We start from the raw sequence: 57,671 nt of genomic DNA on the forward strand, positions 1-57,671 counted from the left end.
GCCGGCATGTCGTCGCACAGGTCGATCGCGCGGTGCAGCGTCAGCGACAATGGCGTACCACGTGCTTCGCCCAGGGTGCGGGCATGCGCGACGAGATCCGCGAGTAGGTCGGTGTCGAGGCTATGATCCTTGCGGCTCGCGCCGATCACGACGCCGGCCAGGCCTGAGTCGCTGGCGGCGGTCATGTCCGCGGCGATCATGGCCGCCTCGCGCGCGGTATAGTGGAAGCCACCTTCGCGGGGTCTGGCGAGCAGATGGACGGGGATCGGAATGGTCGTCGCGGCGGCGATCAGCGAGGGCGAGGGGGTCAGCCCACCGAGCGCCAGGGCGGCGCACAACTCGATCCGGTCGCCGCCGCCCGCGACGGCTGCGTCGAGCCCCGCGATATCGTCGACACAGATTTCGAGGGTCATCAGGCGGCCTTCAGCGATCAGTAATATTATTACGTTTGGCCGATCGAATCACGTGCTTCAATCCCCAAAAGCACCGGGGTCGGCAAGAAATGGTATTAGCGGCCTGGAGCGTCGACAAGAGGATTAAGGGTCATTTTCGGTGTAATTGGCCGCTAAGGTGCTACGATACAACGGGAACTTCTGTCATTCGGCCTCGCATCCGATTGGTAACCAAATTGTAATTTCCGATGGATTCGGCAAGCGAATTGGTTATACGGTTGTCCTGCCAAGTCGCTCACATAGTAACCAAAACAGTACCAAGCGGCGGGTGATCAAAGGGGCGCGGCGTGCGTCGGGGTGGCGCTGCGGCGCCAAAGGGAAGGGGCTTTGACAATGAATTTCCGTAAGCAGATTTTGTTGGCTTCGAGCGCAGTCGTCCTCGTCGCCGTAACGCCAAGCGCGTTCGCGCAGGTCGCCACGCCGTCGGCCGACCCCGTCGCTACGCCATCGGCCGATGCCGCCGCAGCACCGCAAGCTGGAACGCCAACCGCTCCCGTCGCCGACGAAACCGGCGAAGACATCGTTGTCACCGGGATTCGCGGGAGTTTGCGGAGCGCGATTGCGGTTAAGCGTCAGGCCAACGCGATCGTCGACGTCATCAGTGCCGAGGCGATCGGCAAGTTCCCCGACCGCAACGTCGCCGAATCCCTTTCGCATGTTCCCGGCGTCAGCATCGATCGTCGCTTCGGCGAGGGCGAGAAGGTCGCGATCCATGGTACCGACCCGGCGCTCAACCGCATGCTGCTCGACGGCCACGCGGTCGCCTCGGCCGACTGGGGTGGCAACGACAACGATCCGACCAGCCGTACCTTCAACTATTCGCTGCTCGCGCCCGAGCTCGTCGAGCGCCTCGAAGTCTACAAGTCGCCCGAGCCACGCATCGAGGAAGGCAGCATCGGCGGGACGGTCATCGTCCGCACGCGCCGTCCGCTCGACACGCCGGCCAACTCGATCTTCGCGTCGGGCGGCTATTCGTACAACGACCGTGCCGACAAGGGTAACGTCCGCGCGTCGGGCCTGTACAGCTGGCACAACGAAGGCGGCACGTTCGGCGTGCTCGGCGCGGTCACCTACGACAAGCAGAACCTGACCCGCGCCGGCGTAGAATTCTTCGGCTTCGAGAATGCCGGCGACCGCTTCTTCCAGAAGGATGCGAACAACGCGCTGGTCCTCGACGCCGGCGGACAGCCCGTCCTGAAGAACCCGAATGCGACGATCACCGGCGGCACGCGCCAGGATCTCGCCAATGCGGTGTCGCCGTTCGGCATCAACTACGCGTATTTCACGCAGCAGCGTAAGCGCATCAGCTATGTCGGCACGGTCCAGGCCAAGCCGACCGACGACATCACACTGACGCTCAACGGCCTGCACATCGACGGCAACTACAACAACAGCAGCCAGTCGATGTACGTCATCCCCGGTGCGTGGAGCGGCGACGTTCTCCAGTCGGCGACGATCGCGAACGGCGTCGTCACCAATGCGAGCTTCGGTGCGGCCTCGGCGAACAGCCAGAGCGCACAGCTCGACCTGCTGATCCGCAAGACCAAGCTGACCACCGACAACCTCAACTTCGTCGGCGAATGGGAAGGCCCGGGCGGCTCGAGCGTGTCCGCGACGGCCGGCTGGAGCAAGGCGATCGGTGGGCGCAATCCCGAATATCTGCTCGATGTGCGGACCGACCTTCCGTACAGCTACGGCTTCACCTCGGACAGCGCGAACGTCGACTATGTCGGCGACCTGACCAACCCCGCCAATTATCGCCGCAGCAACAGCCCGCAGCTCCAGACGATCGACGGCGCTCCGGTGATCGTCAACGGCACGCAGCTGAACGCCGCGCGCGCCGGCGGGATCGATTTCTCCAAGACGATCGATCGCGATTATTACGCAGGCTATGACGCGGTCATTCCGTTCGAGGCGGGGCCGTTCAAGGAAATCCGCATCGGCGGCAAGTTCACCGATCACCGCAACCGCCTGAACGCGAGCGGCTTCAACAACTACTCGACGTCGAACTACACGCTGGCGAGCCTCGGCGTCGACACGATGACGACGCCGAACGGCACGTTCGATGGCACCGGCGGTACCGGCAACGCGACCCAGTACATCAACCTGGCGCAGCAGACCGTCATCGACATCCTCGCCAATTCGGTGAACGTGGCCGTCGCCAAGCCGACCGCGTCGTACATCGTCGACGAGACGGTCGCGGCGAACTACGTCCAGCTGAACTTCGATCAGAGCGGCTTCCGCGGCAACATCGGTGGCCGTCTGGTCTATACCAAGAACGTGTCGAACTATGCCGACCAGGTCTCCGGCACCGACGGCAGCCTGCCGACGATCGTGCCACAGCGCGTACAGAACGACTATCTGAAGTTCCTGCCGAGCCTGAACGTCGCGTACGAAGCAGGCGCGCACCTGATCTTCCGCGGCAGCGTCGCCAAGGTGATCGCCCGCCCGCGCTACGAACAGCTCGGCGGTTCGGTCGGTCGCAACGACATCACGCTGGATGCGAGCGGCGGCAATCCGAACCTGAAGCCGTACCAGTCGACCAACTACGAACTGTCGGCGGAATATTATCCGCGCGAAGGGACGCTGTTGTCGCTCGAACTGTTCCGTCGCGAGGTGAAGGACTACATCCTCAACGGCCTCAGCCGCCAGACGTTCTTCAACGAGCTGACGCAGAGCAACGCATCCTATCTCGTGTCGCAGCCGCTCAACGGCGGCAACGCGAACGTGAACGGCGCGCTGGTCTCGGCACAGGGTGAGATCTGGCACGGCTTCGGCCTGCAGGCGAACTATTCCTATGCCGAGAGTTCGACCGACGAGGGGTTGAACCTGCCCTATCTGTCGAAGCACACCGTCAACGTGATCCCCTATTACGAGAACGGGCCGTTCCAGGCGCGCTTGAGCTATAACTACCGGTCGTCGTATTTCCGCGCGATCGGCCGCCTGAACTCGATCGACATGGTCGCGCCGTACAGCCAGCTCGATTTCTCGGCAGGCTTCAATCTGACCAAGGCGGTCACGCTGACGGTCAACGCGCAGAACCTGCTCGATTCGACCTACACCCAGTATAGCGGCACGCGCGATCGGCCGACGGCGTTCTACAAGAACGGCCGCACGTTCGTCGCGTCGGTATCGTTCAGGATGTAAACCACGGGGCGCGCCGGGAGACCGGCGCGCCTTCCTCTTCGACGCCCTAATTGGCGCCCTCTTTGACGGAAGCACACCGCCACGCATGATATCGGGACGGATCAGGACAGGGTTGCAGCGGATCGGGCAGTGGGGTGTCGGGTTCGCCTCGGCCGTCCTGATGCTGGTGCCGCTATTGGTGCCGACGCCCGCCGCGGCGGAGCGGATCGACCTCGATGCGGGGTGGAGCTTTTGGTTGGCGAAGGATGCGCCGGCCGACCCGGCGTGGCTGAAGAGCGATCCGGCGGGGGCGGAAAGCGTCGTTGTTCCGCATAGCTGGCCGCTGTCGCGCGGTGCGGGCGCCGAGGGTGTCGGCTGGTACGCGCGAACCCTGGTGGTGCCCGAGGCGATCGTCGGCAAGCATCTCGAACTGCATTTCGACGCGGTGTTCTACGCCGCGCGCGTTTGGGTGAACGGGACGCTCGTCGGCACCCACGAGGGCGGGCATACCGCGTTCGATCTCGACGTCTCGAAGGTGCTGAAGCCGGGCGCGAACCGGATCGTCGTGTCTGCCGACGATCGGCCGGGGTTCGCGACGATTCCGGGCTATGCGATGCGTCTCCAGGGTTCGGGGAACGTCTGGTACGACTGGTGGCATAGCGGCGGGATCACGCGCGACGTGTCGCTCCGGATCGCCGAGGGCGGGCTGATCCGCTGCCAGCGGATTCGCCAGGTTTTGCGCGCGGATAGCGCGACCGTCACCAGCGGTGTCGCGATCGAGAATATCGACGCCAAGCCGCATACCTACGGGCTGACGACGATCGCGATCGATCCGGACGGCCGCGAGGTTGCGCGCGCTTCCAAGAGCGTGACGGTAGCCGCGTCTTCGGCGGCGGCGCCCGACGCTGCGCTGACGATCGCCAAGCCGCAACGGTGGCAGATCGGTGCAGGAAGCTGTACCGGATCGTCGCCGAATTGCGCGACGAGAAGGGCGTGGTGCTCGACCGGCGCGAGGATACGATAGGCCTGCGCAAGCTCGCGCTCCGCGACCGGCGGCTATACGTCAACGACGTCGCGGTGCGCCTCACCGGTGTGACGCGGCACGAGGATTCGCCGTGGGAGGGTGCCGCCGAAACGCGCGGGACGATCCTGCACGACATGCGCGATCTCGCCGCGTTGCACGTCACGCTGACGCGGCCGGTGCATTACCCGCAGCCGCAGAGCGTGTTCGACGCGGCGGACCGCGCGGGCATGCTGCTGATCCCCGAAATCCCGATCTGGCAGATGACCGCGGCGCAACTGGGCGATCCGCGGCTGCTGGTCCGCGCCAAGGCGATGATGGCCGAGATGATCGCCGAAAGCGGCAATCACCCGAGCGTGCTCGCGTGGAGCGTGATGAACGAGAGCGAGGCCGCGACGCCGCAGGGGCTCGCCTTCGTCAAGGCGATGAAGGCGCATATCAACGCGATCGATCCTGGTCGGTTCGTCACGTTCGCGGATTCCGAGATCGCGATCCGGCCGGTCCGCGTGCCGGCGCTGGTCGAGGCCGATTTCGTGATGGCCAACGCCTATTTCGGCACCTGGAGCGGCGCGGCGTCGGGCGTCGGCCCTTGGCTCGATGCGTTCGGTAAGGCCTATCCCGACCGGATGCTGGTGATATCGGAGTTCGGCTGGCCGGGACCGTTCTCGAAGGATTCCGCCAGTGCCGATATCGCGCGGACCGAGAATTTGAAGGACCAGCTCGCGGCCTTCGCGACGCGGCCCTGGGTCGGCGGCGCGATCTTCTGGAGCTATTCGGATTACCGTTCGAACAAGAACCTCTTTGCGGGGCTTGCGGACGGCTATGTCGATCACGGGCTAGTCGATCCCGATCGCCAGCGCCGGCCGAGCTATTTCGCCTGGGAAGCCGCCAATCGCGCGGTCTCCGCGACCGTCGACCTGACGATGGCGGGCGAGACGCCGACCGGCTTCACCGCGACCGTCGCCGGCCCGGCGAAGGATGCGTTGCCGTCCTATCCGCTGATCGGTGCGCGCCTTCACTGGCGCGCGATGGGCGGCGACCGCGTGCTGCTCGGCGAGGGCGAGGAGGCCCTGCCGGTGATCGCGCCGGGCGGCACCGCGAAGGTCTCCGCATCGTGGGCGGGGCGTCTTTCGCCCGTCACGGTTACGGTCGATATCCTGACCGCGGAGGGCGCGCGCGCCGGCGGCGTCGTCCGCGACTATGAACCGTTCAAGGCGGGGTCGGCCGCTTATCCGCCCGATCCTGCGCAATTGCCGAAGGCTCCTTCATGATCCGTTTCCGCCCGCTCGCCTTCGCGCTGTTGATGACGTCCTCCGCGGCGTTGGCCGAAGGGCCGAAGCTGATTCCGATGCCCGCCTCGATCGAGGCAAAGGCGGGGACGCTGACGATTGGCGGGGGGCGGGGATCGTCGCGACCGATGCGGGAGCGAAGACGGCGGCGCGGTTGCTGGTGCAGCAGGTGAAGGTGGTTCGCGGGCTGACGCTGGCGGGCGACGCGGGCGCCGGGCCGATCCGGTTCGTGCGGGATGCCGGCGTTGCGGGTGACGAAGCGTATGTGCTGACCGTCGACACGAACGGCGTGACGATCGCGGCGAGCGGTGATGCGGGGCTCGTCCACGGCGCGATGACGCTGGCGCAGTTGCTCAGCCCCGACGCGGCGATCGGCAAGCCGGTCACGCTGGCGGCGATGACGATCCGCGATGCGCCGCGCTTCAAGTGGCGCGGGCTGATGATCGATCCGGCGCGGCATTTCGTGCCGATGCCGATTTTGTACGCCATGGTCGATCAGCTCGCGGCGCAGAAGATGAACGTGCTGCATCTTCACCTGACCGACGATCAGGGCTGGCGGATGGAGATCAAGCGCTATCCCGATCTGACGCGGATCGGCGCCTGGCGGACGCCGCCGTCGAGCGGCGGCGCGCCGGGGCCGAAGGTCGGTGGATTCTACACGCAGGCCGAGCTGAAGGCGCTGGTCGCCTATGCGAAGGACCGCGCGATCACGGTGGTCCCCGAGATCGACCTGCCGGGGCATGCGCAGGCGGCGGTGGCGTCGTATCCGGCGGAGGTCGGCGTGCTCGGCGATCGTCCCGCGGTCAGCCACGACTGGGGCGTGAATCCGTGGCTGTTCAGCCCGGAGGACCGCAGCATGACCTTCATCAAGCATGTGCTCGACGAATTGATGGAGGTGTTTCCGTCGCAGTTCATCCATCTCGGCGGTGACGAGGCGGTGAAGGACCAGTGGGAGCGGTCGCCCGCGGTGCAGGCCAAGATGAAGGCACTCGGGCTGAAGACCGAGATGCAGATGCAGAGCTGGATGATCGACCAGCTCGGCGAGTATCTGGCCAAGCACGGCCGCCGCATGATCGGGTGGGACGAGATTCTCGAAGGGGGCCTGCCGCCGTCGGCATCGGTGATGTCGTGGCGTGGCGAGAAGGGCGCGGTCGAGGCCGCCAATCAGGGCCATGACGTGGTGCTCAGCCCCGCGCCGACGCTGTATCTCGACAGCCTGCAGAGCACCCGGAGCGACGAGCCGGCGGGGCGGATCTCGGGCGGCGATGCGATCGTCACGCTGGCCGATCTCTACAAATACGAGCCCGAGCCGAAGGGCCTTGCGCCCGACAAGGCGCAGCATGTGATGGGCGCACAGATCAACGCGTTCAGCGAGTATTTCGTGACGCCCGAACAGCTGCAGCACGCGACATTCCCGCGGCTGTCGGCGCTGGCCGAGCGGACATGGTCGCCGAAGAGTACGCAGGACTATGCAGGCTTCGTCGCGCGGCTGGAGCCTCAGATGGGGCGGTATGCGCGGGCCGGAATCGCGGCGGCGGACAGCGCGTTCGCGGTCGATTTCGCGGTGCAGGGCACGCGCGGCGATGCGCTGCGGGCGCGCAAGGTGCCGGTCACGCTGGCGACGCAGGCAGGCTATGGCACGATCCGATACACGCTCGACGGCAAGGCGCCGACCGCGCGGTCGAAGGCCTATGCGTCGCCGCTGTCGCTCAAGCCTGGCGTGGTCGTTCGCGCGGCTGCGTTCACCAGCGACGGGCGCCCGACTGCGGTGCCGCGGCTGTTCGAGACGAGCCGTGCCGCGCTGTTGCGTCGGTCGAATTCGGCGATGGTCGCGTGCCCGGGCGGATCGCTCAACCTGCGCGTACCGCTGACCGCGGAGGCGACCGCGCTGGCACCGGTGTACAACATCAACATCTTCGATTCGTGCACGATGTATCCGGCCGCGCCGCTCGACGTGGCGCGCGGCTTCAGCGTCGATGTCGCGCGGCTCGCCCGGCATTACGGGCTGGCGCACGATGCGAGCAAGCTGGTGCCGCATTATGCGGTGACGACCTACGGCGAACTCGTCGTGCGCGCGGGTGGCTGCAAGGGGACGATCGCGGCGACCTTCCCGCTGCCCGATCCGGCGACCAGCCCCAACCGCATGACGTTCCGCGGCAAACTTCCCGAGGGGAAGGGCGACGCCGACCTTTGCCTGCAATTTACCCAGTCGCTCGAGTCACCGATCTACGCGGTGGAATCGATGCAGCTGACGGAGACGAACTGATGCGTTGGACTGTACTTCTCCTGCTTGCGAGCGCCGCTACCCCGTCTGGGCCGCACCACGTACCAGCGTCGTGCTCGACAGCGGCTGGTCGATGCGGATCGATCCGGCCGACACGGCTGCGGCCAAGGCGCATCCCAAGGCGGCACGCTGGTTGCGCGCGACCGTGCCGGGCAGCGCGCAGACCGACCTGATGGCGGCGAAGATCGTCCCCGATCCGTACAAGGGGCTGAACGAGGCGAAGATCCAGTGGGTCGGGCTGACCGACTGGCAGTACCGCACGACCTTGCGGATGACCGCCGAACAGCTTGCGCGCGATCATGTCGACCTCGTGTTCGACGGGCTGGACACGTTTGCCGAGGTGCGGCTGAACGGTACGAAGCTGCTCGCCGCGGACAATGCGCATCGGCGCTGGCGCGTGCCGGTCAAGGCGGTGCTGAAGCCGGGGGCGAACGACCTGCTGATCACCTTCCGATCGCCGATCCGCACGTTGCAGCCGATGGTGCTGAAGACCGCGCATCCGCTGCCCGGCGAATATGATCTCGATCTATGGCGACGAGCCGATGGGCAAGCAGACCTCGCCCTATATCCGCAAGCCGAAATACCAGTACGGCTGGGACTGGGGCCCCCGTATCGTCACGCAGGGCATCTGGCGTCCGGCGCGGATCGAGGCGTGGGACGACGCGCGGATCGAGGCATTCCGCGTGACGCAGGAAGCGCTGACCAAGACCGAGGCGCGGCTGTCGGCCGAACTCGACGTGGTCGCGGGCGAGGAGCGTCCCGTCACAGTCCAGGTCGCGGTGACCGGGCCCGACGGTCAGGTGACGCAGGCGGCGCGCACCGTCACGGTCGCGGCGGGCGCGAGCCATGTCGCGGTGCCGGTGAGCATCGCCAATCCGCAGCGCTGGTTCCCCGCGGGCTATGGCGCGCAACCGCTCTACACCGTCAAGGCGATGCTGACCGACGGTACCGCGACGATCGACACCGCGCAGCGCCGCACCGGCTTGCGCACCGTCGAACTGCGCCGCGAGAAGGATGCGCAGGGCCGCGGGTTCGCGTTCGTCGTCAACGGCATCCCGGTGTTCGCCAAGGGCGCGAACCTGATCCCGTTCGACATGTTCCCGGCGCGCGTGCCCGAGAGCCAGATCCGCACCGTCATGGCCGGCGCGCGCGACGCGAACATGAACATGATCCGCGTGTGGGGCGGCGGCTATTATCTGGACGACGCGTTCTACGACATCGCCGACCAGATGGGGCTGATGGTGTGGCAGGACTTCATGTTCGGCGGCTCCGTCACGCCGCCCGATCGCGAGTTCCGCGAGACCGTCAGGATCGAGGCCGAGGAACAGGTCGACCGGCTCCAGGCGCATCCCTCGATCGTGATGTGGGCGGGCAATAACGAAGTGCTCAGCGGCTGGGCGAACTGGTCCGACCGGATCGCGTACAAGAAGGCGGTCGGCGCGGACGAGCAGGAGCGGATCGGCGTCGGCATGGCGGTCATCTTCGACCGCGTGCTGCGCGATGCGGCCGAGCGGCGCGATCCGGACGCGGTCTATTGGCCGGGCTCGCCGAGCAGCAATTACGAGGACAAGCCCGACATCGATGGCGATGGCGACCGGCATTACTGGGACGTCTGGGGCGGCAAGAAACCGGTCGAGGCGTATCTCGACAGCTGCCCGCGCTTCATGTCCGAATACGGCCTGCAATCGATGCCCGAGATGAAGACGATCCGGACGTTCGCGACCGAGGCGGACTTCTCGCCGACCTCGCCGGTGATGAAGGCGCACCAGAAGTTCCTGAAGGGCGAGGGCAACGACCGGCTGCTGTTCTACATCCGCGAAAAGTACCGCGAGCCGCGCGACTTCGCCGAGTTCGTGTATCTCAGCCAGGTGATGCAGGCGGAGGGGATCGAGGTTGCCGCGCTGCACCACCGCGCGTGCCGGCCGGTGACGATGGGGTCGCTGTTCTGGCAGATCAATGACGTGTGGCCGGGCGCGTCGTGGGCCAGCATCGATTATTATGGTCGGTGGAAGGCGCTGCAATTCCGCGCACGGCATTTCTACGCGCCGCTGGCGATCGCTGCCGAGCGCAAGGACGGGTCGACCAAGGTCAGCCTGATCTCCGACGCGACGACCCCGACCGAGGCGGTCTGGCGGATGCGGGCGCTCGATGTCGACGGCAAGGTTCTCGCGACGACCGAGACGCCAGCGACGCTGGCGCCATTGTCCGCAACGGCGGTCGCGACGCTGCCCGACGCGACGCTGTTCGCGAGCGGCGATCCAGCGCACACGATCGCGGTGGCGGAGTTGCTGGTAAGTGGCCGCGTCGTCTCGCGCACGCTGCTGTCGGCAGCGCCGAAGACGATGACGTTGCCCGATCCAGGGCTGACCGCGACATGGGCGGGCGATCATCTGACGCTGACCGCGACCAAGCTGGCGCGCGCGGTGTGGCTCGACTTCGGCAAGGTCGAGGCGACGCCATCGGACAATGCGTTCGATCTGCTGCCGGGGAGAGCGTTACGGTGACTGTAGCGTCCAAAACGTCGACGGCGGCGCTGAAACGCGCGCTGACGATCCGGACATTGGCCGGGCAAGTCGTTCCCAAGTGATCCGCGTCGGTCGAGATCCTGCTGGTCGTGATCGGCCTCTCGATGGCGGCCCCGGCGCTGGCGGAACCCGCGGTGGGGCCCGCGGCGCGGCCAGCGACGGTGCCGATCACGCGCGTGTTGGACACCGAATGGGAGGTTCGCCTCGCACCGGGCGATGCCAACGCGGCCGCGCACAAGGCGGCGACGCGCTGGCTGCCCGCGCGCGTGCCGGGATCGGTGCAGACCGACCTGCTTGCCGCGCATTTGCTCGCCGATCCGTGGGTCGGCGAGGGCGAGCGTGCCGCGCAATGGGTGGGGCTGTCCGACTGGCAGTATCGGACCGTCGTCACGCTGGATGCGGCGACGCTGGCGCGCGCGAATGTCGATCTCGCCTTCGACGGGCTCGACACGTTCGCGACCGTCCGCGTCAACGGCACGGCCGTGCTCCGCGCCGACAACATGTTCCGCAGCTGGCGGCTCGCGGCCAAGGCGCTGCTGAAGCCGGGCCGCAACGTCATCGAGATCGAGTTCGAGTCGCCGATCCGCAAGCTCCTGCCGCGCGCGCTGGCCGAGAAGGTGCCGCTGCCGGGCGCCTATGACACGGCGTTCGGCGACGAGCCCAAGGGCCGCCAGACCGCGAATTACGTGCGCAAGGCGGCCTATCATTATGGTTGGGACTTCGCGCCGCGGATCGTCACGATCGGCGTCGGCAAGCCGGTCCGGATCGAGGCGTATGACGGCCTCCGACTGAGCGACTTCCATGTCGCGCAGGTGCATCTCGACGACAGCGTCGCGGTGCTCGATGCGGCGGTGGAGATCGACGCGGCGACGCCGCGCACCGTCGACGTGCGCGTGGATATCGCCGGCCCCGATGGCACGACGCAACGGCTCGACCGCCGCGTGACTCTGTTTGCGGGGGTGAACCCAGTGGTGCTGCCGGTCCGGATCGAACGCCCGCGACGCTGGTGGCCGGTCGGATACGGCAAGCCCGATCTGTACGCGGTGACCGCGACGGTCACCGAAGCGGGGCGCGTGCTGGGAACCGCGACGCACGACATCGGATTGCGCACCGTCGAACTGCGCCGCGATACCGATCGCTGGGGGCGCGGCATGGCGTTCGTGATCAACGGCGTGCCGATCTTCGCCAAGGGCGCGAACCTCGAGCCGGCCGACAGCATCGCGTCGCGCGTCCCCGCGGCACGCACCGATGCGGTGCTGGAGGCGGCGGTCGCGGCGAACATGAACATGCTGCGGATCTGGGGCGGGGGCTATTATCCCGACGACGCGGTGTTCGCCAAGGCCGACCGGCTGGGGCTGATGCTGTGGCAGGATTTCATGTTCGGCAACGCGCTGCCCGCCAACGACGCGGCGCTGCGCGAGAGCACGCGGCTGGAGGCGATCGACCAGGTCCGGCGGCTTCGCGACCACCCTCGCTGGTGATCTGGAACGGCAATAACGAGGTCCAGACCGGGTGGGACAATTGGAGCGACCGCAAGGCGTTCGCGCGCGCGCTCGGGCCGGACGGGCAGGAGGCGTTCGGCGCGCACCTCCGCCGATTGTTCGACAAGGATCTGCGCGCGGTCGTCAACACGCTGTCGCCGACCACGCCCTATTGGGGCGGTTCGCCGACCACCGATTATGACGGCATTTCCGAAGTGAAGACCGATGGCGACGTGCATTACTGGGATGTCTGGGCGCGCGCTCCGCTCGAGGATTACCTGACCACCGAAAACCGCTTCATGTCCGAATTTGGGCTGCAATCGATGCCCGGCCTGCGCACCACGCGCGAAATGCTGGGCGCGCGTCGCCCGGAGGACATGCCCGTCCAGATCGCCGGCAGCGCGTATGACAGCGGCAAGGGCAATGGCCGCATCCTCGGCTATATCCGCGCCGACTACGGCGAGCCGAAATCGTTCGTCGACTATATCTATCTGTCGCAACTGCTCCAGGCGGAAGGCCTGGAAATGGCGGTGATCCACCAGCGCGCGTCGCGCCCGCAGAACATGGGCACGCTGTACTGGACGCTCAACGACAGCTGGCCGGGACTGATCAACTCGATCTGGGCCGGGCAGGCCTGGGGCAGCATCGACTTCCACAATCGCTGGAAGGCGAGTCATTATCGCGCCCGGCGCTTCTATGCGCCGGTCACGATCGGCGCGCAGCACATCAAGGGCACTACCGTCGTCACGCTGATCTCCGACAAGCGCGAGGCGTTCCCCGCGCGCTGGCGCCTGCGGGTGATCGACCGCGACGGAACGCAGCTGTCGGAACGCGGCGGTACCGTGGAGGCGGCGCCGCTCGCGGCGATGCCGCTGGGCAAGTTCGCCGATGCCGACCTGCTCGGCAAGGCGGATCCGTCGCGGACCTTCGCGGTGGCGGACGTGACCGTGGATGGCACGGTCGTCGCGCGGCAGTTCGTCTATTTCGCCAAGGCGAAAGACGTCGCGCTGGCCGATCCCGCGCTGAAGGCGACCATCGTCGCCAGCCCCGGCGGCTATGCGCTGACCGTCTCGGCCACGTCGCTCGCGCGGGGCGTCTGGATCGACTTCGGCGATTGCGACGCGACGCTGTCCGACAATGCCTTCGACCTCGCCGCCGGCGACACCGTGACGATCTCTGTCCGTTCCGATGCATCGCTCGCGACGCTTCAACACGCCCTCTCGGTCCGCAGCCTGTTCGGCGCGACCGTCCCGACCAAGGCCACATCATGATCCGCACCGCGCTTTTCGCTTCCCCGCTCGCCGCCCTGCTCGCCACGTCCGCGCTCGCGCAGACGGTCGACCCAGCCGTCCGCAGCATGACGCTCGACGAGAAGGCGGCGCAGTTGCAGAGCGTCGCGCCGGCGATCCCGCGGCTGAATTTGCCGGCTTATGATTATTGGAACGAGGGGCTGCACGGGCTCGCGCGCAACGGCGTGGCGACGGTGTTTCCGCAGGCGATCGGGCTGGCCGCGACGTGGGACGAGGCGCTGCTCCGGCGGGTCGGCGACGTCGTGTCGACCGAGGCGCGGGCGAAGTCCAACGCGCTGCCGGCGGGGGACCGCGAACGCTACCAGGGGCTGACGATCTGGTCGCCCAACATCAACATCTTCCGCGATCCGCGCTGGGGTCGTGGGCAGGAGACGTATGGCGAGGATCCGTATCTGACGGGTAGGCTCGGGGTGGCGTTCATCGGCGGGTTGCAGGGGCCGGATCTGGCGCATCCCAAGGTGATTGCGACGCCGAAGCATCTGGCCGCGCACAGCGGGCCGGAGGCGGGGCGCGACGGGTTCGATGTCGATATCTCGCCGCATGATCGCGAGGCGACGTTCCTGCCAGCGTTCCGGATGGCGCTGACCGAGGGCAAGGCGCTGTCGACGATGTGCGCGTATAATTCGATCCACGGCGTCCCCGTGTGCGCGTCGGCGCCGTTGCTGACCGAGACGGTGCGGAAGCAATGGGGCTTCAAGGGGCTGATCGTGTCGGACTGCGATGCGGTCGGCAACATCGCGAATTATCATTATTACCGGCCGGATGCCGCGAGCGGGTCCGCCGCCGCGATTTCGGCGGGGATGGATTTCAATTGCGGGAAGACCTACGCGGCGCTCGGCGATGCGGTGCGGCGAGGGCTGCTGCCCGAAGCGACGCTCGATGCGAGTTTGACGCGGACGTTTGCGGTGCGGCGGATGCTCGGCGGGGCGTTCGGCGCGACGAGCCCGTGGGATACGATCAAGCCGACCGAATTCGATACGCCTGCACACCGCGCGCTGGCGCTGGAGGCGGCGCGGAAAGCGATGGTGCTGGTCCAGAACAACGGCGTGTTGCCGCTGAAATCCTCGGCGAAGATCGCGGTGATCGGGCCGAATGCGGACAGCGTCGATGTGCTGGAGGCGAATTATCACGGTACCGCAGCCGCGCCGATCACGCCGCTCGCGGCGCTGCGGAAGGCGTTTGGCGGGGTGCGGTACGCGCAGGGGTCGAGCATCGCCGAGGGCGTGCCCGTTCCGGTGCCCGATACCGCGCTGTCGCTGCGCGGCGAATATTTCCGAGGGAGCGACTTCGCGGGGGCGCCGGTGGTGCGCGCGGATCGGTTGATCGACTTCGACTGGGACCGCACCGCGCCCGCGCCGGGGATCGATCCGGCGTCGTTCTCGGTGCGCTGGACGGGGACGATCACCGCGCCGGCCGCGGGCGACTATGTGTTCCGGCTCGACGTGCCGCGCTGTTTCGACTGCAAGGGCATGATCCGTCGCGGTTATGGATCGACGACAAGTTGGTCGCCGACGATGACGGCAGCGGCAAGACTGTCGAAGCGCCGGTGACGTTGACCGCGGGCGCTCATGCGATCCGCGTCGAGCTGGCGCATAGCGGCGAGGATCAGGGGCTGCGGTTGACCTGGACCGCGCCTGCCGAGGCTCAGGTTGCAGAGGCGGTCGCCGCTGCGAAAGATGCCGATGCGATCGTCGCGTTCGTCGGGCTGTCGCCCGCGGTCGAGGGCGAGGCGTTGCAGATCGAGGTGGCCGGGTTCTCAGGCGGCGATCGGACCGATATCGGGCTTCCCGCTGCGCAGGTGCGGTTGCTCGAGGCGGCGAAGGCGACCGGCAAGCCGCTGGTCGTCGTGTTGATGACCGGCAGCGCGGTCGCTATGACTTGGGCGAAGGCGCATGCCGACGCGATCCTGGTCGGCTGGTATCCGGGTCAGGCGGGCGGGCAGGCGATCGCCGATACGCTGACGGGCAGGAGCAATCCGGGCGGGCGGCTGCCGGTGACGTTCTACGCGAAGACGCGCGATCTGCCCGCGTTCATCGACTACAACATGCGTGAACGGACCTATCGCTACTTCACGGGCACGCCGCTGTGGGGCTTCGGGCATGGGCTGAGCTATACGCAGTTCGCGTATGCCGCGCCCAAACTCGCGCGCAGTACGATCGCCGCTGGCGAGAGCTTCACCGTCGAGGTGCCGGTGCGTAATACCGGCAAGGTTGCGGGCGACGAGGTGGTGCAGGCGTATCTCGTGCCGCCGGAGCCGGCGGTGAAGCCGCGCTTCAACGATCCCGTCCTCCAGCGCCAGCTGGTCGGGTTCAGGCGCCAGACAGTGAAGCCGGGTCAGACGGCGCGCGTGGCATTTACGATCGATCCACGGGGCATGAGCAGCGTCGATGCGGCGGGAACGCGGCGTGTCGTGCCGGGCGAATACCGGCTGCATATCGGTGGTGGCCAGCCGGGCGACGGGCCGGGTGTCGATACCGTCTTCACCGTGACGGGAAGCAAGGATTTGCCGAAATGATCGACCGCCGGATGCTTTTAGCGGGCGCTGCGGCGCTCGGTGTCGCGGGACCGCTGCGGGCGGCGACACCGTCGTTCGTCAGCAAGCGCCCGAAGATTGGCGATCGTCGCTACAGCAGCCGCGCTGTCGAGGCGGAGATCGCGCGCGTGTCGGCCAGGATCGGCGATCCCGAACTCGCCTGGATGTTCGGGAATTGTTATCCGAACACGCTCGACACGACGGTGTTCATGGGTGTGGTCGACGGCAAGCCCGATGCGTTCGTGATCACCGGCGACATCGATTGCATGTGGCTGCGGGACAGTTCTGCGCAGGTCCATCCGTATCTGCCGCTGGCCAAGCGCGATCCGGCGTTGCGCACCCTGTTCCGCGGGCTGATCGCGCGACAGGCGCGGTGCATCCTGATCGATCCGTACGCCAACGCGTTCATGCACGATCCGTCGGCGAAGACCAATCTGAGCTGGTCGCTAAGCGACGACACGGAGATGAAGCCGGGCGTCGGCGAGCGCAAGTGGGAGGTGGATTCTGCTCTGCTACCCGATGTGGATCGCGCATGCCTATTGGCGGGCGACCGGCGATACCGTGCCGTTCGACGCGCTGTGGGCGGACGGCGCGCGCGCGTCGATCCGGACGTTTCGCGAGCAGCAGCGCAAGGACGGGCCGGGGCCGTATCGCTTCCGCCGGTCGTCGCCGATCGTCGGGGAGAGCATGCCGCTCGACGGCTATGGTCCGCCGTCGCGGCCTATCGGACTGATCCATTGCGGGTTCCGCCCGTCGGACGATGCGTGCGTGCTCCCGTTCCTGATCCCGTCGAACATCTTCGCGGTGCGCGCGCTGCGCCAGTTGGCGGAACTCGCGACGCGCGCTCGGCCCGACGCTGCGCTGGCGGCGGATGCCTCTGCGCTGGCGGACGAGGTCGAGGCGGCGTTGCGGTTGCACGGGATGACCAAAGGCGCGGACGGCCAGCCGGTCTGGGCGTATGAGGTCGATGGTTACGGCAACGCGATCTTCATGGACGACGCCAATGTGCCGAGCCTGTCGGGACTCGCGTATCTCGGCGCGGTGAAGGCCGACGATCCGCTCTGGCGGCGCACGGCCGCGCGCGCCTGGAGTAAGGACAACGCGTATTTCTTCACCGGCAAGGCGGCGGAGGGTATCGGCAGTCCGCATACCGGGCTGCGCGAGATCTGGCCGATGTCGATCGTGATGCATGCGTTGAATGCGCTCGAGACTGGCGACGACGCGACCGTCGCGCGGTCGCTGGCTGCGTTGAAGGCGACGCACGGCGGCACCGGGTTCATGCATGAATCCTTCAACCAGGACGACGGCGCGAAATTTACGCGGTCGTGGTTCGCCTGGGCGAACGGACTGTTCGGCGAACTGATCGTCGACGTCGCCGCCAAAAATCCCGCCCTTCTCGGAGTCCGCGCATGACCATCACTCGCCGCATGCTCCTCGCCGGGAGCGGTGCGCTCGCGCTGACCGCCCGCGCGACGTTTGCCGCCACGCCGCGCGGGCAGCAGACTGCACCCGATTTGTTCGTCGGTACGGGCGGGCATGGCCATACCTATCCGGGCGCGACCTTGCCGTTCGGGATGGTGCAGCTCAGCCCCGATACCGATGTCGAGCGCTGGGATGCGTGTTCGGGCTATCATCGCACCGACACGTCGATCATGGGGTTCAGCCATACGCATCTGTCGGGCACCGGGATCGGCGACATGCTCGACGTGCTGGTGGTGCCGACGCGTGGGCCGGTGCAGTTGGAGCCCGGTACTTTGGCCGACCCCGATGCGGGGTATCGCCAGCGCTTCTCGGCCGAGCATGCCGAGCCCGGCTATTACCGCGTAACGCTGGAATCGGGCGTGCGGGCGGAGCTGACTGTGACCGAGCGGACCGGCATCCAGCGGCATGTCTTTCCGGCGGGCGCGGGGCATATCCTCGTGAACCTGTCGCATCTGGTGCTCGACAAGACCGACAAGGGCGTGCTGATCGACGATGCGTCGCTGAACATCGACGAGACCGGCATGCTGACCGGCAGCCGGCGCGTGTTCCGCTGGGCGAAGGGGAGGCGGATCCACTTCGTGATGCAGCTGTCGCGCAAGCCCGACCGGATCGTGTTCTACGGCGATGGCGACGCTCCGCAGCCGGCGGGTGCGAAGGGCGTCGCGGGCAAGCGCGTCAAGGCGGTGCTGCATTATGACGACGCGGGTGCCGCGCCGATCGTGATCCGCACTGGCATCTCCGCGGTCGACGTCGCGGGTGCGCGCGAGAACCTTGCCGCCGAGGCGCGGCATTGGGATTTCGATCGCTATCGTGCCGATGCTGCCAAGAGCTGGGCACCTGCGCTCGAGGCTGTCCGCGTCGAGGGCGGCACGGCGGCGCAGCGCACGATCATGGCGAGCGCGCTGTACCACGCACAGCTCGCGCCGACGCTCTTCTCGGATGTCGACGGGCGCTATGTCGGGCTCGACCGGCAGGTGCACACGGTGACCGGCAAGGATCGTGCGTATAGTTCCTATTCGATGTGGGACACGTATCGCGCGCTGCATCCGCTGCTCACGCTGATCGAGCCGGCGCGGACCGCCGAACTGGTCGGCGACTTGATCCGCCAGACGCAGCAGAGCCCCTACGGTCCGCCGGTCTGGCCGTTGCAGGGGTCGAGACGGGGTGCATGATCGGCTGGCATTCGGTGTCGGTCATGGCCGAGGCGCGCGCGAAGGGCGTGCCCGCGAACTATGCCGCGGCGTGGCCGAACGTGCGGCGCCGGTCGTTCGATTTTGCCATGCCTACGATGGACAACAGCCTCGGGATCAAGCCGTACGACACGATGGGCTACATCCCCGCCGACACGGTGTTCGAGTCGGTCTCGCGCACGCTCGAATATGCGTATGACGATTACGCGTCTGCGCATCTGGCCGATGCTGCGGGCGCGAGTGCAGATGCGGCGCGGTTGCGCAAGCGGAGCGGGAATTGGCGCAACGTGTTCGATGCGTCGATCGGGTTCGCGCGGCCGAAGCTTGCGAACGGGGCATGGACGACGCCGTACGATCCGATCGCGCTCGGCCATGCGTCGAAGTGGCGCGATTATACCGAGAGCAATGGCTGGCAGGCGACGTTCCTTAACCAGCACGACGTCTATGGCCTGATCGCGGCGATGGGCGGCGATGCGAAGTTCGAGCAGAAGCTCGACGGGCTGTTCAATGCGCCGTCGACGCTGCCGAAGGATGCGCCGCCCGACATTTCCGGGCTGGTCGGCCAATATGCGCATGGCAACGAGCCGAGCCACCACGTCGCGTACATGTATGCGTATTGTGGTGCTGCGTGGAAGACGCAAGGAATGGTCCGGCGGCTGCTGACCGAGATGTACAAGGACGATCCCGACGGCATCATCGGCAACGACGATTGCGGGCAGATGAGCGCGTGGTTCGTGCTGAGCGCGCTCGGGCTGTATCCGGTCGATCCGGTGAGCGCGAATTATGTGCTGGGCTCGCCGCTGTTCGACCGGGCGGAGATGCGCGTCGGTAATGGCAAGACTCTCGTCGTCGAGGCGCGCGGGAATGCGGCGGATCGGCCGTATGTGCAGTCGGTGACGTGGAACGGCCGGCCCTGGACCAAGAGCTGGATCGCGCATGCCGATATCGTGCGCGGCGGTCGGCTCGTGTTCGAGATGGGCGCCACACCCAACCGTGATTTTGGCCGCGCGCCTGCCGATCGGCCGCCAGCAACCACCGGAGTTTCGCGATGACCCCCAAATTCACTGGCGATTTGAACCGCCGCGCGTTGATCGCGGGTACGCTCGCTACCGCGGCTGCCGGTCGCGCGAACGCCGCCGCCCCGGTCGGTGCGCCAGCTCCGTGGGGCGCAACGCCGAGCGTCCGCCAGCTCGCGTGGCACAAGCGCGAGCGCTACGGCTTCGTCCACTTCACGCTGAACACCTGGACCGACAAGGAATGGGGCTATGGCGACGAGGACCCGAAGCTGTTCGACCCGACCGCGTTCGATCCGGACCAGATCGTCGCAGCGGCCAAGAGCGCGGGGCTGACCGGGCTCGTCCTGACCGCCAAGCATCATGACGGTTTCTGCCTCTGGCCGACCAGGCTCACCGAGCATTGCATCCGCAACAGCCCGTACAAGGGCGGCAAGGGCGATATCGTCCGCGAACTGGGCGATGCGTGCCGTCGCGGCGGGATTTCCTACGGGCTGTATCTGTCGCCGTGGGATCGCAACCGCGCCGATTACGGCACGCCTGCGTATATCGACTATTTCCGCGCGCAGCTGACCGATCTCTGCACCAATTACGGCGAGCTGTTCGAAGTGTGGTTCGACGGCGCGAACGGCGGCGACGGCTATTATGGCGGCGCGCGCGAGGCGCGGAAGATCGATGCGCCGAAATATTACAACTGGCCGTCGATCATCGCGCTGGTCCACAAATTGCAGCCGATGGCGTGCACCTTCGATCCGCTCGGCGCGGATATCCGCTGGGTCGGCAACGAGGACGGACGCGCGGGCGATCCGTGCTGGCCGACGATGCCGAACCATCCGTACGTCCAGAGCGAGGGCAATTCGGGCGTGCGCGGTGCGCCTTTGTGGTGGCCGGCCGAGACGAACACGTCGATCCGGCCGGGCTGGTTCTATCATGCCGACGAGGACCTCCAGGTAAAGTCGCCGCAGCGGCTGATGCAGTTCCACGACGAGTCGGTCGGGCGCGGCACCAACATGATGCTCAACCTGCCGCCCGATCGTCGCGGGCTGATCGCGGAGCCCGATCTCGCGTCGCTGAAATCGTTCGGGACGCGTTGCGTGCGAGCTTCAAGACCGATCTGGCGAAGGGTGCGGTGGCGAGCGGACCGTCGCGCGGGGCCTGGTTCGCGCCGGCCAACGTGATCGATGGCAATCCCGACACCTATTGGAGCACGGCGGATGCGATGAAGACGCCGTCGCTGGTGCTCGATTTGCCGCCGGGGCGTCGCTTCGACCTGATCCGGATCCGCGAGGCGCTGGCGCTCGGCGTACGCGTCACGAAGTTCGCGATCGATGTGGCCGACGCGAAAGGCGCGTGGCGCGAGGTGGCGGTGCACGAATGCATCGGTGCGCAGCGGATCATCCGCCTGCCCGAGCCGGTCACCGCGCGCCGCGTGCGGTTGCGGATCGTCGAGGCGCCGGCCTGCCCGGCGATCACCGAGCTGTCGCTGTTCCTGAGCGTCGCGCCCGTGGCGGTCGCGGCGTCGCAGGCGACGGGCAACAAGATCATCTCGAAGACGGGGTGGACGATCGCGGGCGCGACGCAAGGCGATCCGGCGTCGCTCGATCCCACCAAGGCGGTGTCGCTGGCGAATGCAGTGAAGCCACCTTGGCGGGCGCCGAGGCGGTGCTCGACGACGACCTCGCGACCGTCTGGACCACGCCTGCGCCGACCTCGACCAGCCCGGTCATGCTGATGATCGACATGGGCAAGGCGGATCAGGTGGCCGGGTTCAGCCTGACGCCGACCCGTCAGGCCCTGCCCGACGCCGGGCCGCCGGGCCGCTACCGCGTCGAGACGAGCGAGGACGGCAAGACCTGGACGCCGGCGGGCGAGGGCGAGTTCGGCAACATCGCCTATGCCCGCGCGACGCAGCGCATCACCTTCGCGAAGGCACGCAAGGCGCGGTACCTGATGCTCGGCTTCACGACGGTCGCGACCGCGCAACCGAAGATGGCGATCGCCGGCATCGGTGCGTTCCGGCCGTAAGCTGCTGATCGATCCTCCCCCGCAAGGGGAGGTGTCGCCGAAGGTGACGGAGGGGGATACGGAACGACTGTTTCCCTTTCCTCTCCCTTCGTTTGGCAATGGCCAGCCACCTCCCCTGGCGGGGAGGATCGAGAGGGGGCTGGGCTAGCCGACTTCGATCGGGCATGGCTTCCCGCGGCAGCACGGGTGGGCGAACGGATGGACGACAGAGCAACGATGCCGCGGATCGCTGGGCCCGAGGATCATGTCGTCGTGGTCGGCGGCGGCTTTTCCGGCGCGCTGTTCGCGGTCAATTTGATGCGCCACGAGGGCCCCGGGTGACGCTGGTCGAGCGCCGCGACCGGCAGCTCGCGCGCGGCGTCGCGTATAGTGCAGCGCATCCGGACCACCTGCTCAACGTCCGCGCGGGCAACATGAGCGCGCTGCCCGACGATCCCGATCATTTCGTCCGCTGGCTCGAAGCGCACGGCAAGGGCGACCGCAAGACCTTCGTCCCGCGCACGACCTATGGCGCGTATCTGCGCGAACTGCTCGACGCGGCGATCGCGGAGTCGGACGGCCGGCTGGTGCATGTCGAGGGCGAGGTCTGCGCCATCGAGCCGGTCGAGGGCGAAGGCGTCACGCTGACGATGGCGGACGGGCGGGCCATCGCCGCCGATACCGCCGTGCTCGCGCTCGGGATCTGCCACCGCACACGCCGCCGGGCTTGAAGCCGGAGGCCCTGCCGGCGGGCGTGTATTGCGCAGACCCGTGGGCGGCCGATCTCGCCGAAGGTCTGGGCGCTGACGATACCGTCGTGCTGGTCGGCACCGGGCTGACCGCGATCGACGCGGCGCTGTTGCTCGATGCGCAGGGATCTGCAGGCCACATCCTCGCCACATCGCGCCGCGGATTGTCGCCCCGCCGCCATGTCGACGGCGCCCTCGCGCACCGCGGCGTGTCGGATAAGCCGCAGGGCGGGCTGACCGACCTCGTCCGTCATGTCCGTAACAGGGCCTCGACCGAAGGCTGGCGGTGCGCTGTCGACGAACTTCGCCCGGTGACGCAGATGCTGTGGTCGGCAGCGTCGCAAGACCTGCGTGGCCGTTTCCTGCGGCATCTGCGTCCCTATTGGGACGTCCATCGCCACCGCCTCGCGCCGGCCGTCGCCGACCGCGTCAAGGCGCTTGTAGCGACCGGCCGACTGACCTTCGCGGCGGGTAAGATCGTCTCGGCCGAGGCCGATGGGCCGCAGGCAAAGCTGACCTGGCGACCACGCGGCGAAACCGCCACCGTCGTCACGCACGCCGCGCGGATCGTAAACTGCACCGGGCCGCAGGGCGATCTGTTGCGCTCCGAGGAGCCGCTCGTGAAGCATCTGCTCGCCGCCGGGCTGATCCGACCCGATCCGCTGCGGCTCGGCGTCGACGTCGATGCGCAATCGCGGGTGATCCGGGCGGACGGTACGCCCGACGACCGCATCCACTGCATCGGCCCGATGACCCGCGGCGGGCTGTGGGAAGTGGTCGCCGTTCCCGACATCCGCGTTCAGAGCTGGGACCTCGCACGCCGGCTGTCGAACGCGCAATGGGTCGGCGGGGAAGGGCTGTGAGCGCGGTCCGGCGCTTTTTGCGGGCGATGCGGCGGGCGCCATCGTGCTGCTCGCCGCGACGATCGCGGCGCTGCTCGTCGCCAATTCACCACTCGCGCCGGCCTATTTCGCGACGCTTCACCATGAAGTCGCTGGGATGAGCGTCCATCACTGGATCGACGACGGCGCGATGGCGCTGTTCTTCCTGCTGATCGGGCTGGAGGTGAAGAGCGAGTTCGTCTCGGGGCATCTCTCGACCTGGGGAGAGCGCATCCTGCCCGGCGCGGCGGCGCTTGCGGGGATGGTGGTGCCGGCGTGCCTCTATCTGCTCGTCAACATGGGCACGCCCGCCAATCTGCGCGGCTGGGCGATCCCGGCGGCGACCGACATCGCGTTCGCGCTCGGCATTCTCGCCTTGCTCGGATCGCGCGTGCCGACCTCGTTGAAGATATTGCTGACCGCGATCGCGGTGATCGACGACCTGCTCGCGATCCTCGTCATCGCGGTGTTTTATACCGGCCAGATCGCGCTGCTACCGCTGCTTGGCGCGGGCGTGGGGCTCGGCGTGCTGGTCATCCTGAACCTGTCGGGGGTGCGGTCGCTGGTACCGTATCTGCTGATCGGCGTCGGCATCTGGTATGGCGTCCTGCTGTCGGGCGTCCATGCGACGCTCGCCGGCGTGGCGGTCGCGTTCACGATCCCGCTGCGGACGGGGAGGGGCAACCGCCGCTCAAACGCCTCGAACACGCCCTCCAGCCCTGGTCGAGTTTCGCAATCGTGCCGGCGTTCGGGTTCGCCAATGCGGGCATCGCGTTCGGCGGGATGGTGGCGGCGGACGTGATTTCGCCGCTGCCGGCCGGGATCATGCTGGGGCTGTTCCTGGGCAAGCAGATTGGCATCTTCGCGACGATCCGCGGGCTCGTCACGTTGCGGCTGGCCGAGGCGCCCAAGAACGCGAACTGGGCGCAGGTGTACGGCATGGCGGTGCTATGCGGGATCGGCTTCACGATGAGCCTGTTCATCGGCGGGCTCGCGTTCGCAGGCGCGCCGCACGCGATGGATTCGGTCAAGATCGGCGTGTTCGCGGGCTCGATCCTGTCGGGTCTGGCGGGCTGGATGCTCCTGCGCCGGGCGTAATTCCGACAATACTACGCGAAACATACGCGCCGGCCCGGCAATCGATCTCGAATTGCTACGTCGCCGGCGCCTAATTGCCAGTCCTCGCGGCCCGCCACTCTTCCGGCAGGGACCGCGCATGGGGATAGCAATGCACAGTCTTCGTTTCGTCGCCGGCCTAGTTCTAACGGGCGGTATCCTGACCGGTCTCGCCACGCCCGCGTTCGCACAGGACACCGCGCCGCCTTCTCCCGTGACCGTAACCGGTTCGGTGACGCTCGCGACCGACTACCGCCTGCGCGGCGTGTCGCAGTCGGACAAGGACGGCGCGATCCAGGGCGGGCTGACGATCGCGCACCAGAGCGGCGTGTATGTCGGCGCATGGGGCTCGAACCTGTCCGGCTGGGGCACGTTCGGCGGCTCGAACATGGAGCTCGACCTGATCGGCGGCTACAAGCACAAGCTCGCTGACAACGCGACGATCGACGTCGGCCTGACCTGGTACATGTATCCGGGCGGCGCCTCGAAGACCGACTATGCCGAGCCCTATGTGAAGCTCAGCGGCACGACCGGCCCGGCGACGCTGACCGCGAGCGCTTTCTACGCGCCGAAACAGCAGGCGCTCGGCAAATGGTATCGCACCGGCGCCGATGCGGCTGCGGGCGTCTATACCAATCCCGGCGCCAAGACCGACAATCTCTACCTCACCGGCGACGGAGCGTTCGCGATTGCCGGCACGCCGGTCACCGCCAAGGCGCATATCGGCCATAGCTGGGGCAATGACGGCCTCGGTCCGAACGCGACCAGCGTGACGCCGACCGGCGATTACTGGGACTGGTCGCTCGGCGCGGACGCCACGTACAAGAACCTGACCTTCAACGTCAGCTATGTCGACACCGACATCACGCGTCGCAGCGCAGCGTATCTCCAGCCGAGCTTCTCCCGCGGGCAGGACGGCACCGGATCGATCGCCGACGGCACGATCGTCGCCTCCCTCACCGCTGCCTTCTGAAGGATCGACCGATGCAGGATCTACTCTGGATAGCGATCATGGTCGGGCTGGTGGCGGCGACGCTCGCCTATGTCCGCCTGTGCGACAACGCGTGAGGACGCAGCCATGACCCTCGACCTCTGGCTCGCCGCGATCGTCGCGCTCGGGCTACTTTTCTATCTCGTGGCGGTGCTGATCCGTCCCGAACGCTTTAGAGCGCGCTCCCATGACATTCCAGGGATGGATCCTGATCCTCGGCTTCGTCGGCATATTGCTGGCGCTGACCAAACCCGTCGGCCTGTGGCTGTTCGCGCTGTACGAAGGCCGCCGCACGCCGATCCACGCCGTCCTCGGCCCGGTCGAAACAGGCTTCTACAAGCTCGCCGGTATCGATCCGAAGGCCGAGCAGGGCTGGCGCCGCTATGCGCTGCACATGCTCCTGTTCAACGCGACGTTGATGGCACTCACGTACGCGGTACTGCGCCTGCAGGGCGTGCTGCCGGGTAACCCGCAAGGCCTCGCTGGCCTCGCGCCGCACCTCGCGTTCAACACCGCGATCAGCTTCACAACCAACACCAATTGGCAGAGCTATGGTGGCGAATCCACCATGTCGAACTTTGCCCAAATGTTCGGCCTGACGATCCACAATTTCCTGTCGGCGGCGACCGGCATCGCGCTGGCGTTCGCGCTGTTCCGCGGCTTTGCGCGGCGGTCCGCCACAACGATCGGCAACTTCTGGGCGGATGCGACGCGCGTCACGCTGTACCTGCTCCTGCCGATCTCGATCGTCTACGCGCTGTTCCTGATTGCCAGCGGCGTGCCGCAGACGCTCGCGGGCGTCGTCGACATCCAGACGCTGGAGGGCGCGAAGCAGTCGTTGCTGCTCGGCCCGGTCGCCAGCCAGGAAGCGATCAAGATGCTCGGCACCAATGGTGGCGGCTTCTTCAACGCGAACTCGGCGCACCCGTTCGAGAACCCGACCGCGCTGACCAACCTGATCCAGATGCTGTCGATCTTCGTCATCGGTTTCGGCCTGACCTGGACGTTCGGCAAGGCCGTCGGCAACACGCGCCAGGGCTGGGCGATCCTCTCGGCAATGCTCGTGCTGTTCCTCGCCGGCGTCACCATCACCTATGCCCAAGAAGCCGCGGGCAACCCGATCCTCCACAACATCGGCGTCGCGGGCGGCAACATGGAGGGCAAGGAGGTCCGCTTCGGGATCGCCGCATCCGCGCTGTTCTCCGTCGTCACCACGGCGGCATCGTGCGGTGCGGTCAACGCGATGCACGACAGCTTCACGGCGCTCGGCGGCATGATCCCGCTGCTCAACATCCAGCTCGGCGAGGTCGTCATCGGCGGCGTCGGCGCCGGCATTTACGGCTTCCTGCTGTTCGCCATCCTCGCAGTGTTCGTCGCAGGCCTGATGGTCGGCCGCACGCCCGAATATGTCGGCAAGAAGATCGAGAGCCGCGAGGTCAAGCTGGCGGTGCTGGCGATCGCCATCCTGCCGCTCGTCATCCTGGGCTTCACCGCGCTCAGCGCCGTGCTGCCCGCCGGACTCGCCGGGCCGCTCAACAAGGGGCCGCATGGGTTCACCGAGATCCTCTACGCCTTCACCAGCGGCGTCGGGAACAACGGCTCGGCGTTCGCGGGCCTGACCGCCGCGACGCCCTATTACAATGGCTTGCTCGGGGTCGCGATGTGGCTCGGGCGCTTCTTCATCATCGTGCCGATGCTCGCCATCGCCGGATCGCTCGCGGCCAAGAAGCACACGCCGGAAAGCACTGGCTCGTTTCCGACGACGGGTGCGCTGTGGGTCGGCCTGCTGGTCGGGATCATCCTGATCGTCGGCGGCCTGACCTTCCTGCCGAGCCTCGCGCTCGGTCCCATCGCCGATCATCTCGCGATGATCAGCGGCAAAACCTTCTGACGGGACAAGCCAAAATGGCACGCACCCCTACCAAGTCGCTGTTTACGGCCGACTTGATCATCCCGGCGATCGGCGACGCTTTCCGGAAACTCGATCCTCGGCAGCTGATCCGCAACCCGGTGATGTTCGTCACTGCGGTGGTCGCCACGCTGTTGACGATCCTCGTCAATGTCGGTGGCGACGGGCTGTCGGTCGGCTTCAAGATACAGCTGGTCATCTGGCTGTGGCTGACGGTGCTGTTCGGCACCTTCGCCGAAGCGCTCGCCGAAGGCCGCGGCAAGGCGCAGGCCGCGTCGTTGCGCGCGACCAAGGCCGAACTGACCGCCCGCCGCATGAAGGGCGACCAGGCTGAATCGGTCGCCGCCAGCGCGCTCTGATCGGGCGACATCGTCCTGGTGACGATGGGCGACCTGATCCCCGCCGACGGCGAAGTCGTCTGGGGCGTCGCCTCGGTCAACGAAGCCGCGATCACGGGCGAAAGCGCGCCGGTGATCCGCGAGGCGGGCGGCGATCGCTCGGCGGTGACCGCCGGCACGCGTGTCATCTCCGACGAGATCCGGGTCAAGGTCACTGCCAACCCCGGCGAAGGCTTTCTCGACCGCATGATCGCGCTGGTCGAGGGCGCCGAGCGGCAAAAGACGCCGAACGAGATCGCGCTGACGCTGCTGCTCGTCGGCTTGACGATCATCTTCCTGATCGCAGTCGGGACGATCCCCGGTTTCGCCAGCTATGCGGGTGGCCGCGTGCCGGTCGCGATCCTGGCGGCGCTGTTGATCACGCTGATCCCGACGACGATCGCAGCCTTGCTCTCGGCGATAGGAATTGCGGGGATGGACCGTCTGGTGCGGTTCAACGTGCTGGCGAAGTCGGGGCGTGCGGTCGAGGCGGCGGGCGATATCGACGTGCTGCTGCTCGACAAGACCGGTACGATCACGATCGGCGACCGGCAGGCGAGCGAGTTCCGCTCGGTCGGCGGCACGCGTGATGAGGAGCTGGCCGAGGCAGCGTTGCTGGCCAGCCTTGCGGACGAGACGCCCGAGGGCCGCTCGATCGTCGTGCTGGCGCGCGAAAAGTTCGGTGTGACGACCAACGCGTTGCCGAGCGATGCGGAAGTCATCCCGTTCACCGCGCAGACGCGCATCTCGGGCGTGAAGGTGAATGGTTCGCTGATCCAGAAGGGCGCGGTCGATCTCGATCCTGAAGGCCAATCCGGGGGCGGGGGCGACCGCCGCCGCCACCGAACTGCGCCGGATTACAGACGAGATCGCGCGCGCTGGCGGTACCCTGCTGGCGGTGGCCCGCAATGGCCGGTTGCTCGGCGCGATCTTCCTCAAGGACGTCGTCAAGGCGGGCATCCGCGAGCGTTTCGGCGAACTGCGGGCGATGGGCATCCGCACGGTGATGATCACCGGCGACAACCCGCTCACCGCTGCGGCGATCGCGGCCGAGGCAGGCGTCGACGACTTCCTCGCGCAGGCGACGCCGGAGGACAAGCTCAACCTGATCCGCAAGGAACAGCACGGCGGGCGGCTGGTCGCGATGTGCGGCGACGGCACCAACGACGCGCCGGCTCTGGCGCAGGCCGACGTCGGCGTGGCGATGAACACCGGCACGCAGGCGGCGCGCGAGGCGGGCAACATGGTCGACCTCGACAGCGATCCGACCAAGCTGATCGAGATCGTCGGCCTCGGCAAACAGCTGCTGATGACGCGTGGTGCGCTGACGACCTTCTCGGTGGCGAACGACGTGGCGAAGTATTTCGCGATCATCCCGGCGATGTTCGTCGCGCTCTATCCGGGGCTTGGCGTGCTCAACGTGATGCGGCTCGGGTCGCCCGAAAGTGCGATCCTGTCGGCGATCATCTTCAACGCGATCATCATCCCGATGCTGGTGCCGCTCGCGCTCAAGGGCGTGGCGTACAAGCCGATGGCGGCGGGGCCGCTGCTCGCGCGCAACCTCGCGGTGTATGGGCTGGGTGGGCTGATTGCGCCGTTCGTGGGGATCAAGCTGATCGACCTTCTCGTCGGCGCGCTGGGTTTAGCGTGAAATTGTTCTCCCGCGAAGGCGGGAGCCCAGACTGGTCTCCGCTTTCGCGGGGACACAAGGAGTTGCAGAATGACATCCGATTTTACCTCCGCCCTTCGCCCCGCGTTCGTCATGACGATCCTGTTCGCGCTGCTGCTCGGGATCGTCTATCCCCTCGCCATGACCGGGATCGGACAGGCCATCTTCCCCAGCCAAGCGAACGGCAGCCTCGTCATGGCCAACGGCAAGGCGATCGGCTCGACCGTCGTCGGCCAGGCGTTCACCACCGACCGCTATTTCCAGACGCGCCCCTCGGCGGCTGGCAAAGGTTATGACGGTCTCGCCTCGTCGGGCTCCAACCTCGGCCCGACCAGCCAGGCGCTTGTCGATCGCACCAAGGCTGATGTCGCCAAACGTCGCGCGGAAGGCGTGACGGGGCCGCTCCCGGCCGACCTCGCCACCGCCTCGGGTTCGGGTCTCGATCCCGATTTGTCGCCAGCCTCGGCGTACGCACAGGTCGCTCGCGTCGCACGTATCCGCGGGTTGCCCGCCGACACGGTTCGCGCACTCGTCACGGCCAACGTCGACGGCCCGCTGCTCGGCATCCTAGGCGAGCCGCGCGTCAACGTCCTCGCCATCAACCGAGCGCTGGACGCGACGGGCGCACGTTGAACGACGACGGACGACCATCCCCCGAGGCCCTTCTGCGACAGGCGTCGCAGGAGGGTCGCGGCCGTCTGAAGATCTTCCTCGGCGCCGCTCCGGGTGTCGGCAAAACCTACGAGATGCTCTCCGAAGGCGCCGAACGCCGCCGCGCAGGCGTCGATATCGTCATCGGCGTGGTCGAGACGCACGGCCGCGTCGAAACCGAAGCGCTTACGCGAGGCCACGAGATCATCCCGCGGAAAGCGATCCCGTACGAAGGCCGCACGCTCGACGAAATGGACCTCGACGCCATCCTCGAACGCGCCCTCGCTGGTCCTCGTCGACGAACTCGCCCACACCAACGCGCCCGGCAGCCGCCACCCGAAACGCTACCAGGACGTCGAGGAACTGCTCGCCGCCGGCATCGATGTCTATTCGACGATCAACATCCAGCACATCGAGAGCCTCAACGACGTCGTCGCTTCGTTCACCCGCGTTCGCGTCCGCGAGACCGTCCCCGACAGTATCGTCGAGGCCGCCGAGATCGAAGTCGTCGACATCCCGCCCGACGAACTGATCGAGCGGTTGAAGGCGGGCAAAGTCTATTTGCCCCAAGAGGCGACCCGAGCCCTCTCGCATTTCTTCTCCAAGTCGAACCTGTCGGCGCTGCGCGAACTCGCGCTGCGTCGCGCCGCGCAGACCGTCGATGCGCAGATGCTCGAACACGTCCGCGCGCTCGGTGTCGGCGGCACCTGGGCGGGCGGCGAGCGGATCGTCGTCGCGATCAGCGAACTGCCCGGCGCGCTCGGCCTCGTCCGCGCTACCAAGCGGGTCGCCGACGCGATGCACGCGCCCTGGACCGCGGTATATATCGAGACACCGCGCGCGCAGACCTTCGGCGAGCCCGAGCACCGCCAACTCGCCGCCGTCTTCAACCTCGCGACCCAACTCGGCGGCGACGTCGCCACCGTCCCCGCGACCTCGGTGGTCGACGGCCTCAAGACCTTCACCGCCGAGGCGCGGGCGACGCAGCTCGTGGTGGGCAAGTCGGCCCGCTCGCGCTGGTTCGAACTGCGCCACGGCTCGGTCGTCGACCGGATCGTCCGCGAGACGCCGGGGTCGCGGTCCATGTCCTGCCGATGGAGGCGGGTGCCGCGGCGCCGACCGGCAGAAAGCGCACCGGCGATTGGGGCAGCAAGGCGGGCTATGCCTGGACGACCGCGATGGTGGCGAGCGTCACCGGCGTCGCGAGCGCGCTGTTCCACATCCTCAACCTCGGCAACGTCGCGCTGCTGTATCTGCTGCCGGTGATGGCCGCGGCGAGCCTGTTCGGCCTGCGTACCGGACTGTTCGCCGGGATCGCCTCGTCGATCGCGTACAATTTCTTCTTCCTGCCGCCGACCGGTACGCTGACGATCAACAATCCCGAGAACGTGATCTCGATCCTCGTGCTGCTCGGCATAGCGTTCGTGACGAGCCAGTTGACGTCGCGCGTTCGCGCGCAGGCCGACATTGCCGCCGCGAGCGCGCGGACGAACGCGGCGCTCGCCGGTTTCTTGCGGCAATTGACCTCGCTCAACGAGCCGGTCGCGCTGGCGCGTGCGATCTGCGAGGAGATCGGCCGGTTGTTCGGCGTGCGCGCGGTGATCCTCGTCGCGGAGGATACCGGGCTCGCGGTGCAGGCGGCGAACGGTGCGGATTACCGGCTCGAGACGATGGAGATGGCTGCCGCGCAATGGGCCTATGATACGGGCGCGCCCGCTGGTCGTGGATCGGGCACGCTGGCGGCGTCGGAGTGGTTCTTCCAGCCGTTGCGCTCGGGCGAGCGGACGCTGGCGGTGCTCGGGCTGGCGCGCGAGGCGGGCGGCGACCCGGTGCGATCGGACCAGTTGCCGTTGCTTATGAGCCTGGTCGATCAGGCGTCGCTGGTGCTCGAACGCGCGCGGCTGGAGGTCGAGATGCGCGATGTCGACGCGGTGCGCGAGCGCGATCGGTTGCGCGCCGCGCTGCTGTCGTCGGTTAGCCACGACCTGCGTACGCCGCTGACGTCGGTGATGGCGGCGGCGGCGGAACTGCACCGCGGCGTCACGCCCGAACTGATCGCGACGATCGAGAGCGAGGCGGCGCGGCTCAACCGGTTCGTCGGCAATCTGCTCGACATGGCGCGGGTCGAGGCGGGCGCGCTCCGGTTGCGGCTGGAGCCGACCGATCTCACCGACGCGGTGGCGGGCGCGGTGCACGATACGAAGCGCGTGCTCGAGGGGCATGCGATCGAACTCGACGTCGCGCCGAACCTGCCTTTGGTCCGCGTCGATCCGCAATTGCTCCACCATTGCCTGCTCAACCTGCTGGACAATGCCGGCCGCTATGCCGATCCCGGCACGCCGATCATCGTGCGTGCCGAGCACCGGTTCGGCATGCTGCGGCTGTCGGTGATCGATCAAGGGCCGGGCCTGCCGCCCGGCCGCGAGAAGGAGGTGTTCGAGACGTTCCGCCGCCTCGAAGGCTCCGACCGCGCGATCGGCGGCACGGGACTTGGGCTTGCGATCGTCAAGGCGTTCGCCGAAGCGATGGGGATGAGCGTCGAAGCCAGCAACCGCGAAGACCTGACGGGCGCGCAGTTCAGCCTGTGCTTCCCCGTGGCCCTGCTCGTCCGCGACACCGATGGAGCGAATCTATGAGCGCGCAGACGGTCCTGATCGTCGATGACGAACTGCATATCCGGCGGTTGTTGAAGAACACGCTGGAGCGGGCAGGGTACGGCGTCGAGGAAGCGGTCGACGCGCGCGAGGCTTTGCGGATTGCGGCGAGCCGGCCGTTGACCGCGGTGCTGCTCGACCTGGGGTTGCCGGATCGCGATGGGCTGGAGCTGGTACCGTTGCTGAAGAAGCTCGGCGATCCGATCATTCTCGTCGTGTCCGCGCGCGAGGCGACCGACCAGAAGGTGGCCGCGCTCGATCTTGGCGCGGAGGATTATGTGACCAAGCCGTTCGATACCGAGGAGTTGCTCGCACGGTTGCGGGTGGCGTTGCGCGGGCGCGGCGAGGCGACATCGCGGCCGACGGTATTGCGTGCGCATGGGGTGGAGATCGATTTCGAGCACCGGCTTGTCCGGCGGGGGAACGAGGAAGCGCATCTGACGCGCAAGGAGTTCGATGTGCTGTCGGCGCTGGCGGCGCATCCGGGGCGGGTGGTTACGCACCAGCGGATATTGGAGGCGGCGTGGCCGACCGATCACGATCGCCGGATCGAATATCTGCGTATCGTGGTGCGGAACCTGCGGCAGAAGCTGGAGGGGACGGGGGAGTCGGCACGGTCATCGCGAACGAACTCGGGATCGGATACCGGCTGCTGGTCGACGCCTGAACGTTTCCATAGGCAGAAAGCTTGTTTCCCCGCGAAGGCGGGGATCCAGACTGGGCTCCCGCCTTCGCGGGAGAACAAGGAAGCGGGCGGTCCGCCTGTAATGAAGCCCAACCCCTGCAGTCACCCCAGCCCTGCACCGTCACCCCGGCGAAAGCTGGGGTCTCCCTGCCATAGGTCGCCCCTGCCGCGCGAGGTCCCGGCTTTCGCCGGGATGACGGGGTTGCGCACTACGCGAACACTATGGCTCCCCTGCGAAATCGATCTCGAACGCTTATGAGGCAAGCGATAGCTCAAGCGTCGCATGACCGACGCTCGCCGCCTTCGCACCGACCTCAGCCTCCGCGCGAGCGGCGTCCTGGCGCTGACGATCGCCGTCACTGCGATCCACACGCTTGCCCGTCTCCACCCCTAACCGGCCCGCTCGCATTCCTGCTCGCCGCCATCGGCTTCCTCTGCGCGAGTGGCGGCGCGATGCTGGTGATCGTCGGCAGCCATATCCACGACCGCGTCCAGGTCAGCGCTCGCTGGCAGCGCGCGGCGAGGTAGGCCGCGCCGGGGGCGGGACCTGTCGACGCGCGCGCGCGATGTCCTTATGCTACCGCGTTGCAGCATGATGACGAGGAGCGCTCTGCATGATCGGTCGACGCGAAGTAATGACCGCGCTGGGTTTGTTGGGTGTCCTCCCGCAGGCCGCCGCGGCGATGCGTGCAGCGCCCGGAAAGATGGGTGGCAAGGCCGAGCCTTTCTCGTGGGACGCGCTCCAGCAACGGGCGGCGACGCTGGCCACCAAGCCGTACCAGGCGCCCGCCAAGGTCGCCGCCGCCGCCGCGATCGATTACGACAAGGTCGGCAGCATTCGCTTCCGCGCCGACAAGACGCTGGCGGGCGGCATCCGCCTGTTCCCGCTCGGTCGCTATGCACCGATGCCGGTCGCGATCAACGTCGTCGAGGGCGGACAGGCGCGGCGCATCGACTTTTCGCGCGACCTGTTCGAGGCGGAAGAGGGCCATGCCGCCGCGCTCGGCATCGCCGGGTTCCGCGCGATGGCGCCGGGTGGGACCAGCGACTGGATGGCATTCCAGGGCGCGTCCTATTTCCGGACCGCCGGCTCGCAGGACCAATACGGCCTGTCCGCGCGCGGGCTCGCGATCAACACCGGGCTGCCCGGCCGCGAGGAATTCCCCGACTTCACCGAATTCTGGATCGAACGGACCGGCGCCGATGCCTACACGATCTATGCGCTGATGGACGGCGCCAGCGTTACCGGGGCGTACCGGTTCCAATCGCGGCACGTCGCGGGCGCGGGCGTAGAGCAGCAGGTCTCGTCGGTCCTGAACATCCGTCGCGATATCGAACGGCTCGGAGTCGCACCGGCGACCAGCATGTTCTGGTACGGCGAAGGCAATCGCGCCGCTGCGGTCGACTGGCGCCCCGAGATCCACGATCCGGACGGCCTCGCGTTGCTCACCGGCGCGGGCGAGCGCATCTGGCGGCCGCTCAACAACCCGCCGCACGATACGCTGGACAGCTTCGCGGATCAGGCGCCGAAGGGCTTCGGGCTGATCCAGCGCGATCGGAACTTCGATCACTATCAGGATGACGGCGCGTTCTACGATCGCCGGCCCAACCTGTGGATCCAGCCGCAGGGTGACTGGGGCAAGGGCGCGGTGATGCTCTACGCGTTCCCGACCAACAGCGAGACGGTGGATAATGTCGTCTCGTTCTGGACGCCGGCCGCGCCTGCCAAAGCCGGCCAGCGGTTGCAGTTCGATTACACGCTATCGTGGAAATCGAGCGACCCGACCGCCATCGCCGCGACCGCGCATGTCGTCGATTGCTGGCAGGGTGTCGCCGGCCGACCGGGCGCAGAACCGGTCAAGGGCGCGCGAAAGCTCGTGGTCGACTTCATCGGCGACGGTCTTGCCGGGCTCGACCGACAGAGCGGCGTGACCGCGAAGATCGATGTCGTCCGCGGCAAGGTGCTCGCCAACGCGGCGTATCCGGTGGTCGGCCAGAAAAACCGCTGGCGCGTGACCGCCGACGTCGCGCCGGATGCGCAGGGCCCGGCCGACGTCAGGTTGTTCCTCACGCGCGGCGGTCGCGCACTCAGCGAAACCGTGCTGACGCCGATCTTCTGATGCCCGACCTTCCCGCCATGATGCCGTCGATGATGCCGGGCGAGTCGCCGATCGAGATGCTCCCGCAGCGTTTCGACGGGCCGCCGCCGCCCTGGTCCGCGCCCGAACCGGGGCCGGGCATGGTCGTCTCGAACGACGATATGCTCGCGCGCCGGATCATCCTCATCCTGATGACCGGGCTGCTCGCCACCGCGGCATCGTCCGCGGTGCAGGAATCGCTGCTCGCCGACGGGCTGAGCCTGTGGGATGCGGTTTTGCTGGCGCTGTTCTTCCCGTTGTTCGCGTGGATCGCGTTCGGCTTCATGAACGCGGCGATCGGCTTCGTGCTGCTGATGACCGGCGGCCATCCGGGCTTCGTGCCGACGCCGCGCCAGTCCGAACCGCTCGAGGGCCGCACCGCGATCCTGATGCCGGTCCATAACGAGGATATCGACGCCGTGTTCGAGCGGATCGCCTGGATGGCGCGCGCGATCGCGGCTGGCGGCGTCGCCGACCGGTTCGATATCTTCATCCTGAGCGACTCGGGCGAAGCGGCGGAGGCGGCCGAGGTGGCCGCGTGGCAAAGGCTCGCTCCGACGCTCGATTGCGCGCTCTATTACCGTCGCCGGACCGTGAACGTCGGCCGCAAGCCGGGCAACGTGGCCGAGTGGATCCGGCGGTTCGGCGGCGGTTATCGCTACATGCTGATGCTCGACGCGGACAGCCTGATGGGCGGCAACACGATCATCGGCATGGCGCAGGTGCTCGAACGGCGGCCTGCGGTGGCGTTGCTCCAGACCGTTCCCGCGGTGATCAACGGCGTGACGTTCTTCCAGCGCTGGATGCAGTTCGCCAGTCGGTTGTACGGCCCGATCTCGACCGCGGGCCTAGTCTGGTGGTCGGGCTCCGAGGCGACGTTCTGGGGGCATAACGCGATGATCCGGATCGAGGCGTTCGCGGCGAGCTGCGGTTTGCCCGACTTGCCCGGCCGCGCGCCGTTCGGCGGCGTCATCATGAGTCACGATATGGTCGAGGCGGCGCTGCTCCGGCGGCGCGGCTGGCGCGTGCACATGCTGATGACCGAGGAGACGTTCGAGGAATATCCGCCGACGCTGATTGACGCAGCGGTACGCGACCGGCGTTGGGCGCAGGGGAATATCCAACACCTCAGCCTACTGACGTCGTCGGGGTTCCACTGGGTCAGCCGACTGCAATTGCTGATGGGCGCGTCGGCGTTCATCACCTCGCCGGTGTGGCTGCTGATGATCGCGACGAGCGTGGTGCAGGCGCTGATCGGCGAGCGCAACATCGTCGAGGCGCAGACCTCGCTGCAGGTGCTGGTGGTCACGCTGCTGCTGCTGTTCGGGCCGAAGCTGCTGAGCGTGGTCTGGGCGATCTCGAATGCGGAGCGTCGCGCGGGGTTTGGCGGGCGGCGGGGGATCGTGCGGTCGGTGTTGGTCGACGTGCCGTTCTCGATGCTGTCCGCGCCGGTGATCGCGCTGACGCAGACGATGGACCTGGCGGGGATCCTGATGGGGCGCAAGTCCGGCTGGGCGCCGCAGAACCGCGACGCGCATGAGTTGTCGCTGGCGGACGTGATGCCGCGCTATCGCTGGCATGTCGGGGTGGGGGTGGCGCTGCTGCTGGTGACGCCGTTCGCACCGATCACCGCGGCGTGGCTCGCGCCGGTGACGCTGGGGCTGTTGCTGAGCCCGTTCCTGACGATGCTGACGGCGAGCGAGAAGGCGGGAAAGTGGGCGGAGTCGCATGGGATGTTCGTGGAGCCCGGCGAGCATGTGTCGGTGCTGTCGCGGCCTTCGCTGCCGGCAACGCAGGTCTGATACCTACTGCTTCCCCTCCCTGGAAGGGGGCCGGGGGTGGGTCGGCTTCCGCATAGTCGGACGGGCAGTGGAACAAGCCGGCCGACCCACTTCAACCCCTCCCTTCCAGGGAGGGAGAATGTTGCGTCTTGCTACCCCCGGTGCCCGCTCAGCTCGGCACCCGCATCCACCGCGAACCGGCGGTTCCAGATAGTCGCCGACGCCGACACCGCGGTCACCACCAGGAACGCCAGCGTGAAGTCCGCCAGTGCCGGCCGCGTCGCGCCCGTCCCCAGCATCCCGAAATGCAGCGACGCCGCCCCTACGCAGATTCCGAGCGACAGCATCAGTTGCTGGAACGTCGCGTAGAAGCTGGTCGCGCTGCTCATCCGCGACGACGGGATCTCGTCATACGCGATCGTGTTGTACGCCGAGAATTGGAACGACATGAAAAAGCCCGAGATCATCAGCACGCCGAAGATCACCGGGATCGGCCAGTCGGGGCGGAAAAGGCCGGCGACCGCATAGCCCGAGCTCGCGCACAGGCCGCCGACGATAAGGCTGTTGCGGAAGCCGAAGCGGCGCAACACGCGCGGCGCGAGGCTTTTCATCATCAGCGATCCGATCGCGCCGGCAATCGTGATCGCGCCGCTCGCCGCCGCGGTCATGCCGAAGCCCAATTGGAGCATCATCGGCAGCAGGAACGGCTGCGCGCCCTGCGTAATGCGGGTCAGCGATCCGCCGATCACTGAGAGACGGAAGGTTGGGATACGCATCAGCGACAGGTCGAGGATCGGGTCGCTACGATGCTTGGCATGGCGGATGTAAGCGACGCCGGCGACCAGCCCGACCCCTATCAAGACGATCGCGCGCGGCAATTCGCCAGTGCGGCTGGTCATCTCGAACCCGAACAGCAGGCAGCCGAGCGACACGCCCGACAGCATGAAGCCGGGGACGTCGAACTTGGCCGGTTTGTCCTCGCGGACCTCGCCGATGAAGCGCGTCACGAGCACCACGCCGAGCAGCCCGATCGGGACGTTGAGATAGAAGATCCAGCGCCAGTCGAGATAGGTGACGATCGCGCCGCCGACCGGTGGGCCCAGGATCGGGCCGATCAGCGCGGGCATGATCAGCCAAGACATCGCCTGGACCATGTCCTCCTTGGCGACGCTGCGGAGCAGGACGAGGCGGCCGATCGGGATCATCATCGCGCCGCCCAAGCCTTGCAGGAAGCGCGCGACCATCATGAACGGCAGGCTGGTCGCCTGGCCGCACAGCATCGATCCGCCGACGAAGATCAGGATCGCCGCGCGGAAAATGGTGCGCGAGCCGAACCGGTCCGCGAGGCGTCCGCTGGCGGGGATGAAGATCGCCAGCGCCAGCAGGTACGAGGTCAGCGCCGAACTCATGCTGGTCGCGGGCACGCCGAAATCGCGCGCCATCGTCGGCAGCGCGGTCGCGAGCACGGTAGAATCCATCTGCTCCATGAACAACGCGCAGGCGATGATCAGCGCGGTGACGCGGTAGTTGCTCGGCGTGTGCGGCAACGCGTCCGGGTCCCTGGCGACGCGCGCGATGGTGTCGGCGGCGGGCATGATGCCGTCGCGGATCTCGCTGTTGATCGAGGCGAGCCCGCGTCTGCGGAGCCTCATGTCTGCCACCCTCCGCCGAGTGCCTTGAAGACGTCGACCTGACGATCGACCAGCAGCGCGTCGGACGCGGCGAGGTTTGCCTGCGCGGTGGTCAGCGCGGCCTGCGCGGTCAGCAGCGAGAGGAAGTCGGTGCGGCCGAACCGGTAGAGGGTCCCCGCCTGATCCGCGGCGCGCGCGGCGCTGGACTGGGCACGGCGAAGCGCGGCGTTGCGGTCGCCTTCGCGGGCATAGGCGGAGAGCGCGGTTTCGGTCTGGCGGAGGGCTTCAATGTGGTCGAATCGAACTGCGCGAGCGCCTGGTCCGCGGCCGCGCCGGCCTGCGCGATCTGCGCGCGGATGACCGGGCGGTTGGGGAAGCTCCAGCTGATCAACGGCCCGAGCCCGAGATGGAATGCGTTGCCCGAGCCGAGCGACGACACCGGCCCGGTGAACCCGGCCGACCCGCCGAGGCTGACTTGTGGGTAGAGGTTGGCGGTCGCGACGCCGATCCGCGCGGTCGCGGCGGCGAGCGTACGTTCCGCGCCACGGATATCTGGGCGACGGCGGATCAGCGCACTGCCGTCGCCGATCGGCAGCGGACGGTTCAGCGCGGGCGGCCTTGCGCAGGTGGCGACGTCCTTCGGGTAATCGGCGGGCGCGCGGCCCATCAGCGTGGCGAGCCTGTAGAGCGCGGCAGTGCGCGTCGCGACCTGCGACGGGATCAGCGCCTCGCTCTGGTCGACCGCGGTTCTTGCGCGCGTCACGTCGAACGCGGTGCCGCGGCCGCCGCGTTGCAGGCGCTGGGTGACGCTGAGCGTCTGGCGTTGCAGCGTGAGGATCCGGGTGTTGGCAGCGAGCACCATGTTGGCGGTGCAGGCGGCGGCATAGCTGCGCGCGGTTTCCGCGGCGACGGTGACGCGGACATTGTCGCGGGCGGCGGCGACGGCCTCGGCATCGCCCTGCGCTGCTTCGATCGCGCGTCGGATCCGGCCCGACAGGTCGAGCGGGTAGGCGAGCGTGATGCCGAGGTTGTAGTCGAGCGTACCGGGGAGGTTGCCGCCGGTCGTGTACGGCCGGTCGAGCGAGGTGCCGCCGCCGAGCATTGTCGACAGCGTGCGGCCAGCGGCGACTTCGGCGACCACCGCGTCGGCGCGGCGGAGGTTGGCATCGGCGGCGCGCAGGTCGGTGTTGGCGGCGAGCGCTTCGGTGACGAAGCCGTCGAGGCGGGGGTCGCCGTAGAGCTGCCACCAGTGATCGGGGAGCGGGGTGTCGACGAACGCCTTTTCGTTGCCACTGTCGAACTTGCCTTGCGCGGACGGGCGGTTGACGGCGGCGGACTCGGGGAGCGCGTAGTTCGGGCCCGCTGTGGTGCAGGCGGCGAGGGCGAGGGCGCAGGCAGCCGCAACTGCCCCCTCCCTGGAAGGGAGGGGTTGGGGGTGGGTTGGCCGGCTCGTGGCACCACGGTTCGGATTTGCGGAAGCCGACCCACTTCGGCCCCTCCCTTTCAGGGAGGGGGAAGAAGGTGCGCGTTCGTGTGAAGCGGAGCGGTGACCTGGGATCATGCCGTCGTTCCCGGTGCGACCCGAGGTTCGACGGTCACCGTTGCGGTGCGGCCAACGATCAGTTGCACCCCTTCGGCACGTGCGTCAGCTTCACCCGCACCGGATGACGCTGCGCGAGGCGGACCCAGTTGAAGGTCGGGTTCACGTTTGGCAGCAGGTTGGTCGTATTCGTCCGCTCGCTGTCGTTGATCCCCGCGGCGATGCTGTCGACGCGGCCGTGCAGCGCCTGCGGTTCGCCCATCAGGTGGACGATCACCGGGTCGCCGAGATGAATGCTGCCGAGCTTGGTTTCCTCGAAATAGCCCTCGACGCGCAGCGAGTCGGTGTCGACTAGCGCCATCGCCTGCGCGCCGGTCGCGATGTAGTCGCCGGGGTGGAGATCGAGGTTGGTGACGATCCCGTGCACCGTCGCCCGCACCGTCGTGCGGGCGAGGTTGAGCGCTGCTGTCGAGCGTGCGCTCTGTGCTTGCGCCAGTGCGGCGGAGGCGGTGGCGACACGCGCGACGTTCTGCTCGTGCGTCTCTTTCGCCACCAGATCGCCGAGCGCGAGATCGCGCTGCGCTTCGCGGCGGGCCTGGAGCAGAGTCGCACGGGCGCTCGCGATCGAGGCGTCCGACTGCGCTAGCGTCAGTTCGAAGCGCGGGCGATCGACCACGAACAGCACGTCGCCGGGCTTCACCGCCTGGTTGTCGTGCACCGCGACCCGCGTGACGAGGCCGGCGACGTCGGGCGTCACGCGGACGATGTCGGCGCGGATATGCCCGTCGCGCGTCCACGGATCGGTCTCGTACCGCTTCCACAGCCACAGCGCGACCAGCACCGCGAGCGCGACGATCACGATCGTGACGGCGGAGCGGCTAAGGGGGCGAGCAACGATTTGAGGCGGGCAGTAGTCATGCGGAAGGTCCGGTGAGCAGGGCGAGCAGCCCGAGGATGAGGATGAACAGCGCGAGATCGACGAGCGGTCGATACGTCACCGCGCGATAGGCGCCGGCGAAGGCGAGCAGTCGTGTGGCGACGCCGGTGAGGATGACGGCGGCGACCGCGAGCAGCAGGAGGCTCGGCAGATAGACGCCGCCGATCGAGATTTCGCCGGTCATGCCGCCACTCCGTAAGCAGGTGCCAGATAAGGCGGCGCGGCTGGGAACAGGTTGCGGCGCAGCGAGGTCAGCGCGAGCATGCTGATACGGTGTCGGTCTGGCGTGCTGGTCGCGAACCCGGTCATCGCGGTGTCGATCCCGGCGAGCAGGTCGGGCTCGGGCGGCGCCGGTTCGCTGGGGCGCAGCGCGCGGTAATGCGCGCCGATCCCCTTGAGAACGGGCGTGATCAGCGAGGCTTCGTTCGGCGTGCCGTCGAGCCGCAACTGGCGCAATTCGCCGACCGCGACGCCGACACGCAGGTCGGTCAGCGCGTCCAGCAACGGCTTGCCGGGGTCCTCGCCCTGCAATGCGAGCCGCGGCGCGAGCAGCCCGATACGGTCGAGCATCCGGGCGATCCAACCGGCGGCGTCGGGGCGGCCGGGCGAATCGCTGCGAGCCGCCAGTTCGCGCCAGCCCGCGCGGATCAGCCGCCGAGCGCTGGTATCCGCGCCAATCGTCTGGAACAGGCCGACCGTGACGACCGCGAACAGCGTGCCAATCAGCTGCGAGATGCCGCCGTTGAGGAACGCGTCGAAGCCGCCGCCGAAGCGGTCGTTCAACCCGACCGTATTCAACCCGCCGAGCAGCGCGCCGAGCGTCACGAGCAAGGTCGAGGGCCGCGCGAGGAACATGCCCCCGATCAGCATGGGGGTGCGAGGACCGCGGCCAGCGTCACGAAGTCGGTCACCCGCGGCAGGATCGCGAAGGCGTAGACCGCGGACACGATCAGCCCCAGGATGGTCCCGTAGAAGAACGCCTTGATCGCCGGGGCAGGGTTGTCGCTGTTGCCGAACAGCGCGCAACAAACGCCGGCGATCAGCACCGCGCCTGCGCCGTCCGACCAGCCGGTGCCGATCCAGAATGCGCAGCCGAGCAGGATCGTCATGATCGTGCCGGCGGCGGCGCGCAGTGCGATCCCGCGGTCGCGGTGCAGCGGGCGCTTGGCGGTGCGCGCGAGCAGGCGGGCGACCGCGGGCGTGACGGGCGTGCGCGACGGCGAGCGCATCTGATCGCGCAGGTCGCGGGCGTTGCGGTGTGCGTCGACCAGCTCGCCGAGGCGGGCGAGCAGGCTCAACCGCAACGCATCGCGCCAGATCAGCGTGTCGTCGACCGGCGGCTCGAGCGCACGCGCGCGCGCGATCAGCGCGTCGGCGGTTGCGCCGCGCTCGGTGGCGGGTGGCGGATCGCGCAGCCACTCGCGGACGTCCTCGATCAGCGCGAGCGCCTCGGGGCGGGGGCGTCGGCGCCTCGCTTCAGCTCGACGATCCGGTCGTCGACCGCGCTCGCGAGCGGCAGCAGTATCGACAGTTCGGCCTGCAACGCGCGCAACGTCCGGACGCGGGGCAGCAGGCGCGCGGTGTCGAACGGCAGATGGATGGAAAGCTGATGCAGCTCGTTGATATCGAGCGCGAGGCGGCGGCGGTCGCGATCGAGCTGGGCATCGGACTCGCCGGCCAGCGAATCGCGCGACCAGCGCTCGGCGTCCGCCAGGATCGCGTCGATCCGGCCGAGCAGCGCCGCGGTCACGGTCTGCGGGAAGACGAGGCCGTGGATCAGGCTGCCGCAGAGGATGCCGATCGTGATCTCCTGCACGCGTAGCGCAGCGGTGGTGAACACCGCGCCGGGGGTCGCGACCGAGGGGAAGCCGATGATGCTGGCGGTATAGCCGGCGAGTAGGAAGACGTAGGCGCGCGGCGTCCGGTCGAGCAGCGAGATATAGAGGCACAGCCCGAGCCACAGCGCGAGGCCGAGCGACAGGAGTTCGGGCGCGTTGACGAGATTGGGGACCAGCACGACCGCGGCGATCGCGCCGAGCACCGTGCCCGCGACGCGGAACACTGCCTTCGACAGCACCGCGCCGGCCAGCGGTTGCGCGACGATATAGGACGTCGTCACCGCCCAATAGGGGCGCGTCAGGCCGATCTTGAGCGCGATGTAGTAGGCGAGGAACGCGGCGATCAGGCATTTGATCGAGAAGAGCGCTTCCTTCGCGCCGAACCGGGCGAGGATCATCGGGGCAGGCTCATCGCGCGCGATCCGCCATGAACCGCGCGCCGAGTTGCTCCGCCACGCGCAGGGCTGTCGCGAGGTCGTCGTCGGAAACGCCTTCGAGCATTTCATGACGCAGGGTGCTGAACTTCGCCTCGATCGTGGTGACGAGCGTGCGGCCGCGCTCGGTCAGGCGGATCCGGCTGACGCGCGCATCGGCGGGATCGCGGCGGCGCTCGACGAGGCCGGCGGCGGTCATCTGATCGATCGAGCGGACGAGCGAGGCCTGCGTCACGTCGAGCTGGTTGGCGAGATCGGTCTGGCGCACGTCGTCGCCGAGCCGGCCGACCTGGACCAGCGCCCATCCCGACGATGCGGACACGCACATGTCGCTGAGCGCCCGATCCGCCGCCTGCCGCCACAGGCGGGCGAGCGGCAGGAGGGTGCGGGCGTAGGAGGATTCGAGGACGGCACGGGAGGAAGTCATTAGCGTGCTAAGTAATGGCGTTTACTTATGCTGCAATGCGGAATCCTTAGATGACAAAAAAGTTAGGATGGCGTGCTGTCCCACGGGCACCACCCCGGCGGAGGCCGGGGCCCAATTGGAAAGGTTTTGGTAATGGAGGGCAGCGCTCAATTAGCAACGCCCTCCAATTGGGCCCCGGCCTTCGCCGGGGTGGTGCAGTGTTCGCCGGAGTGGATCAGCCACTGGCGTTTTACGCGGTCGTCAGTCGAGCAGCGCGACGATCTCCGTGGCGATCTCGGCGGGCGCCCGCGACGCGCCGTTCTCCACGGTCGAGACCGTAGCCCACCGACCCAGCAGACCCGTCTTCGCCATCGCCGTGTAATTCGTCCGCACCCGGTCCTGCAGCCCGGTATCCGCCTCGTAGGCGTCGAACGCATCGTCGGTGTAGGACCGCTTGCGCTTCTTCAGGATGAGTCCGCGGGCGATCTCGGCGGGGGTATCGAGATACACCGACAGGTCGGGCGTCGGCAGCGCGAACGACCCCGTCTCCAGATCGGCGATCCACGCCATCATCGAGTCCGCTTCGTCGGCCGGGACCTGCGCCGCCTGATACGCCATGTTCGAGGCGATGTAGCGGTCGAACACCACCACGTCGTTCGCCGCCATCGTCGCCAGCAGGTGATCGCGCGACTCCATCCGGTCGAGCGCGTACAGCACCGCGGCGGCTTTCGGCGACGTGCCGCGCGGAGCGTTCCCGCCAGCATCGCGCCGAGCGCCCAGCCGCCGACCGTCTCGGTATAGCGCGGGAACGACACGACCTCGGCGGTGCGGCCGGCGGCGCGCAACTGCTCGACGACCAATGCCGAGGCAGTGGCCTTGCCCGCGCCGTCGGCGCCTTCGATTGCCAGAAGGAAGCTCATGGGGGAGCCCTAGAACGGATCGCCCTGCGGTTTAAAGCCATCTCGTCATGCAGGGCCCTTCGGCAAGGTTCAGAAGAGCCACGTTCCGGCGTCCACGGTGGCACACTCTTCCTTGTTCTCCCGCGAAGGCGGGAGCCCAGACTGGATCCCCGCCTTCGCGGGGAAACAGGCTTGCTTGCCGACCGACTGGTTCCAAGCGAACAGTTTGTAGGCCAAGCCCTACCGGCTCACCAGAGCCTGCAAATCGATCAGCCCGCGCAGCAGCGAGGTGCCGCCTGGCGAGGCGATGTAGCGCGGCGTCCAGTTCGGGCGGAACTTCTCCTTGTAGGCGCGCAGGCCGGCGAACCCGTAGAAGCGCTCGCCATGGCGGAACAGGAATGCGGCGACCTTCGACCACGTCGGCGACAGCCGCCGCGCCTCGATCCCCGACAACGGCGCCATTCCCAGCGAGAAAGTGCGATAGCCGTGCTCGTGGCCCCACAGCATCAGCCGCGTGAACAGGAAGTCCATGCCCCCTGCGGCATCGACTCGGCGTGGCGCATCAGGTCGACCGACAGCTCCTGCTTGTTCGGCGTGCCCCAGACATTGGCGAAGGCGACAATGCGCCCGTCGATCCGCACCACCGCGCAGTCGAACTTCGCCATATACCCGGCTCGAACCGGCCGACGCTGAATCGCTTCTCGGCGTGGTTCTTGTCGGCCAGCCACCAGTCGGAGATCGCGTGCAATTCGGGCATGATCGCGGGCATCTCGGCGGCGGGCACGACCGCGAACTCGGCGCCGGCCCGCTCGGCGACGCGGCTCGCCTTGCGCACGCTGCGCATGTCGGGCGTGTCGAGCGTGAAGCCCTCCAGCTCGACGGTCGCCTCCTCGCCGTATTTGACGAGCTTCAACCCCATCTCGATCGCGATCGGCACGATCCTGAGGCCGATCTGGTACAGCAGCAGCCGGCCCTGCGCGGCATCGGCGCGCGCGCGGATCGCCCAGAGGAGTTCGGACCACGCCTCCGCCGGGCCGACCGGATCGCCGATCACGATCCAGCTCGCGCCCTTCACCTGGTACATGAGGAACGCGTCGCCGCTGTCCGACACCAGGAACCGCTTGTCTCCGGTAAAGGCGAGCATTGCGTCGGTGCGGTCGGCATGCGCGAGCGCCGCCTCGGCGACGTCGCGCGGCAGTTCGTCGTGGATCATCGGCACGGGCGCGGCCGCGAATAGCCGCCAGATCGCCGCGCCGATCAGCAACAGCCCGACCGCCAGGCTGGTGCGCAGGAAGCGCGAGGCGTTCGCGTCGGTCTCGAACCGCCACCACAGGTCGCTCGAATAGCCGACATGGCGATAGGCGAAGAAGCCGATCAGCACCGACAGGCCTATCGCGACGCCGACGCCGACCAGCCATTCGGGCGACAGCGGCTCCGCGGTCAGCCGCGTCCGGCGATAGAAGGCCGCTCGTGTCCATTGCAGCGCGGCGGCGGTCAGCACGAGCACGGTCGCCTCCTCGTAATCGAGGCCCTTGGCGATCGACAAAAGAGTCCCCGTGACCAGCAGCAGCCGCGCCGCCCAGAACGCACCGTCGAGCCGCCGGTACAGCCCGAGCGCGACGAACAGCAGCATCACGCCGACGAGGCTCGCCGCGACATGCGCCATCTCGCTGATCGGCAGCGGCAGGACGCTCGCCAGCACGTCCATCCGGCCCGGCGCGGCGGGCAGCGCGCCTGAGACGAGCAGCATCGCGCCGCACATGAAGACGAGCACGCCCAGCAGCAGCGGCGCCAGGGGCAGCGCGATCGCCAGCGGATCGGTGCCGCGTCGCTCCTGTCCGGCGGTGCGGTCGCGACGACGCCATTGCCGGCCCTCGTGGAACGCGAGCAACACCGCCGCCAGGATAAGCGGCGCGACGTAATAGATGATGCGATAGGCGAGCAGCGCGGCGAGGATGGTCGCGTTGTTCTGCGGCATCGTCGCGATGATCACCGCCTCGAACACGCCGAGCCCGCCCGGCACATGGCTGATCAACGCGACCACGATCGCCACCGCATAGCCGAGGAACAGCACCGGATAGAGGTCTGGCGAGGCACCCGGCAACAGCACGAACAGCGCTGCGCTCGCCGCCGCGAGGTCGACCGTGGAGACCAGCACGAGCGCCAGCGCCTGCCGTGCATCGGGCAAGGGCAGTCGCCAGCCGAACAGCCCGATCGCCCCGCCGCGGCGATAGCGCAGGACGATCGCCAGCATCGCGAGCGGGATCGCGATGCCGATCGACCGCTCCAGCAGCGGCGGCATGGTCCAGCGGACGATCGGCAGCATGCCCGGATGCAGCGCCATCGACAGGCAGGCGACGGTGATCACGCCCGCCCAGAACGTCACGCCCGCGATCAAAACGACGCGCGCGACCGCGGCTTCGTCGAGGCCCGCGCGACTGTAGACCCGGTAGCGCGCGGAGCCGCCGGTCAGCATCGCGAGGCCGAGATTGTGGCTGATCGTGTAGCTGGTGAACGAGGCGACCGCCGCGGTGCGCCACGGCAGCGGGTGGCCGATCACCCGGAGCGCGATCGTGTCGTAGAAGGTTAGCGCGATGTAGCTGATGACCGTCAGCGCGATCGACGCGGACAATTCGGGCCAGCCGAGCGCCGCGAACGCCGCGCGGACCTCCGACAGGCGGATCTCCGCAGTGAGCTTGTGGATCGCCGCGAAGCCGAGCACCGCGACCACCAGCACCGCGAGCGCGATCAGAGTGCCGCGGCGATGTGCGATCCAGTCGCGGATTCGGGCCCAGTCGCGGATCCTGGTCACGCGCGTCAACCGCGTCGCCACGTCTGCGTCTTGCACAGGAAGCCGCCGATCAGGCACCCCTTCACGTCGATCGTGTCCGCGTCGACCAGCGTCAGCGTCGATCCAAAGGTGCGCCCCATGTCGGGCACGAAGATCTGCCCGGACCATCGGTTGCGACCGCTTGGGCGGTATTCGCGCAGCAACGCCGTGCCGATCAGCTTGGGGTGCCGCCATCGCGCGCGTCGCCTTGCGCTTCTTCGTCGGCGCGGACGACCCAGCCGCACAGCTTGCTGCCGCCGGTCTTGTCGGGGCAGGCACCGGTCTTCACCGCCACGCTGTTCTTCGGATTATGCCAGACGCCTTCCACCGCGGAAGCGGGAGCGGGGAAGCGGGAGCGGGCTGCCCGCGGCCATCGCGAGCGCCATCATTGCAGCAACCATCGGTCGATCCTCAATCCGCGAATACGAACCGCGATAGCACGTCGTAGAGCGCATCGGCGTCGCGGTGAAGCGGGTGTCCGCCGGGTAGGGCGACCCGCCGTGCATTGGCCTGGGTCAGCAACGGACACAGACTCTCGGCCTCCTCGACGCCCTGCACGCACAGCAGCGGCGCCCAGTCGAGACGGTGGGCGGTCGGCAGCGCATCGGTGGTCGGCGTCCAGTAATCGAACACTTCGTTCGGGGACGCCCGGAACTGGACGGTGTTCTCGGGCACGATCAGCGCGACCTTCGCGATCTTGGCGCGCAGGTCGGGGGCCAGGTCGACGAGCCCGACGTGCAGCATGTCCGCGCCGAACGACTGGCCGATCAGCACGACCCGGTCGGTCTGCCCGAACCGCAGCGCCCGCTGTTCGGCGCGCGCGATCAGCGTCGTGATGTCCGCCGGCGTGCGCGTCCGGCGCAAGTAGGTGAGCGTGTTGACCGCGACCACCGGTACGCCGTCCGCCGCGAGCCGACGCGCGATCTGCGGCGCCATGCCGATCTTGTATCCGAGATCGCCGGTCAGCAGGACCGCGGCGAACGGGCGGCGGGGCTTTGCCGGCGTCGTGATGGCGGGGACGTCGGTGAACAGCGGGCCACCGAAATAGCCGAGCCAGCCCATGAAACCGGTCGCGCCGATTGCGAGCACGGCAAAAGCGAGCAACGATCGTCGAAACCACGTCATTCGCAACCGATTGCACGCCTTTGAATGATCGACAAATGGAGCAAGGGTGACGTTTTCGTCATTCTGCTGCTCCCCTCCCTGGAAGGGAGGGGCTGGGGGTGGGTTGGCCAGCGCGTGTCACAACGGTCTGATATGCGGAAACCGACCCACTTCGACCCCTCCCTTCCAGGGAGGGAGAAGACCCAGTTAAGGGACGAGGAACCGTCGTTTTGCCTCCTTAGCTCCCCCTCCCTGGAAGGGAGGGCTGGGGGTGGGTCGGCCGGATTGTGTCGCAGCGGTCCGATATGCGGACGCCAACTTACCCCGAACCTCCCTCCCTGGAAGGGACGAAAATCGCCCCTCAGGCGGGATCGTGCGCTAGCCGCTCGTGGTGCCGGATCACCTCGTCGATGATGAAGCGGAGGAATTTCTCCGAAAACTCCGGGTCGAGCTGTGCCTCCGCCGCCAGATGCCGCAATCGGGCGATCTGGCGTTCCTCGCGGCCGGGATCGGCGGCCGGCAGGCCGTGCGTCGCCTTGTGCCGGCCGACCGCCTGGGTCACCTTGAAGCGCTCGGCGAGCATGTGGATCAGCGCCGCATCTATATTGTCGATGCTCTGGCGGTATCCGGTCAACAGGTCGTCAGCCACCTACCTACCCTTTCCTTGGTTCGGCGCGCCTTTGCGGGGACGCGGCCGGATCGGCAAGGTGTCGTACGGCAGACTGGGGCGAGCCGGGTACGCCGAGGGTCGGCAAGGGTTGCTTTGCAGGGGCATAGGCGGCAGAGGCTCGGGCAGATGAGCGCTACCGTCCACCGCCTCGACACCCTTCGTCCCAATCCCGAGTCACAGCCCTCGCTGGACCCGATGGTCAAGCTCGTCACCGGCGATATGGACCAGGTCAACGCGGTCATCCGCGGGCGGATGGAGTCGGAAATCCCGCTGATCCCCGAACTCGCCGGTCACCTGATCGCGGGCGGCGGCAAGCGGATGCGGCCGATGCTGACGCTCGCGAGCGCGCAACTGATCGATTATAGCGGTACGCAGCACCACCTGCTCGCCGCCGCGGTCGAATTCATCCACACCGCGACTTTGCTCCACGACGACGTCGTCGACGGCTCGGACCTGCGCCGCGGCAAGCGGACCGCCAACATCATCTGGGGCAACCCCGCCAGCGTGCTGGTCGGCGACTTCCTGTTCAGCCGCAGCTTCGAACTGATGGTCGAGGCGGGCAGTCTTAAGGCGCTGAAGATCCTGTCCTCGACCAGTGCGGTCATCGCCGAGGGCGAGGTGAACCAGCTCACCGCCGCGCGCCGCGTCGATCTCGGCGAGGAGCGCTATCTCGACATCATCGGCGCGAAGACCGCCGCGCTGTTCGCCGCGGCTTGTCGGATTTCGGCTGTCGTCGCCGAGCGTCCCGAAGCCGAGGAGGCCGCGCTCGACGCCTATGGCCGCAACCTCGGCATCGCGTTCCAGCTGGTCGACGATGCGATCGATTACGTCTCGGACGCGGACACGATGGGCAAGGACGCGGGTGACGATTTCCGCGAAGGGAAAATGACGCTCCCGGTGATCCTGGCTTACGCACGCGGCTCGGCCGAGGATCGCGCGTTCTGGAAGGATGCGGTCGAAGGACGCCGCGACAGCGACGCCGACCTGCAACACGCGGTTCGCCTGATCCGCTCGACCCGTGCGATCGACGACACTTTCGCGCGGGCCCGTCATTACGGCCAGCGCGCGATCGACTCGATCGGCGGCTTTGCCAATGGCGACGCCAAGGATGCGATGGTTGAGGCCGTCGAGTTCGCGGTCGCCCGCGCGTACTGAAGACCTAGAGGACCGGCGATCCGGTCTGCGGTAACGCGGGTTCGACGGCTTCCGGTTTCTTGCCGAACAGCGCGCGGTCCGCGGGGCCGAAAGCGTATTTCCACAGAATGTAGAGATAGGTCGCGGCGATCGCGGGTTCGCCGATCGCGAGTTCGACCCATTCGTAGCGCTTGGGCAATGCTGTGAAGGCGCCGCCGACGACGATCGCGGCGCCGGCGGCCCAGACCAGTGGCCAGCGCCACGGCGAGACCTTTGCACCGAGCAGGTGGCCGAGCAGCTTCGCCTTGATGATCGAGGTCACGCCCACCGACAGCATCAGTGCGATCGCCGGGCCCGCCGCCTGGTAATTGACCGGATAGCCCAGCGCGCGGATCGTGAAGATCAGCGCGAAACTGAGCCCGACCTGGAACGCAAGCATGGCCGCGGAGATCATCAGGTTACGGTGGCGGGCGATGTAGACGAGCGCGGATTCGCTGACCGCGCCGGTCGACGCCAGCACCTCGGCGGTCAGCAGGAACGCGAGCGCGGCGGTGCCGGCGACGAACTGCGGGCCGACCACGCCCATCACCGCTTCGCCGGGTATCGAGCCCATCAGCGCGAGCCCGCCCTGCGCGGCCATGATCCAGAATGCGACCTGACGCACCTGGTTGGCGATCGCGGCGCGGTCGTTGATCGCGAGGCTGTGGGTGATGACGGGGCCGAGGATCGGGTCGAAGCTGGTCTTGAGCTTCTGTGGCAGGCTCGCGACCTGTTGCGCCATGTAATAGATACCGACGATCTTGGGTTCGAACATCACGCCGAGGATGAAGCGGTCGACGTTGCGGCTGCCCCATTCGAGGATGTCGGCGCCGGCCAGCGGCACGTTGGCGCGGGCGAGCGCGTAGAGCGGGCGGAGGTGCGGCGACCAGCCGCGCGGCACCCCGTAGCTGCGCAGGAACGGCACGAGGCTGGCGATCAGCGCTGCGGTCATCGACGCGACATAGCTCAGCACGAGGCCGTCGCGGATCGTGAAATAGGAGAAGGCCCAGGCGGCGATCGAGATCGTCCACGGCTCGACCACCGCGCGAGCAGTCACCGCTGCCTTGACGTTGAGCCTGTACGCAAGTGCCGCAAGGCTGACGTCGGACCAGGCGACCGCGACGATGATCAGCGGCAGGAACCGGTCGAGCCCGGTGATCGCGCTGTTCGGATACATGATCTGCGGAAAGGTGCAGAGCACGGCGCTGGCGATGAGCGATGCGACGAACGCGACCGCCATCGCGTCCCAGACGACATTGGCGTGGGGGCGGTCGGCGCTGCTGAGCGCCTGCGCGAGGCCGCGCTTGAGGCCGAGCGTTGCGAGCAAGGCGGCGAGTTCGACGACCACGACTGCGATCGCGAACCGACCAACGAGGTCAGGGCCGTAGATGCGGCCGGCGATGAATAGGAACGGGATACGCGCGGCGAGGCGGAGGACGAAGCCGGCGATGTTGGTGCGGCCGCCCTTGGCGAGCGTGTCGATATCCTGCGTGGCCTCGGTCACGCTTCTCCCTCCCTGGAAGGGAGGGGTAGGGGTGGGTCGGCCCGTGAGGTTCGGTTGCGCCTGCCTCAGGCCGACCCACCCTCGGCCCTCCCTTCCAGGGAGGGGGGAAGATTTTCGGGCATCGACTGGCTCAATGCGCGGCGCCCCAGCTGAGGCCTGTGCCGATCTCGATGCCGAGCGGAACGTCGAGCGTCACCGCGGGTTGTGCCGCCGTCGCCATCACGCGTTCGATCACAGGCTTGGCCGCCTCGACATCATCCTCGGGCAACTCGAACACGAGTTCGTCGTGGACCTGGAGGAGCATGCGGACGTTCGGGAGGCCAGCTTCGAGCAACGCGGGGCCCATGCGGATCATCGCGCGCTTGATGATGTCCGCACTCGTCCCTTGGATCGGCGCGTTGATCGCGGCACGCTCGGCGCCTTGGCGTTCGTGCTGGATCTTCGAGCGAATGCGCGGAAAGTGGGTTTTTCTCCCGAACAGCGTGGTGGTGTAGCCGCTGGCGCGGACGCTCTCCGTCGTTTCTACGATGTAGGTCGAGATGCCGGGGAAGCGATCGAAATAGCGGTCGATCATCGCCTGCGCTTCGTCCGCCGACACGTCGAGGCGACCGGCGAGACCCCAGCGCGAGATGCCGTAGAGGATCGCGAAGTTGATCGTCTTCGCGCGGCCGCGGGTGTCGCGGTTGACCTCGCCGAACAGTTCCTGCGCGGTGAGGCTGTGGATGTCGTCGCCGTTCGCGAACGCGGCCTTCAGCGCGGGGACGTTGGCCATGTGCGCGGCCAGCCGCAGCTCGATCTGCGAGTAATCGGCGGCGAGGATGACGTTGCCGGGCTCGGCCACGAACGCATCGCGGATCTGGCGGCCGATCTCGGTGCGGATCGGGATGTTCTGGAGGTTCGGATCGGTCGAGGACAGGCGGCCGGTCTGTGCGCCCGTCAGCGAGTAGGACGTGTGGACACGGCCCGTCGCCGGGTTGATCTGCGCCTGCAACGCGTCGGTGTAGGTGGATTTCAGCTTCGACAGCTGGCGCCAGTCGAGAACCTTTCGCGCGATCACCGCGCCCGGCGAATCCTTGTCCGCCGCGATCCGTTCAAGTTCGGTGACGTCGGTCGAATAGACGCCGGACTTGCCCTTGCGGCCGCCCTTGATGCCCATCTTCTCGAACAGCACGTCGCCGAGTTGCTTGGGGCTGCCGATCATGAACGGGCCGCCGGCGAGCGCGTGGATCTCGGTTTCGAGGCTCGCCATCTGGCCGGCGAACTCGGTCGAGAGCTTCGACAGTTTCGCGGCGTCGACCTTGATCCCATGCATCTCCATCTGCGCGATGACGGGAACGAGCGGGCGGTCGACCATCTCGTACACGCGGGTCGAGCCTTCCGCGGGGAGGCGGCGCTTGAAGCGGCGCCACAGGCGGAGCGTCACGTCGGCGTCCTCGGCGGCGTAGCGCGTGGCGGCCTTGAGGTCGATTTCGTTGAAGGTGCGCTGCGTCTTGCCGGTGCCGACGACGTCCTTGAACGCGATGCAGCTGTGCGAGAGATGCGTGGCGGCAAGTTCGTCCATGCCGTGGCCGTGGAGGCCGGCGTCGAGATCGAAGCTCATCACGATCGTGTCGTCGAACGGGGCGATCTGCACGCCGCCGGTGGACGCGTAGGCGCGGCTGAGGACGATCATGTCGTACTTCAGGTTGTGGCCGATCTTCAGGATGCTCGGATCCTCCAGCAACGGCTTCAGTTTCGCGAGCACGAGCGCGCGATCGAGCTGGACCGGGTTTTCCGCGAGCAAATCCGTCCCGCCATGCGCGATAGGTACGTAGCAGGCGAGGTTCGGATGCAGCGCCATGCTGATCCCGACGAGATCGGCGCGGGTCGCGTCGATGCCGGTGGTCTCGGTGTCGATGGCGATCCAGCCCTGGTGTTTCGCCACGGTGATCCAGCGATCGAGCGCGGCTTCGTCGACGACGGTTTCATAGTCGTCGTGCTTGCACGGCTCGTCGTCGTCCATGTCGGCGACGACGGGCGACTCGGTGACGGGGGCTTCGGCGATCGCGGACAGCTTGGCGAGCAGCGACTTGAAGCCGTGATGCTCGAGAAACGCCCGCAGCGGCGCGTCGGGAATGCCTTTGAGTTCGAGGTCTTCGAGCGGTTCGGGCAGCGCGACGTCGCATTTGAGCGAGACCAGCACCTTCGACAGCCGCGCCATCTCGGCATGCTCGATCAGGTTATCGCGCAGCTTGCCCTTCTTCATGCCGTCCGCCGCGGCGAGCACGGATTCGAGATCGCCGTGTTCGAGGATCAGTTTCGCCGCGGTCTTGGGGCCGACGCCGGGCACGCCGGGGACGTTGTCGACGCTGTCGCCCATCAGCGCGAGGACGTCGCCGAGTTGCGCGGGGTGACGCCGTGGAATTTCTCCGCGACATGCTCCGCGCCGAGCCGGCGGTTGTTCATCGTGTCGTACATGTCGAGCCCGGGCTCGATCAGCTGCATCAGGTCCTTGTCGGAGCTGACGATCGTGACTTCCCAGCCTTGGGCCAGCGCGGCCTTCGAATAGCAGGCGATGATGTCGTCGGCCTCGAGTCCCTCGGTCTCGATGCACGGCAGCGAGAAGGCACGCGTGGCATCGCGGATCATCGGGAACTGCGGGACGAGATCCTCGGGCGGGGGCGGACGCTGCGCCTTGTACTTGTCGTAGAGATCGTTGCGGAAGGTCTTCGACGATTTGTCGAGGATGACCGCCATGTGGGTCGGGCCGTCGGCGGCGTGGACCTCGTCCGCGAGCTTCCACAGCATCGTCGTATAGCCGTACACCGCGCCGACCGGCTCGCCATGCTTGTTGGTGAGCGGCGGCAGCCGGTGATAGGCGCGGAAGATGTAGCCGGAGCCGTCGACGAGATAGAGATGGGGCATCGCGCGCGGTCTAGCGGATGCGGGGCGCGGACCAATGGGCGAAGCGTGGTTGTTGGGTATCAGGTGGGGAGAAAAGCGGTGGGGTGTTTGGGGGCGCGGCCGTTCCTATGACGAACCGCCACCCCGGCGAAGGCCGGGGCCCAGTTGGGGGACGGTGATAATGAAGCGATGCGTATCGTTACTGCAACCTTTCCAACTGGGCCCCGGCCTCCGCCGGGGTGGAAGAGGAAGGTAGTAGCGGAGGTTTGGGGCGTGCCCGGAATCGCAATCCGCCCCCGCCAGGGGAGGTGGCGCCGAAGGTGACGGGAGGGGGAAGCGGAACGGCGGTTACCCTTTCTCCCCTCCGTCTGGCGATTGCCAGCCACCTCCCCTGGCGGGAGAGGATCGACATGCCTCGCCCTACTTCTTGATCAGGCCGATCTCGACCAGCCGCTCGTACAGATAGTCATGCGCGGTGATCGGCGTCGGATAGCGGTTCGCGTTGTCCGGCGTGATCGTGCCGGGCAGCGTCTCGATCAGGAAGTCCGGCGCGGGATGCAGAAAGAACGGCATCGAATAGCGCGAATGGCCGCGGCGCTCGGGCGGCGGGTTGACGACGCGGTGGGTGGTCGAGGGCAGCACGTTGTTGGTCAGCCGCTGCAGCATGTCGCCGACGTTGACGACCATCGCGCCCTCGGGCGGCTTGATCGACAGCCAGCGGCCGTTGGCGCGGTCGAGCAGTTCTAGGCCGGCTTCCTCGGCGCCGAGCAGCAATGTGATGAGGTTGATGTCCTCATGCGCGCCGGCGCGGACGCCCTCCGCATCGGCGGGGATCGGCGGGTAATGCAGCAAACGAAGTATGCTGTTGCCGTCCTTCACCGCCGGGTCGAACCAGTCGGGCTTGAGCTTCAGGTGGCGCGCGATCGCGGACAGAAGCTTGTCGCCGGCGCGGTCGAAGGCGGCGAACAGTTCGAGGAAGACCGGCTTGAATCCCTCGGGGCGGGTGGGCCAGACGTTCGGCGCCATCGTGTCCGCATAGCGATGACCCTCGGGGAGTTCGCGGCCGACGTGCCAGAATTCCTTGAGGTCGACGACCTTGGCATCCTTGGCGATCTCGGTCTTGAACGGCGTGTAGCCGCGCGCGCCGCCGCCGCCGGGGATGTGATAGCCGCGCTTCTCGTCCTCGGGCAGATCGAACAACAGCTTGGTCTCGGCCCAAGCGCGCTCGATCAAATCGGCGGGGATGCCGTGATCGGCGACGATCGCGAAGCCAAACCGCTCGAACGATTCGCCGAACGCGGCGGCGAAGCCGTCGGGGTCGGTGTCCTGCGTAGCGAGGCTGAGCGTCGGGACCTGGGCAGCGGGGGTGTCGAGCATGGGGTTCGTGTCCGGATTGGGGTTGCACCCGATATAGGGGGTCGGGGAGGCGGTGCCAAATGCCTGGGTTAGGGTTGGTTTACATTTTGAACGATCCTCCCCCGCCAGGAGGAGGTGTCGCCGGAGGTGACGGAGGGGAGGATACGGAGCAGACGTGGCTCTCGCCTCCCCTCCGTCTGGCAAGCGCCAGCCACCTCCCTGGCGGGGGAGGATTGTAGGGCCGCTCCGTTATCCCGGTCATGTATCTTCTCGTCATCCCCGCGGAGGCGGGGACCCATATACTCAAAGGTTAGCCAATCTGGGTCCCGCTTCCGCGGGGATGACGCTCCGCGGGGATGACGATGCATGTTTTTGCAGATCAGTGGATTCCGGAACAAGGCGCTCCTGCCGAAGGGCCCGGCATGACGGAAGGGGAGCGCTACCCGCTGATGACGATCGTGCCGGTCGCCTTGTCCGCGCCATCCGGGGCGAGTTCGAGGCGGAAGGGTTTGTTCTCGTCGGTCGTGCCGATCAGGTTCGCGCCCTCGGGATGCACCTGGTAGCCGACCTTGCCGAGCCGCTGTGCGAACCAGTCGCGGACGATCGTCGGGGTGGCGGGGCTGGCGAAGGCCACGCGGAGCCCGCCGGCCTTGTCGTCGCCCACGATGTTCAAATTCTTGATCGACGACCCCGGATACAGCCGGACGCCGTTGAGATCGAAATTGCCGGTGTCGATCCTGATCTTCGGCAGCTTCACCGTGCCCTGGAAGCCGGGGACGTCGATCTTCATCTCGCCGGTCTCGCCGTTGATCGCGCCGAGCACGTTGCCGCCATCCGCGTTGATCGACACCGACGCGCCTTCGTTCGAGCGGTCGCAGGCGGCTAGCGCGAGCACGCCCACGAGACCAACGGTAGCGAGAAAGAGCGGGCGGATCATGGATGCCTCCGAAGTGTATTGTTATGACAACACAGATAGGAGGCATCGGCGTATCGCGCAATCATCTCCGAACCGCGCCGGTTAGCGGGTTTCGCGCGACCGCCCGAGCGGGTAGAGGCGCTGGCATCATGCAGACCCAGGAACCTCAATCCGACGCGCCGGCGATGCGTGGCGCGCCGATCGGCTTCGTCGAGTTCGTCGCGCTCGTCGCCTCGCTG

The 57,671-nt window shown here is 67.5% G+C and carries 36 protein-coding genes and 13 pseudogenes (2 of these 49 cut by a window edge); 30 read left to right on the forward strand and 19 right to left on the reverse strand.

The genetic code is table 11. From position 1 onward, the window contains the following. Window positions 1–413 carry the 5' portion of a copper homeostasis protein CutC gene (locus AC0IX7_RS17450; protein WP_471813089.1) on the reverse strand. 364 nt of this gene lie to the left of the window's left edge, so the window shows 413 of its 777 coding nt (coding positions 1–413); the start codon lies at window positions 411–413; its stop codon lies beyond the left edge, outside the window. A gap of 372 nt (window positions 414–785) precedes the next feature. On the opposite strand from AC0IX7_RS17450, the gene AC0IX7_RS17455 reads away from it, so the two are divergent. The 5 genes from AC0IX7_RS17455 (at window position 786) to AC0IX7_RS17475 (ending at window position 8,154) form a co-directional block, all read left to right on the forward strand. After that, window positions 786–3,599 carry a TonB-dependent receptor gene (locus AC0IX7_RS17455; RefSeq protein WP_471813090.1) on the forward strand — a complete coding sequence of 938 codons (2,814 nt, stop codon included), beginning with the start codon at window positions 786–788 and terminating at the stop codon, window positions 3,597–3,599. A gap of 85 nt (window positions 3,600–3,684) precedes the next feature. Beyond that, window positions 3,685–4,602, forward strand: coding sequence for a sugar-binding domain-containing protein (locus AC0IX7_RS17460; RefSeq protein WP_471813092.1), 918 nt, complete (start codon window positions 3,685–3,687; stop codon window positions 4,600–4,602). Then, window positions 4,512–5,870, forward strand: coding sequence for a glycoside hydrolase family 2 TIM barrel-domain containing protein (locus tag AC0IX7_RS17465; protein ID WP_471813093.1), 1,359 nt, complete (start codon window positions 4,512–4,514; stop codon window positions 5,868–5,870). The genes AC0IX7_RS17460 and AC0IX7_RS17465 overlap by 91 nt, the downstream gene beginning before the upstream one ends. Further along, the gene (locus AC0IX7_RS17470) at window positions 5,867–6,061 is read left to right on the forward strand and encodes a hypothetical protein (protein ID WP_471813095.1); all 195 of its coding nucleotides are present in this window, start codon (window positions 5,867–5,869) and stop codon (window positions 6,059–6,061) included. Before AC0IX7_RS17465 ends, AC0IX7_RS17470 begins: the two co-directional genes overlap by 4 nt. After that, window positions 6,049–8,154: a beta-N-acetylhexosaminidase gene (locus tag AC0IX7_RS17475; protein ID WP_471813937.1), complete on the forward strand. Its 2,106-nt coding sequence runs from the start codon at window positions 6,049–6,051 to the stop codon at window positions 8,152–8,154. The genes AC0IX7_RS17470 and AC0IX7_RS17475 overlap by 13 nt, the downstream gene beginning before the upstream one ends. A 36-nt stretch (window positions 8,155–8,190) precedes the next feature. Here the strand turns inward: AC0IX7_RS17475 and AC0IX7_RS17480 are convergent, their stop codons facing one another. Then, window positions 8,191–8,433, reverse strand: coding sequence for a hypothetical protein (locus tag AC0IX7_RS17480; protein ID WP_471813096.1), 243 nt, complete (start codon window positions 8,431–8,433; stop codon window positions 8,191–8,193). On the opposite strand from AC0IX7_RS17480, the pseudogene AC0IX7_RS17485 reads away from it, so the two are divergent. The 23 genes and pseudogenes from AC0IX7_RS17485 to mdoH all read left to right on the forward strand — a co-directional run. Beyond that, window positions 8,345–8,620, forward strand: a pseudogene (locus AC0IX7_RS17485) (glycosyl hydrolase 2 galactose-binding domain-containing protein); the annotation flags it as partial. The gene AC0IX7_RS17480 and the pseudogene AC0IX7_RS17485 sit on opposite strands and share 89 nt — an antisense overlap. 67 nt (window positions 8,621–8,687) lie before the next feature. Then, window positions 8,688–10,676, forward strand: a complete 1,989-nt coding sequence (locus tag AC0IX7_RS17490; RefSeq protein ID WP_471813098.1) for a beta-mannosidase — start codon at window positions 8,688–8,690, stop codon at window positions 10,674–10,676. A gap of 110 nt (window positions 10,677–10,786) precedes the next feature. Beyond that, a complete protein-coding gene (locus AC0IX7_RS17495) occupies window positions 10,787–12,178 on the forward strand; it encodes a glycoside hydrolase family 2 protein (RefSeq protein ID WP_471813100.1) in 1,392 nt (463 codons plus the stop codon). After that, on the forward strand, window positions 12,175–13,449 hold the full coding sequence (locus tag AC0IX7_RS17500) for a glycoside hydrolase family 2 protein (protein WP_471813102.1): 1,275 nt from the start codon (window positions 12,175–12,177) through the stop codon (window positions 13,447–13,449). The genes AC0IX7_RS17495 and AC0IX7_RS17500 overlap by 4 nt, the downstream gene beginning before the upstream one ends. After that, on the forward strand, window positions 13,446–15,038 hold the full coding sequence (locus tag AC0IX7_RS17505) for a glycoside hydrolase family 3 protein (protein ID WP_471813104.1): 1,593 nt from the start codon (window positions 13,446–13,448) through the stop codon (window positions 15,036–15,038). The genes AC0IX7_RS17500 and AC0IX7_RS17505 overlap by 4 nt, the downstream gene beginning before the upstream one ends. Beyond that, window positions 14,948–16,003, forward strand: coding sequence for a glycoside hydrolase family 3 C-terminal domain-containing protein (locus AC0IX7_RS17510; protein ID WP_471813939.1), 1,056 nt, complete (start codon window positions 14,948–14,950; stop codon window positions 16,001–16,003). The genes AC0IX7_RS17505 and AC0IX7_RS17510 overlap by 91 nt, the downstream gene beginning before the upstream one ends. A gap of 182 nt (window positions 16,004–16,185) precedes the next feature. Next, window positions 16,186–16,467 (forward strand): annotated as a pseudogene (locus tag AC0IX7_RS17515) (glycoside hydrolase family 125 protein); the annotation flags it as partial. A gap of 73 nt (window positions 16,468–16,540) precedes the next feature. Further along, on the forward strand, window positions 16,541–17,434 hold the full coding sequence (locus AC0IX7_RS17520) for a glycoside hydrolase family 125 protein (RefSeq protein ID WP_471813106.1): 894 nt from the start codon (window positions 16,541–16,543) through the stop codon (window positions 17,432–17,434). After that, window positions 17,431–19,745, forward strand: a pseudogene (locus tag AC0IX7_RS17525) (GH92 family glycosyl hydrolase). The gene AC0IX7_RS17520 and the pseudogene AC0IX7_RS17525 overlap by 4 nt, the downstream one beginning before the upstream one ends. Continuing rightward, window positions 19,742–21,731: pseudogene (locus tag AC0IX7_RS17530) on the forward strand (alpha-L-fucosidase). The pseudogenes AC0IX7_RS17525 and AC0IX7_RS17530 overlap by 4 nt, the downstream one beginning before the upstream one ends. A gap of 198 nt (window positions 21,732–21,929) precedes the next feature. Beyond that, the gene (locus tag AC0IX7_RS17535) at window positions 21,930–22,052 is read left to right on the forward strand and encodes a hypothetical protein (RefSeq protein WP_471813108.1); all 123 of its coding nucleotides are present in this window, start codon (window positions 21,930–21,932) and stop codon (window positions 22,050–22,052) included. Continuing rightward, window positions 22,049–22,441 (forward strand): FAD/NAD(P)-binding protein, encoded by a 393-nt coding sequence (locus AC0IX7_RS17540; RefSeq protein ID WP_471813110.1) that lies wholly within the window; start codon window positions 22,049–22,051, stop codon window positions 22,439–22,441. Before AC0IX7_RS17535 ends, AC0IX7_RS17540 begins: the two co-directional genes overlap by 4 nt. Further along, window positions 22,438–23,322 carry an FAD/NAD(P)-binding protein gene (locus AC0IX7_RS17545; protein WP_471813112.1) on the forward strand — a complete coding sequence of 295 codons (885 nt, stop codon included), beginning with the start codon at window positions 22,438–22,440 and terminating at the stop codon, window positions 23,320–23,322. Before AC0IX7_RS17540 ends, AC0IX7_RS17545 begins: the two co-directional genes overlap by 4 nt. 43 nt (window positions 23,323–23,365) lie before the next feature. Next, window positions 23,366–24,438 (forward strand): annotated as a pseudogene (nhaA, locus tag AC0IX7_RS17550) (Na+/H+ antiporter NhaA). A 130-nt stretch (window positions 24,439–24,568) separates the two neighbouring features. Beyond that, window positions 24,569–25,429 carry a TorF family putative porin gene (locus AC0IX7_RS17555; RefSeq protein ID WP_471813114.1) on the forward strand — a complete coding sequence of 287 codons (861 nt, stop codon included), beginning with the start codon at window positions 24,569–24,571 and terminating at the stop codon, window positions 25,427–25,429. A 105-nt stretch (window positions 25,430–25,534) separates the two neighbouring features. Next, window positions 25,535–25,612, forward strand: a pseudogene (locus tag AC0IX7_RS17560) (potassium-transporting ATPase subunit F); the annotation flags it as partial. A 22-nt stretch (window positions 25,613–25,634) separates the two neighbouring features. Continuing rightward, window positions 25,635–27,338 carry a potassium-transporting ATPase subunit KdpA gene (kdpA, locus tag AC0IX7_RS17565; protein WP_471813115.1) on the forward strand — a complete coding sequence of 568 codons (1,704 nt, stop codon included), beginning with the start codon at window positions 25,635–25,637 and terminating at the stop codon, window positions 27,336–27,338. A gap of 14 nt (window positions 27,339–27,352) precedes the next feature. Further along, a pseudogene (gene kdpB / locus AC0IX7_RS17570) lies at window positions 27,353–29,384 on the forward strand (potassium-transporting ATPase subunit KdpB). A gap of 69 nt (window positions 29,385–29,453) precedes the next feature. After that, window positions 29,454–30,035, forward strand: a complete 582-nt coding sequence (gene kdpC / locus AC0IX7_RS17575; protein WP_471813117.1) for a potassium-transporting ATPase subunit KdpC — start codon at window positions 29,454–29,456, stop codon at window positions 30,033–30,035. Beyond that, window positions 30,032–32,689 (forward strand): annotated as a pseudogene (locus AC0IX7_RS17580) (DUF4118 domain-containing protein). Before kdpC ends, AC0IX7_RS17580 begins: the two are co-directional and overlap by 4 nt. Beyond that, window positions 32,686–33,651, forward strand: a complete 966-nt coding sequence (locus AC0IX7_RS17585) for a response regulator transcription factor (RefSeq protein WP_471813119.1) — start codon at window positions 32,686–32,688, stop codon at window positions 33,649–33,651. The pseudogene AC0IX7_RS17580 and the gene AC0IX7_RS17585 overlap by 4 nt, the downstream one beginning before the upstream one ends. Before the next feature lie 355 nt (window positions 33,652–34,006). Then, window positions 34,007–35,512 (forward strand): OpgD/OpgG family glucan biosynthesis protein, encoded by a 1,506-nt coding sequence (locus AC0IX7_RS17590; protein WP_471813121.1) that lies wholly within the window; start codon window positions 34,007–34,009, stop codon window positions 35,510–35,512. After that, on the forward strand, window positions 35,512–37,332 hold the full coding sequence (mdoH, locus tag AC0IX7_RS17595; RefSeq protein WP_471813122.1) for a glucans biosynthesis glucosyltransferase MdoH: 1,821 nt from the start codon (window positions 35,512–35,514) through the stop codon (window positions 37,330–37,332). The genes AC0IX7_RS17590 and mdoH overlap by 1 nt, the downstream gene beginning before the upstream one ends. A 131-nt stretch (window positions 37,333–37,463) precedes the next feature. Here the strand turns inward: mdoH and AC0IX7_RS17600 are convergent, their stop codons facing one another. From AC0IX7_RS17600 to AC0IX7_RS17660, 13 genes and pseudogenes are all read right to left on the reverse strand, one after another. Continuing rightward, window positions 37,464–38,963, reverse strand: coding sequence for a DHA2 family efflux MFS transporter permease subunit (locus AC0IX7_RS17600; RefSeq protein WP_471813124.1), 1,500 nt, complete (start codon window positions 38,961–38,963; stop codon window positions 37,464–37,466). Continuing rightward, window positions 38,960–40,344: pseudogene (locus AC0IX7_RS17605) on the reverse strand (efflux transporter outer membrane subunit); the annotation flags it as partial. The pseudogene AC0IX7_RS17605 and the gene AC0IX7_RS17600, both read right to left, overlap by 4 nt. A 155-nt stretch (window positions 40,345–40,499) precedes the next feature. Beyond that, window positions 40,500–41,380: pseudogene (locus AC0IX7_RS17610) on the reverse strand (efflux RND transporter periplasmic adaptor subunit). 16 nt (window positions 41,381–41,396) lie between these two features. After that, window positions 41,397–41,603 carry a DUF1656 domain-containing protein gene (locus AC0IX7_RS17615; RefSeq protein WP_471813125.1) on the reverse strand — a complete coding sequence of 69 codons (207 nt, stop codon included), beginning with the start codon at window positions 41,601–41,603 and terminating at the stop codon, window positions 41,397–41,399. Next, a pseudogene (locus tag AC0IX7_RS17620) lies at window positions 41,600–43,763 on the reverse strand (FUSC family protein). The gene AC0IX7_RS17615 and the pseudogene AC0IX7_RS17620 overlap by 4 nt, the downstream one beginning before the upstream one ends. After that, window positions 43,666–44,118, reverse strand: a complete 453-nt coding sequence (locus AC0IX7_RS17625; RefSeq protein WP_471813126.1) for a MarR family winged helix-turn-helix transcriptional regulator — start codon at window positions 44,116–44,118, stop codon at window positions 43,666–43,668. The pseudogene AC0IX7_RS17620 and the gene AC0IX7_RS17625 overlap by 98 nt, the downstream one beginning before the upstream one ends. Before the next feature lie 240 nt (window positions 44,119–44,358). Next, window positions 44,359–44,814 (reverse strand): nucleoside/nucleotide kinase family protein, encoded by a 456-nt coding sequence (locus AC0IX7_RS17630; RefSeq protein ID WP_471813127.1) that lies wholly within the window; start codon window positions 44,812–44,814, stop codon window positions 44,359–44,361. A gap of 422 nt (window positions 44,815–45,236) precedes the next feature. Next, a complete protein-coding gene (locus AC0IX7_RS17635; RefSeq protein WP_471813129.1) occupies window positions 45,237–45,527 on the reverse strand; it encodes a phosphatidylglycerol lysyltransferase domain-containing protein in 291 nt (96 codons plus the stop codon). Next, window positions 45,503–47,865, reverse strand: a pseudogene (gene mprF, locus AC0IX7_RS17640) (bifunctional lysylphosphatidylglycerol flippase/synthetase MprF). Before mprF ends, AC0IX7_RS17635 begins: the two are co-directional and overlap by 25 nt. Beyond that, complete coding sequence (locus AC0IX7_RS17645; RefSeq protein ID WP_471813130.1) at window positions 47,814–47,990, reverse strand: DUF2147 domain-containing protein; 177 nt, start codon at window positions 47,988–47,990, stop codon at window positions 47,814–47,816. Before AC0IX7_RS17645 ends, mprF begins: the two are co-directional and overlap by 52 nt. A gap of 11 nt (window positions 47,991–48,001) precedes the next feature. Further along, window positions 48,002–48,154 carry a hypothetical protein gene (locus AC0IX7_RS17650; RefSeq protein WP_471813132.1) on the reverse strand — a complete coding sequence of 51 codons (153 nt, stop codon included), beginning with the start codon at window positions 48,152–48,154 and terminating at the stop codon, window positions 48,002–48,004. An 83-nt stretch (window positions 48,155–48,237) separates the two neighbouring features. Next, the gene (locus AC0IX7_RS17655) at window positions 48,238–48,915 is read right to left on the reverse strand and encodes an AcvB/VirJ family lysyl-phosphatidylglycerol hydrolase (protein WP_471813134.1); all 678 of its coding nucleotides are present in this window, start codon (window positions 48,913–48,915) and stop codon (window positions 48,238–48,240) included. 376 nt (window positions 48,916–49,291) lie between these two features. Further along, on the reverse strand, window positions 49,292–49,579 hold the full coding sequence (locus tag AC0IX7_RS17660; RefSeq protein WP_332742401.1) for a chorismate mutase: 288 nt from the start codon (window positions 49,577–49,579) through the stop codon (window positions 49,292–49,294). 147 nt (window positions 49,580–49,726) lie between these two features. Between AC0IX7_RS17660 and AC0IX7_RS17665 the strand changes: the two genes are divergently transcribed. Beyond that, window positions 49,727–50,755, forward strand: a complete 1,029-nt coding sequence (locus tag AC0IX7_RS17665; RefSeq protein WP_471813136.1) for a polyprenyl synthetase family protein — start codon at window positions 49,727–49,729, stop codon at window positions 50,753–50,755. Window positions 50,756–50,759: 4 nt separating this feature from the next. On the opposite strand, the gene AC0IX7_RS17670 is transcribed toward AC0IX7_RS17665, so the two are convergent. From AC0IX7_RS17670 to AC0IX7_RS17685, 4 genes and pseudogenes are all read right to left on the reverse strand, one after another. After that, window positions 50,760–52,277, reverse strand: coding sequence for a lipopolysaccharide biosynthesis protein (locus AC0IX7_RS17670; RefSeq protein ID WP_471813138.1), 1,518 nt, complete (start codon window positions 52,275–52,277; stop codon window positions 50,760–50,762). Between the two features lie 130 nt (window positions 52,278–52,407). Continuing rightward, window positions 52,408–55,181, reverse strand: a pseudogene (gene polA, locus AC0IX7_RS17675) (DNA polymerase I). Window positions 55,182–55,580: 399 nt separating this feature from the next. Further along, window positions 55,581–56,537 (reverse strand): isopenicillin N synthase family dioxygenase, encoded by a 957-nt coding sequence (locus AC0IX7_RS17680; protein WP_471813140.1) that lies wholly within the window; start codon window positions 56,535–56,537, stop codon window positions 55,581–55,583. A gap of 418 nt (window positions 56,538–56,955) precedes the next feature. Beyond that, window positions 56,956–57,453, reverse strand: coding sequence for a hypothetical protein (locus AC0IX7_RS17685; RefSeq protein ID WP_471813142.1), 498 nt, complete (start codon window positions 57,451–57,453; stop codon window positions 56,956–56,958). A gap of 128 nt (window positions 57,454–57,581) precedes the next feature. Here AC0IX7_RS17685 and AC0IX7_RS17690 point away from each other — a divergent pair, with 128 nt between their 5' ends. Continuing rightward, window positions 57,582–57,671, forward strand: partial view of a multidrug effflux MFS transporter gene (locus AC0IX7_RS17690; protein ID WP_471813144.1) — the beginning only. 1,170 nt of this gene lie beyond the right edge of the window; the window shows 90 of its 1,260 coding nt (coding positions 1–90); it begins with the start codon at window positions 57,582–57,584; its stop codon lies off the right edge, out of view.

It is taken from the genome of Sphingomonas sp. AC411 (assembly GCF_979253035.1).

Coding starts and splice junctions, on each gene's coding strand:
- AC0IX7_RS17455 (WP_471813090.1), top strand. CDS start 786: ATGAATTTCCGTAAGCAGATTTTGTTGGCTTCGAGCGCAGTCGTCCTC.
- AC0IX7_RS17460 (WP_471813092.1), top strand. CDS start 3,685: ATGATATCGGGACGGATCAGGACAGGGTTGCAGCGGATCGGGCAGTGG.
- AC0IX7_RS17470 (WP_471813095.1), top strand. CDS start 5,867: ATGATCCGTTTCCGCCCGCTCGCCTTCGCGCTGTTGATGACGTCCTCC.
- AC0IX7_RS17490 (WP_471813098.1), top strand. CDS start 8,688: ATGATCTCGATCTATGGCGACGAGCCGATGGGCAAGCAGACCTCGCCC.
- AC0IX7_RS17505 (WP_471813104.1), top strand. CDS start 13,446: ATGATCCGCACCGCGCTTTTCGCTTCCCCGCTCGCCGCCCTGCTCGCC.
- AC0IX7_RS17520 (WP_471813106.1), top strand. CDS start 16,541: ATGTGGATCGCGCATGCCTATTGGCGGGCGACCGGCGATACCGTGCCG.
- AC0IX7_RS17535 (WP_471813108.1), top strand. CDS start 21,930: ATGGACGACAGAGCAACGATGCCGCGGATCGCTGGGCCCGAGGATCAT.
- AC0IX7_RS17555 (WP_471813114.1), top strand. CDS start 24,569: ATGCACAGTCTTCGTTTCGTCGCCGGCCTAGTTCTAACGGGCGGTATC.
- kdpA (WP_471813115.1), top strand. CDS start 25,635: ATGACATTCCAGGGATGGATCCTGATCCTCGGCTTCGTCGGCATATTG.
- kdpC (WP_471813117.1), top strand. CDS start 29,454: ATGACATCCGATTTTACCTCCGCCCTTCGCCCCGCGTTCGTCATGACG.
- AC0IX7_RS17585 (WP_471813119.1), top strand. CDS start 32,686: ATGAGCGCGCAGACGGTCCTGATCGTCGATGACGAACTGCATATCCGG.
- AC0IX7_RS17590 (WP_471813121.1), top strand. CDS start 34,007: ATGATCGGTCGACGCGAAGTAATGACCGCGCTGGGTTTGTTGGGTGTC.
- mdoH (WP_471813122.1), top strand. CDS start 35,512: ATGCCCGACCTTCCCGCCATGATGCCGTCGATGATGCCGGGCGAGTCG.
- AC0IX7_RS17600 (WP_471813124.1), bottom strand. CDS start 38,963: ATGAGGCTCCGCAGACGCGGGCTCGCCTCGATCAACAGCGAGATCCGC.
- AC0IX7_RS17615 (WP_471813125.1), bottom strand. CDS start 41,603: ATGACCGGCGAAATCTCGATCGGCGGCGTCTATCTGCCGAGCCTCCTG.
- AC0IX7_RS17625 (WP_471813126.1), bottom strand. CDS start 44,118: ATGACTTCCTCCCGTGCCGTCCTCGAATCCTCCTACGCCCGCACCCTC.
- AC0IX7_RS17635 (WP_471813129.1), bottom strand. CDS start 45,527: ATGGACTTCCTGTTCACGCGGCTGATGCTGTGGGGCCACGAGCACGGC.
- AC0IX7_RS17665 (WP_471813136.1), top strand. CDS start 49,727: ATGAGCGCTACCGTCCACCGCCTCGACACCCTTCGTCCCAATCCCGAG.
- AC0IX7_RS17680 (WP_471813140.1), bottom strand. CDS start 56,537: ATGCTCGACACCCCCGCTGCCCAGGTCCCGACGCTCAGCCTCGCTACG.
- AC0IX7_RS17685 (WP_471813142.1), bottom strand. CDS start 57,453: ATGATCCGCCCGCTCTTTCTCGCTACCGTTGGTCTCGTGGGCGTGCTC.